The organism is Pseudomonas tumuqii, from assembly GCF_013184545.1.
GTDB lineage: Bacteria > Pseudomonadota > Gammaproteobacteria > Pseudomonadales > Pseudomonadaceae > Aquipseudomonas > Aquipseudomonas tumuqii.
Genome location: NZ_JAAOJA010000019.1, coordinates 1 through 53,165, shown reverse-complemented (window position 1 = coordinate 53,165; position 53,165 = coordinate 1). Strand labels below are relative to the sequence as shown.

48 protein-coding genes and 1 pseudogene are annotated in these 53,165 nt (G+C 63.2%); 24 read left to right on the top strand and 25 right to left on the bottom strand.

The genetic code is table 11. From position 1 onward, the window contains the following. Window positions 1–161 (top strand): annotated as a pseudogene (locus tag G9C89_RS22780) (IS110 family transposase); the annotation flags it as partial. Here the strand turns inward: G9C89_RS22780 and G9C89_RS22775 are convergent. The 4 genes from G9C89_RS22775 to G9C89_RS22760 form a co-directional block, all read right to left on the bottom strand. Then, on the bottom strand, window positions 130–921 hold the full coding sequence (locus tag G9C89_RS22775; protein ID WP_172152570.1) for an EcsC family protein: 792 nt from the start codon (window positions 919–921) through the stop codon (window positions 130–132). The pseudogene G9C89_RS22780 and the gene G9C89_RS22775 sit on opposite strands and share 32 nt — an antisense overlap. 919 nt (window positions 922–1,840) lie before the next feature. Continuing rightward, complete coding sequence (locus tag G9C89_RS22770) at window positions 1,841–4,183, bottom strand: bifunctional diguanylate cyclase/phosphodiesterase (RefSeq protein WP_172152568.1); 2,343 nt, start codon at window positions 4,181–4,183, stop codon at window positions 1,841–1,843. Then, window positions 4,170–4,367, bottom strand: a complete 198-nt coding sequence (locus tag G9C89_RS22765; RefSeq protein ID WP_172152566.1) for a hypothetical protein — start codon at window positions 4,365–4,367, stop codon at window positions 4,170–4,172. The genes G9C89_RS22770 and G9C89_RS22765 overlap by 14 nt, the downstream gene beginning before the upstream one ends. Window positions 4,368–4,512: 145 nt before the next feature. After that, complete coding sequence (locus G9C89_RS22760; RefSeq protein ID WP_172152563.1) at window positions 4,513–5,265, bottom strand: helix-turn-helix transcriptional regulator; 753 nt, start codon at window positions 5,263–5,265, stop codon at window positions 4,513–4,515. A 282-nt stretch (window positions 5,266–5,547) separates the two neighbouring features. Here G9C89_RS22760 and G9C89_RS22755 point away from each other — a divergent pair, with 282 nt between their 5' ends. The 6 genes from G9C89_RS22755 (at window position 5,548) to cmoB (ending at window position 12,067) form a co-directional block, all read left to right on the top strand. After that, window positions 5,548–6,264, top strand: coding sequence for a hypothetical protein (locus G9C89_RS22755; RefSeq protein ID WP_178115667.1), 717 nt, complete (start codon window positions 5,548–5,550; stop codon window positions 6,262–6,264). Between the two features lie 57 nt (window positions 6,265–6,321). Further along, window positions 6,322–8,733, top strand: a complete 2,412-nt coding sequence (gene lon, locus G9C89_RS22750) for an endopeptidase La (protein WP_172152561.1) — start codon at window positions 6,322–6,324, stop codon at window positions 8,731–8,733. Window positions 8,734–8,929: 196 nt separating this feature from the next. Then, window positions 8,930–9,322, top strand: coding sequence for a protease inhibitor I42 family protein (locus tag G9C89_RS22745; RefSeq protein WP_172152559.1), 393 nt, complete (start codon window positions 8,930–8,932; stop codon window positions 9,320–9,322). Between the two features lie 281 nt (window positions 9,323–9,603). Next, window positions 9,604–10,176, top strand: coding sequence for a hypothetical protein (locus G9C89_RS22740; protein WP_172152557.1), 573 nt, complete (start codon window positions 9,604–9,606; stop codon window positions 10,174–10,176). A 182-nt stretch (window positions 10,177–10,358) separates the two neighbouring features. After that, window positions 10,359–11,102: a carboxy-S-adenosyl-L-methionine synthase CmoA gene (gene cmoA, locus G9C89_RS22735; protein WP_315852842.1), complete on the top strand. Its 744-nt coding sequence runs from the start codon at window positions 10,359–10,361 to the stop codon at window positions 11,100–11,102. Then, window positions 11,099–12,067, top strand: coding sequence for a tRNA 5-methoxyuridine(34)/uridine 5-oxyacetic acid(34) synthase CmoB (gene cmoB / locus G9C89_RS22730; RefSeq protein ID WP_172152553.1), 969 nt, complete (start codon window positions 11,099–11,101; stop codon window positions 12,065–12,067). Before cmoA ends, cmoB begins: the two co-directional genes overlap by 4 nt. Before the next feature lie 252 nt (window positions 12,068–12,319). Here cmoB and pdxJ read toward each other — a convergent pair whose 3' ends face one another. The 12 genes from pdxJ to rpoE all read right to left on the bottom strand — a co-directional run bounded on the left by pdxJ (window position 12,320) and on the right by rpoE (window position 23,009). Next, window positions 12,320–13,066 carry a pyridoxine 5'-phosphate synthase gene (gene pdxJ / locus G9C89_RS22725; RefSeq protein WP_172152551.1) on the bottom strand — a complete coding sequence of 249 codons (747 nt, stop codon included), beginning with the start codon at window positions 13,064–13,066 and terminating at the stop codon, window positions 12,320–12,322. Continuing rightward, the gene (recO, locus tag G9C89_RS22720) at window positions 13,059–13,751 is read right to left on the bottom strand and encodes a DNA repair protein RecO (protein WP_172152549.1); all 693 of its coding nucleotides are present in this window, start codon (window positions 13,749–13,751) and stop codon (window positions 13,059–13,061) included. The genes pdxJ and recO overlap by 8 nt, the downstream gene beginning before the upstream one ends. Window positions 13,752–13,988: 237 nt before the next feature. Continuing rightward, complete coding sequence (era, locus tag G9C89_RS22715; protein ID WP_172152547.1) at window positions 13,989–14,891, bottom strand: GTPase Era; 903 nt, start codon at window positions 14,889–14,891, stop codon at window positions 13,989–13,991. Continuing rightward, the gene (rnc, locus tag G9C89_RS22710; protein ID WP_172152545.1) at window positions 14,884–15,573 is read right to left on the bottom strand and encodes a ribonuclease III; all 690 of its coding nucleotides are present in this window, start codon (window positions 15,571–15,573) and stop codon (window positions 14,884–14,886) included. Before rnc ends, era begins: the two co-directional genes overlap by 8 nt. After that, window positions 15,570–15,947, bottom strand: coding sequence for a DUF4845 domain-containing protein (locus tag G9C89_RS22705; RefSeq protein WP_172152543.1), 378 nt, complete (start codon window positions 15,945–15,947; stop codon window positions 15,570–15,572). Before G9C89_RS22705 ends, rnc begins: the two co-directional genes overlap by 4 nt. Window positions 15,948–16,045: 98 nt before the next feature. After that, window positions 16,046–16,900, bottom strand: coding sequence for a signal peptidase I (lepB, locus tag G9C89_RS22700; protein ID WP_172152541.1), 855 nt, complete (start codon window positions 16,898–16,900; stop codon window positions 16,046–16,048). 5 nt (window positions 16,901–16,905) lie between these two features. Further along, window positions 16,906–18,705, bottom strand: coding sequence for a translation elongation factor 4 (gene lepA, locus G9C89_RS22695; protein WP_172152539.1), 1,800 nt, complete (start codon window positions 18,703–18,705; stop codon window positions 16,906–16,908). Between the two features lie 219 nt (window positions 18,706–18,924). Beyond that, a complete protein-coding gene (locus G9C89_RS22690; protein WP_172152537.1) occupies window positions 18,925–20,352 on the bottom strand; it encodes a DegQ family serine endoprotease in 1,428 nt (475 codons plus the stop codon). A gap of 36 nt (window positions 20,353–20,388) precedes the next feature. Further along, complete coding sequence (locus tag G9C89_RS22685) at window positions 20,389–20,844, bottom strand: SoxR reducing system RseC family protein (RefSeq protein ID WP_172152535.1); 456 nt, start codon at window positions 20,842–20,844, stop codon at window positions 20,389–20,391. Next, a complete protein-coding gene (locus G9C89_RS22680; RefSeq protein ID WP_172152533.1) occupies window positions 20,841–21,794 on the bottom strand; it encodes a MucB/RseB C-terminal domain-containing protein in 954 nt (317 codons plus the stop codon). The genes G9C89_RS22685 and G9C89_RS22680 overlap by 4 nt, the downstream gene beginning before the upstream one ends. An 8-nt stretch (window positions 21,795–21,802) precedes the next feature. Continuing rightward, window positions 21,803–22,396: a sigma-E factor negative regulatory protein gene (locus G9C89_RS22675; RefSeq protein WP_172152531.1), complete on the bottom strand. Its 594-nt coding sequence runs from the start codon at window positions 22,394–22,396 to the stop codon at window positions 21,803–21,805. Window positions 22,397–22,427: 31 nt separating this feature from the next. Then, complete coding sequence (rpoE, locus tag G9C89_RS22670) at window positions 22,428–23,009, bottom strand: RNA polymerase sigma factor RpoE (protein WP_172152529.1); 582 nt, start codon at window positions 23,007–23,009, stop codon at window positions 22,428–22,430. 377 nt (window positions 23,010–23,386) lie between these two features. Between rpoE and nadB the strand changes: the two genes are divergently transcribed. Beyond that, complete coding sequence (nadB, locus tag G9C89_RS22665) at window positions 23,387–25,003, top strand: L-aspartate oxidase (RefSeq protein ID WP_172152527.1); 1,617 nt, start codon at window positions 23,387–23,389, stop codon at window positions 25,001–25,003. On the opposite strand, the gene G9C89_RS22660 is transcribed toward nadB, so the two are convergent. Continuing rightward, window positions 24,972–25,424 (bottom strand): protein YgfX, encoded by a 453-nt coding sequence (locus G9C89_RS22660; RefSeq protein ID WP_172152525.1) that lies wholly within the window; start codon window positions 25,422–25,424, stop codon window positions 24,972–24,974. The two genes, nadB and G9C89_RS22660, sit on opposite strands and share 32 nt — an antisense overlap. Further along, window positions 25,408–25,662 carry an FAD assembly factor SdhE gene (locus G9C89_RS22655; RefSeq protein ID WP_172152523.1) on the bottom strand — a complete coding sequence of 85 codons (255 nt, stop codon included), beginning with the start codon at window positions 25,660–25,662 and terminating at the stop codon, window positions 25,408–25,410. Before G9C89_RS22655 ends, G9C89_RS22660 begins: the two co-directional genes overlap by 17 nt. A 206-nt stretch (window positions 25,663–25,868) precedes the next feature. Between G9C89_RS22655 and ygfZ the strand changes: the two genes are divergently transcribed. Both ygfZ and G9C89_RS22645 read left to right on the top strand, forming a co-directional pair. Beyond that, on the top strand, window positions 25,869–26,810 hold the full coding sequence (gene ygfZ, locus G9C89_RS22650) for a CAF17-like 4Fe-4S cluster assembly/insertion protein YgfZ (protein ID WP_172152521.1): 942 nt from the start codon (window positions 25,869–25,871) through the stop codon (window positions 26,808–26,810). Window positions 26,811–26,851: 41 nt separating this feature from the next. Beyond that, a complete protein-coding gene (locus tag G9C89_RS22645) occupies window positions 26,852–27,688 on the top strand; it encodes an HDOD domain-containing protein (protein ID WP_172152519.1) in 837 nt (278 codons plus the stop codon). A gap of 116 nt (window positions 27,689–27,804) precedes the next feature. Here G9C89_RS22645 and G9C89_RS22640 read toward each other — a convergent pair whose 3' ends face one another. Beyond that, window positions 27,805–29,196: a sensor histidine kinase gene (locus G9C89_RS22640; protein WP_172152517.1), complete on the bottom strand. Its 1,392-nt coding sequence runs from the start codon at window positions 29,194–29,196 to the stop codon at window positions 27,805–27,807. A gap of 16 nt (window positions 29,197–29,212) precedes the next feature. Continuing rightward, window positions 29,213–29,884, bottom strand: a complete 672-nt coding sequence (locus G9C89_RS22635) for a response regulator (protein WP_172152515.1) — start codon at window positions 29,882–29,884, stop codon at window positions 29,213–29,215. Between the two features lie 324 nt (window positions 29,885–30,208). Here G9C89_RS22635 and G9C89_RS22630 point away from each other — a divergent pair, with 324 nt between their 5' ends. The 6 genes from G9C89_RS22630 (at window position 30,209) to G9C89_RS22605 (ending at window position 36,617) form a co-directional block, all read left to right on the top strand. Next, window positions 30,209–31,474 (top strand): OprD family porin, encoded by a 1,266-nt coding sequence (locus tag G9C89_RS22630; protein ID WP_172152513.1) that lies wholly within the window; start codon window positions 30,209–30,211, stop codon window positions 31,472–31,474. Between the two features lie 29 nt (window positions 31,475–31,503). Further along, window positions 31,504–32,484, top strand: a complete 981-nt coding sequence (locus G9C89_RS22625) for a Bug family tripartite tricarboxylate transporter substrate binding protein (RefSeq protein ID WP_172152511.1) — start codon at window positions 31,504–31,506, stop codon at window positions 32,482–32,484. Between the two features lie 121 nt (window positions 32,485–32,605). Next, a complete protein-coding gene (locus G9C89_RS22620; RefSeq protein WP_172152509.1) occupies window positions 32,606–33,049 on the top strand; it encodes a tripartite tricarboxylate transporter TctB family protein in 444 nt (147 codons plus the stop codon). Window positions 33,050–33,052: 3 nt separating this feature from the next. After that, entirely contained in the window at window positions 33,053–34,561 is a 1,509-nt protein-coding gene (locus tag G9C89_RS22615; protein ID WP_172152507.1) for a tripartite tricarboxylate transporter permease, read from the top strand. Next, the gene (locus G9C89_RS22610) at window positions 34,554–35,585 is read left to right on the top strand and encodes an AbrB family transcriptional regulator (RefSeq protein WP_172152505.1); all 1,032 of its coding nucleotides are present in this window, start codon (window positions 34,554–34,556) and stop codon (window positions 35,583–35,585) included. The genes G9C89_RS22615 and G9C89_RS22610 overlap by 8 nt, the downstream gene beginning before the upstream one ends. A 135-nt stretch (window positions 35,586–35,720) precedes the next feature. Further along, the gene (locus G9C89_RS22605) at window positions 35,721–36,617 is read left to right on the top strand and encodes a DUF6279 family lipoprotein (protein ID WP_256674367.1); all 897 of its coding nucleotides are present in this window, start codon (window positions 35,721–35,723) and stop codon (window positions 36,615–36,617) included. On the opposite strand, the gene ung is transcribed toward G9C89_RS22605, so the two are convergent. Then, complete coding sequence (gene ung / locus G9C89_RS22600) at window positions 36,589–37,281, bottom strand: uracil-DNA glycosylase (protein ID WP_172152495.1); 693 nt, start codon at window positions 37,279–37,281, stop codon at window positions 36,589–36,591. The genes G9C89_RS22605 and ung overlap by 29 nt on opposite strands. A 155-nt stretch (window positions 37,282–37,436) precedes the next feature. Between ung and G9C89_RS22595 the strand changes: the two genes are divergently transcribed. Beyond that, the gene (locus G9C89_RS22595; protein ID WP_172152493.1) at window positions 37,437–37,850 is read left to right on the top strand and encodes a PaaI family thioesterase; all 414 of its coding nucleotides are present in this window, start codon (window positions 37,437–37,439) and stop codon (window positions 37,848–37,850) included. A gap of 55 nt (window positions 37,851–37,905) precedes the next feature. Here the strand turns inward: G9C89_RS22595 and G9C89_RS22590 are convergent, their stop codons facing one another. Then, a complete protein-coding gene (locus G9C89_RS22590; RefSeq protein WP_172152491.1) occupies window positions 37,906–38,787 on the bottom strand; it encodes an AraC family transcriptional regulator in 882 nt (293 codons plus the stop codon). Window positions 38,788–38,917: 130 nt separating this feature from the next. On the opposite strand from G9C89_RS22590, the gene G9C89_RS22585 reads away from it, so the two are divergent. From G9C89_RS22585 to mmsB, 6 genes are all read left to right on the top strand, one after another. Continuing rightward, entirely contained in the window at window positions 38,918–40,411 is a 1,494-nt protein-coding gene (locus G9C89_RS22585) for a CoA-acylating methylmalonate-semialdehyde dehydrogenase (RefSeq protein WP_172152489.1), read from the top strand. A 101-nt stretch (window positions 40,412–40,512) separates the two neighbouring features. Then, window positions 40,513–41,760, top strand: coding sequence for a substrate-binding protein (locus tag G9C89_RS22580; RefSeq protein WP_172152487.1), 1,248 nt, complete (start codon window positions 40,513–40,515; stop codon window positions 41,758–41,760). Between the two features lie 6 nt (window positions 41,761–41,766). After that, window positions 41,767–42,933, top strand: a complete 1,167-nt coding sequence (locus G9C89_RS22575) for an acyl-CoA dehydrogenase family protein (protein ID WP_172152485.1) — start codon at window positions 41,767–41,769, stop codon at window positions 42,931–42,933. Window positions 42,934–43,059: 126 nt separating this feature from the next. Next, complete coding sequence (locus tag G9C89_RS22570) at window positions 43,060–43,878, top strand: enoyl-CoA hydratase (protein ID WP_172152483.1); 819 nt, start codon at window positions 43,060–43,062, stop codon at window positions 43,876–43,878. A gap of 44 nt (window positions 43,879–43,922) precedes the next feature. Beyond that, window positions 43,923–45,026, top strand: a complete 1,104-nt coding sequence (locus G9C89_RS22565; protein ID WP_172152481.1) for an enoyl-CoA hydratase/isomerase family protein — start codon at window positions 43,923–43,925, stop codon at window positions 45,024–45,026. A 93-nt stretch (window positions 45,027–45,119) separates the two neighbouring features. After that, complete coding sequence (gene mmsB / locus G9C89_RS22560) at window positions 45,120–46,004, top strand: 3-hydroxyisobutyrate dehydrogenase (RefSeq protein WP_172152479.1); 885 nt, start codon at window positions 45,120–45,122, stop codon at window positions 46,002–46,004. 291 nt (window positions 46,005–46,295) lie between these two features. On the opposite strand, the gene G9C89_RS22555 is transcribed toward mmsB, so the two are convergent. From G9C89_RS22555 to G9C89_RS22545, 3 genes are all read right to left on the bottom strand, one after another. Next, entirely contained in the window at window positions 46,296–47,600 is a 1,305-nt protein-coding gene (locus G9C89_RS22555; protein ID WP_172152572.1) for an HlyD family type I secretion periplasmic adaptor subunit, read from the bottom strand. A gap of 58 nt (window positions 47,601–47,658) precedes the next feature. Beyond that, window positions 47,659–49,815 (bottom strand): type I secretion system permease/ATPase, encoded by a 2,157-nt coding sequence (locus tag G9C89_RS22550; RefSeq protein WP_172152477.1) that lies wholly within the window; start codon window positions 49,813–49,815, stop codon window positions 47,659–47,661. Between the two features lie 115 nt (window positions 49,816–49,930). Then, on the bottom strand, window positions 49,931–51,277 hold the full coding sequence (locus G9C89_RS22545; RefSeq protein WP_172152475.1) for a TolC family outer membrane protein: 1,347 nt from the start codon (window positions 51,275–51,277) through the stop codon (window positions 49,931–49,933). A gap of 335 nt (window positions 51,278–51,612) precedes the next feature. On the opposite strand from G9C89_RS22545, the gene G9C89_RS22540 reads away from it, so the two are divergent. Then, the coding region (locus tag G9C89_RS22540) for a retention module-containing protein (RefSeq protein ID WP_172152473.1) at window positions 51,613–53,165 on the top strand (1,553 nt) is incomplete at its 3' end.

Here is a 53,165-nt window from a genome sequence, read left to right as displayed (position 1 = left end):
AAAAGCTGACTCAGTTACAACGCTGGGCCGTCGAGACCGCCGCGCGCATTGGGCACAACAAAGCGGCTGTGGCCCTGGCCAACAAACTGGTACGGATCTGCTGGGCGGTGTGGTGCCATATACGCATTGTTATATTTCAATGGCGAGGTAGGCTTTCCTGACTGTTTCTTCACCGTAGATTCTTTCTAGTCTTCTAACGGTAAAGTGGCCACGGCTTATACCTTGGAAGTGGTCTATGAACAAAGTGTTAATAATTGCACCTCCTGCCGCCCCAATTATTGGCACCAGTTGGGCCATAGCCTTTTCTGAAACTTGGATGTTGAATCGTGCAGCAATTTTGGCTATGAAACTCAACAGTGCTGGTATTTTTTCAGCAATGGCTTCGCCAGCTTGTTTTCCTGCAAGATGAGATGCGGCTTCAGTAACAAGGCTAGCGAGAGACGCGCGGACAGCGTAGTAACCTGATTCAGCAGCATCATCTGACTTTGAGTTTCCACCTAATGAGAAGACGGACAAGCATTGTAGGCGGACTTCCGCATCAGTAATTTTCTCCCCGTTGGCTCTGGCAATATCTGCAATTGAGCGAAGCATTACTGTAGTAGAGATCGGCAGCTCAATTGCAATTGCAGATAAACCAAATGCTCCGCCGATAGCGCCCGTTGCGGCAACGGTAGCCATGTGAAGCTTCGGATAAGAGTCTGCGGACTCTGAGTCCATTGTATTGGTTGCCCACTCAAGTGACTTGCTTAAAGAGGAGTTCGTGGCTTTGGCAATTTTTTCTTGCCAGCCATCAGGTAAGCACTCAATGCCTTTTTCAATTGGCGTGCCAATAAGGTCGGTGGCTTTAATTATGAATGATGTTTTTTCAAGAAGAATTTTTGACTCTTTGAGTTCGGCTATATGGTTTTCTGGTATCTGCACAAAATTTATCCTTGGAATATAACAGTGATTAGATGGAGTTCTTCGTTAATCCGATGGTAGTGAATTCCGCATAAGCACGCGCCAATTTTGAATTCTGAAAACGATAAAACCTTACAAATCAAAAATTTACGGCAGTTCGTCAGGTGTTTTCCTGTATTCGCTTGACTTCCGCATTCTGCTCTACCATTACCACTGTATGAAAAACAGTAGTCGAAAGCCGACATGGGCAGTTCAACCTCCAAGCCGCTCCTGCACGAGCAGTTGCGTGCGGTGAATCGTTTGCGTCATTACAGCGTGGTACGGACGCAGTAACAGCCACTCTATTGGTATTGAATTCGCGACTTCATTCGTTGCCAGCCGTTGAGTTGAGCGGGGTCGATACTCATGCCTGGCTCGGGGTGGTCGAGGCGGCCGGTCTGCGGATAAAGGCTATCGACTGCGGCAGGCACGCTACCGCCCTCCCCTGCGCGCAACGGGGCTGGCGACTGCATGGCTAAAAAGACAGGGAGCAACGGCGGTCCTTGCCGGATAGGCGGGGTTGGCTGGCATTCCCTTGGATTGGCCGAGCATAGTGCAGTGTGCCGTTCGAGCCAAGCCAGGGCTCCTGCGGCCTGGCAACGCACACCCGGGCTGTGGCTGAGACGCCGAGCGTCTCGGGCTGCATGGCCACGCGGACGGTTCGACGCCTCGACGTGGGGACGATCAAGCCTGACATGGATCATGGGTTGCCCAAATTCCGGCAATCCGCCTGGGGGGACGTGGGTGATTTGAGCCTGGCTTCGCGGGTGTGGCCTGCTCCTGAGCTCGCATCTGCAGGCAGTCACGCGGGCAAGCTTCGCGGGCATGGCCCGCTCCTACGTGCGTATCTGTGGCCAGATGCGCGGACAAGAACAAGCACCCGACGCCGGGCAGCGTTTCCTCAAGACGTTCTCAGCACGGGAGCCTTCAGCGGCTGGGCGATCCAGGTCTCGAAGGCCTCGGCCGGCAGCGGTCGGCTGATCAGGTGGCCCTGGGCGGTGTCGCATTGCCAGCGTTCGAGCAAGCGCAGGCTGCAGGCCAGCTCGACGCCCTCGGCGACCACCTTGAGACCCAGGCTGTGGCTCATCTCGATGGTCGAGCGGACGATCACCGCGTCTTCGCTGGCGTCATCGAGGTCGCGGATGAAGGACTGGTCGATTTTCAGCTCCTGCACCGGCATGCGTTTGAGCTGGGTCAGCGAGGAGTAGCCGGTGCCGAAATCGTCCACCGACAGGCTGATGCCGAGATCGCGCAGGCCATGCAGCACCTGCAACGCCAGCGTGGGATTGACCATCACCCCGCTCTCGGTGATCTCGAATATCAGTTGTTCGGCCGGCACCTGGTAGCGCCTCAGCAATTGGCCGACACGGGTCGGCAGCTTGGGATCGATCAGGTCCTCGGTGGAGATATTCAGCGACAGCTGCACGCGCAGGCCACGGCCATTCCACTCGCACAACTGGCGTAGCGACTCTTCGATCATCCAGGCGGTGAGGCTCTGGATGCTACCGGTGCGCTCGGCCAGGGGAATGAACTCGCCCGGCGCAAGCATGCCCAGCTGCGGATGCTGCCAGCGCAGCAGGGCTTCGGCCTGGCGCACCTGGCCGGCGGCGATATCCAGCTTGGGCTGGTAGTGCAGGAGCAATTCGGCGTTGTCGGGGGCCAGGCGCAGGTCGCGGATCAGGCGAATCTGCCGCTGGTGTGCGGCGTCGCGGCCACGCTCGTACATCTGCAGGCGGCCGGGCAGTTGCGCGGCGTCCTGCATGGCGATGCTGGCGCGGCGCAGCAGATCATCCGCGGTTTCGCCATCGGCCGGGTAGGCGGCGATGCCGACACAGCAATCCAGCACGACCTCCTGATTGCCGATGCGCAAGGGCTGGCTGAGCAATTGCTGCAAGCGGTCGCCGACCACTATGGCGCTGTCGCCGTCGCTGTTTTCCAGCAACAGCAGCAGCTCGCTGGTCATCAGCTGAGCCAGGCTGTCGCCGGGGCGCAGGCTGGCTTGCAGGCGTTGACTGAGCTGCTGCAGGGCCAGGTCGCTGGCGCCCGGCCCGCAACTGTCGTTGAGCGCACGCAAGTTGCCGACGCCGACATACAGCAGCGCCGTTGGCCGCTCGGCGGCAATCGCACTGCCGAGCCGCTCCAGCGCCAGGGTGCGGTTGGGCAGGCCGGTCAGCGCATCATGCAGGGCGTTGTGCGCCAGTTGCCGCTCACGTTCGGCAATGCCCTGTTGCATGTGGTGAAACGCCTTGGCCAGGCTGCCCAGCTCATCGCTGCGGTGCAGTTCGAGGGGCATCTGATAATCGCCCTGGCCCACCCGCTCGGCCACGGCCGCCAGGCGTTGTACCGGCCTGGAGATGGTGCGCGCCAGCAGCAAGGCACCGCCCAGCGAGGCCAGCAGTGCGGCCAGGGCGATCAACAGGATATTGCGATCCAGCGGGGCGAAGGCCTGCTGCGCCTGGGTCATGGATTTGTGCAGCAGGGCCTGGACCTGAAAGCCATCGCCACTGGCGAGTACCAGGCGCTGAGCCAGATAGCGCTCTGCGCCGATCAGCAGCAGAGCGTCGGCAGCGACGGCCTCAGCCGCCATGTCGTCCTGCAGCAACGCCTGCGTCGAGGCGGGCAAGGTACTGATCCAGATTGCCGGCAGGTCATCCTGGCTGGCAACCAGGGTCAGCTCGAGCATGGTCAGTTCACGCAGCTCACGGGCGAAGGCCTGGTCGACGCGGAAGCCCATCATCACCCGCGCGATCGGCAGGGGCGCGCTGACCGTGGCCTGCACCAAGAGGTAGATGCTGTTGCCGATCGGCAGCAGGAATATCTGCCCGCCTGCGCGCTGTTGCGCCACCACCTGGGCACTCAGGCGCGCGGCGGTCTGCCCGCTGATCAACGGGTCGGTACTCAGTTCAAGACTGCCATCGAGGCCGAGCATCATCACCGCGTCGGCATTGATCCGGGCGCCATGATTGGCCAGCGCCGAGCGAATGGTGGCGCGATCGCCACCGGCCACCGCCGTCTTGAAAGCGAAGTCAGCGGCCAGCACCTGCACCGCGTCGTGCAATTGCCGGCCGCGCACAGCGAGCAGTTGCTCGAACACCCGCGTGCCGACATCCAGCTGCTCCCGCGCCTGGCTGCGCACGGCCGCGTTGGTGGCGGCCTGCACGGCGAAATACAGCGCGCCGACCACCACCAGCAACAGCAGGATCAGCACACTGGCGATGCGCGCCTGAAAACTACTGGGCAGCATCGCGCGTCGCGCTGTTCAAGGCATCGGCAAAGGCGCTCGATGGCGCCAGCGGCGCGACTGCGGCGGGTGCCTGCATGGCGGGAACCTGCGAGTGCCACAGGCTGACGGCCCACAGCGCCGGGCTGATCGAGCAGAGCTTGCCCGGCAAGGCGGCGCGCAATGGATCGAGGAAAAGTCTGCTCATGCGATCACTCCTGCACGGCGCCAAGCGCACCGCGATAGAAAGACTCGCCTCCCTGGCAACTCGTAGATCGAATGCGCCTAAGACTAGCCGGGCACAGGCAGAAGAGCACGCAATAGCGCGGGAGAACCCCGCGGGAACTGCTAGGTTACTGGGCGGCGCGCACCCGCTTGGGAGTCAGGCCGAGGTAGCGGCGCATGGCGGTGGTCAGTGCGCTCTGGCTGGAAAAGCCACATTCCTCGGCGATGCGGATCAATGGCAGACCGCTCTCGCGCAACAGCCGGGAAGCGCTGTCGAGGCGGGTCTTCAGCAGGTATTGATGGGGGGTCAGGCCGACGCTGTCCTTGAACTGCGCATGAAAATGGCTCGGGCTGAGACAGGCGACCTGGGCCAGCTCGGCAACGCTGATGCGCCGCGCCAGGTGCTCGACGATGTAGCCGTCCAGCCGTTCCAGATCGAGTGCCCCCGGCACCCTACCGGCTTGCTCGCCGAACAGGCGCAGATGCAGCGCGCGCAGCAGCACGCCACCGAGGGCGCGCGCCAGCAGCGGGTCGCTGCCGTAGCGCTCCAGTTCGGCACCGGCGTAGCTCAGCAGGTTCTGGAAGTCGGCGTCCAGTTGCGGGTAACGCGGCGTCTCGAACAGATGGGTCAGCAGGGCCAGGTCTTCGCTGGAGGTGTCCTGCTCATCCAGGTCGATGATCAGCATGCGGTTGTCACCCATGCCGGCAAACTGGTGATCGGCATCGCCAGGCACCAGACAGGCGCGCATGCGACACACTTCACCGCCACGGCCGTTGACTTCGAACTCCGCACGACCGGTCAGCGACAGCACCAACTGGTGGTGATCGTGGGTGTGTTCATGGGCCTGGTCATCCAGGCGCAGCAGGCGCGCTTTGAGCATTGCAACGACAATTCCGCAGACGTGTACTGGCACTTTAACCAGTTGTGCGGGCCGCCGTCACCCCCTGCGACCAGCGGCTGGCCGGCACCTGCGACCCGTTGCAGCACAAGCGGCCCGCTCGCGCACCAAAACGGCCGACACGCCCCTCGTCCGCACAAAAATAGCGCACCAATCCTGGCCAATGACCGGACACGACTGCGCCCGCGCCTGGTTTTCCAGCAACTGGCAGGAGAGTTGCTAGCACTCCCCTAATGCACTTCGTGCCCATCCAGGATTCGCCCCATGGAACTCAGCATCGCCCTGGCCTTGGCCGCGGGCCTGTTTCTGCTCGGCCAGTGGCTCAGCCAGCGCGCCACTCGACGCCACCGGCAGGCACTCGGCCAGCTGCAAAGCACCACCCTGCTGCGCACCCTCGAATTGCTGCAGACCTTGCAGAAGCACCGCGGCCTGGGCGCGCAGCAGGACATCGTCAGCGTCAGCCAGCGCAACGCCCTGGCCCGCCAGCTCGACCAGCTCTGGCTGAACTGGCCGGGCCCCAGCCTGCAACTGCCGCCATTGCAGCAGGACTGGCCGCAGCTGCGGCGCAATCCGGCCGACTTCGAGGCCCACAGCCGGATGATCGAAGCCCTGCTGACGGTCATCGAGCAACTCGAGGAGCGCCTGTGCCTGCACGACTCGCCGGCACTGCATGGCCTGGGACCGGCATTCCGCCACCTGGAAGACCTGGCGCGCCTGCGTGGCCTGGCGATGCGCGCGGCCAACTACAACCAGTGTCCAGCCGGGCTGCAGCTGCAGATGCGCGAGCTGTGCCAGCAGCTCGACGAGCCCGCCCACACGGAACCCCTGCACAGCCTGCTGCAACGTCTGCAGCGGGAGCTGATAGACGCCAGCCAGACGCGTCTGGCACCCAACGATTACTTTGCCCTGCTCACCCCGCTGATCGACGCTCGCTTGAACGACTTGCGCCATGCTCTCGAGAACCGCATTGCACCGAGCTGATTGAAAAGCGCCATGCGTTGCCCCATGTAGCACTTAACGTGCAACTACAGGTGCCGCATGAACGAGCCACAGGACATCGAAATCGTCGCTGAACAAGCCAGCGAACCCGAGCACGACCGCCGCAGCGACCATGGTCTGGCGTTGCCCGACCAGCAGTTACCGGACAAGCTGTATGTGATCCCGATTCACAACCGGCCGTTCTTTCCCGCCCAGGTGCTGCCGGTAATCGTCAACCAGGATCCCTGGGGCAAGACCCTGGAACGCGTCGCCAATACCGCGCACAAATGCCTGGCGCTGTTCTTCATGGACAACCCTCCGGTGGACGGCGCCAGCTTCGACCCCGACCGCCTGCCCGAACACGGCACCCTGGTGCGGATCCACCACGCCACCGAGGAAGGCGGCAAACTGCAATTCGTCGCCCAGGGCCTGACCCGCGTGCGCATCCGCGGCTGGCTCAGCCGCAAGCCGCCTTACCTGGCGGAAGTCGAATACCCGAAAAGCCCGGCCGACCCGCGCGACGAGGTCAAGGCCTACGGCATGGCGCTGATCAATGCGATCAAGGAGCTGTTGCCGCTCAACCCGCTGTACAGCGAAGAACTGAAGAATTACCTCAACCGCTTCAGCCCCAACGACCCCTCGCCGCTGACCGATTTCGCCGCCGCCCTGACCAGCGCCCCCGGCAAGGAATTGCAGGAAGTGCTGGATACCGTGCCGATGCTCAAGCGCATGGAGAAAGTCCTGCCGCTGCTGCGCAAGGAAGTGGAAGTCGGGCGCCTGCAGAAAGAACTGTCGGCGGAGGTCAATCGACAGATCGGCGATCGCCAGCGCGAGTTCTTCCTCAAGGAGCAGCTGAAAATCATTCAGCAGGAACTGGGCCTGAGCAAGGACGACCGCAGCGCCGACATCGAACAGTTCGAGCTGCGCCTGGAGGGCAAGACCCTGCCCGAACAGGCGCGCAAACGCATTGACGAAGAACTCAACAAACTATCGATCCTCGAAACCGGTTCGCCCGAATACGCGGTCACCCGTAACTACCTGGACTGGGCCACCGTGCTGCCCTGGGGCGTGTTCGGCAAGGACAAGCTCGACCTCAAGCACGCGCGCCAGGTGCTCGACCAGCACCACGCGGGGATGGACGACATCAAGGAGCGGATCACCGAGTTTCTCGCCGTCGGCGCCTTCAAGGGCGAGATCGCCGGCTCCATCGTCTTGCTGGTCGGCCCGCCCGGCGTCGGCAAGACCAGCATCGGCAAGTCGATCGCCGAATCCCTCGGCCGGCCGTTCTATCGTTTCAGCGTCGGCGGCATGCGCGACGAGGCGGAGATCAAGGGCCACCGGCGCACCTATATCGGCGCCCTGCCCGGCAAACTGGTGCAGGCGCTGAAAGAGGTCGAGGTGATGAACCCGGTGATCATGCTCGACGAGATCGACAAGCTCAGCAGCAGCTACCAGGGCGACCCGGCCTCGGCGCTGCTGGAGACCCTCGACCCGGAGCAGAACGTCGCATTCCTCGACCACTATCTGGATCTGCGCCTGGACCTGTCCAAGGTGCTGTTCATCTGCACCGCCAACACCCTGGACTCGATCCCCGGCCCCCTGCTCGACCGCATGGAGGTGATCCGCCTGTCCGGCTACATCGCCGAAGAGAAACTGCAGATCGCCAAGCGCCACCTGTGGCCCAAGCAGCTGGCCAAGGCCGGCGTACCGAAGAATCGCCTGGCCATCAGCGATGCCGCCTTGCAGGCGCTGATCGAGGGCTACGCCCGGGAAGCCGGGGTACGCCAGCTGGAAAAACAGCTCGGCAAGCTGGTGCGCAAGGCGGTGGTCAAGCTGCTCGACGACCCCGCCAGCAAGGTCAGGATCGGCCCCAAGGATCTGGAAGCCTACCTCGGCATGCCGGTGTTCCGCCGCGAGCAGGTGCTGTCCGGGGTCGGCGTGATCACCGGCCTGGCCTGGACCAGCATGGGTGGCGCGACCCTGCCGATCGAGGCGACGCGCATCCACACCCTCAATCGCGGTTTCAAGCTCACCGGCCAACTGGGCGAGGTGATGAAGGAGTCGGCGGAAATCGCCCACAGCTACATCAGCTCGCACCTCAAGCAGTTCGGCGGCGACCCGGGCTTCTTCGACCAGGCCTTCGTCCACCTGCATGTCCCCGAAGGCGCCACACCCAAGGACGGCCCCAGTGCCGGGGTGACCATGGCCAGCGCCCTGCTCTCGATCGCGCGCAACCAGGCGCCGAAAAAAGGCGTGGCCATGACCGGCGAACTGACCCTCACCGGCAAGGTCCTGCCGATTGGCGGGGTGCGCGAGAAAGTCATAGCCGCGCGCCGGCAGAAGATCTTCGAGCTGATCCTGCCGGAAGCCAACCGCGGCTCCTACGAGGAACTGCCGGACTACCTCAAGCAAGGCCTGACCGTGCACTTCGCCAAACGCTACAGCGATGTGGCCAAGGTGTTGTTCGACTAGCCGCTGAACCCGTAGCCCGGATTGCATCCGGGCTACGGGACGGCAAAAAGCATCGCGGGCATGGCCCGCTCCTACGAGTTCTACGTCCTGCGAGACTTGTGCATAAACATAGGATCTGCAAAAGCCCTCGGCGGCTTACGCCTTGCCCTGCACAGCGGCTATGCTGGCAGGCGTTTGCCGACCCCAGGAGTTCACCATGCCTACCGCCTACCGCCTGCTGCTGCCGCTCGGCCTCGCCCTGTTGAGCGCCTGCGCCCACCAACCCGGCAGCCTGACCGTGCAAGAGCAAAGCCAGTGCCCGCTAAGCCTGCGCAGCGGCCAGCAGGTGATCCTGACCCTGCCGAGCAACCCCACTACCGGTTTCCGCTGGGTGCTGCGCGACGGCGCCAGCAGCCTGCTCGAAAGCCTCGGCCCCGAGGTCTACAGCAACCCGGAAGACGCCGGACTGATCGGCAGTGCCGGCCAGTCGACCTGGCGTTTCCAGGCCAGACAGGCAGGCGCAGGCCACCTGCTGCTGACCTATCAGCGCCCCTGGGAAACCGAGGTCGCCCCGGCAAAAACCTTCGACTGTCCGATCCGGGTCAAGTAAGGCGGGTCGCGGCACCGCCCTGGGCTGGGCGTTGTCGAGGAGCCTGGCGCCACAGCCGCTCGGAGGTTGTGAAACTATCGAGCGCCGTAGTCAGACCGCCTCCAGGCGTTCACGTAGCGCAACGCCGCAGCGGGCGCGTGGGGGCGATCGCAGTAGACGAGAGTTTTTTCACAACCTCTCAACCTGTAACAACACCCGCTCGGCTGTTAGGCAAACGAAACAGCGAATCCCGACTAAATTAACTGTATGGCGTGACGGTATCCGACTTGTGGGAGGACGACATGGCGACCCGCTGGCGTGAGACTTTGGTAGTCGTGGCTTTGATCGGTTTGAGTGGCTGCGGCAGTCTGCTACCCAGCGAACGAGCTGAAGTGCAGTCACCATTCATCGATTACCTGGATGCGGAAATGCGCTATTCCCAGGCGGTCAACGGCATGACCAGTCGCGCCGAGCTGTTCTCCCTGGGCTTTGACCCGCTGACCCAGGGCAACGGCAAAATGCTCTCGTTCATCGACGTACGGCTGATGTTCGTGCAGCCGAACATCCCCATCGACTACCTGCCGGACGGCCTAGTGCAATGCCTGGAGGCCAAGGATCGCTGCATCGGCTATGCCTTCGAATTCACCAAGAGCGATACCCAGCGGGTCGGCAGTTTCTGGGCCGACGTGTTCAACTTCCGCAAACAGCGGGCGATGCAGGGCTGGTCGTTCCGCGCGGTGTTCGTACTGGTCGACGACACCCTGGTGCACAAGGTCAGCAACGGCGAGCCGAACATTCGTCATTTCGAAGTCAAACGCAACCCGTTGGGCCCGCTGCAGGGCGCCGGTGAGTATTTCTCCGATCAGTTGAAGTAAGCGCGGTTCGCCTGGACGCCGCTCAGGGCTGAGAGTATCGAAGCCCTGGGCGGCAGGGCGGCCACCCCCTCCTCCCTATGCTGCGCACCAATTTTCCCTGGGGAAGAAGGACACAAGGGCGTCGTCGCTGCGCGACTTTCACGCTAAAATCGCCGGCTTTCTCGACCTTGCGCGGAATCACCGTGAAAAAACAGCCCGACCGTCTTTTCGCCCAGCCCCTGGCCCAGGTGCCGGACTTCGCCTTCAACGAGGACGTGGTGCGGGTGTTCCCGGACATGATCAAGCGCTCGGTGCCCGGTTACCCGACCATCGTCGAGAACATCGGCGTACTCGCCGGCCAGTTCGCCCAGCCGCACAGCGTGCTCTATGACCTCGGCAGCTCCCTCGGCGCGGTGACCCAGGCCCTGCGCCGCCACGTACAGGTCGAAGACTGCCGGGTGATCGCGGTGGACAATTCCAGCGCCATGGTCGAGCGCTGCCGCGAATACCTGCATGCCCAGGATTCGATGTTCCAGGAGCTGTTGCCGGTCGAAGTGATCGAGGCCGATATTCTCAGCCTGGAGTTTCAGCCGACCTCCCTGGTGGCGCTGAATTTCACCCTGCAATTCATCCAGCCCGAACAGCGCCTGGCTCTGCTCACACGCATTCGCCAGGCCCTGCTGCCCGGCGGCGCCTTGATCCTCTCGGAGAAACTGCGCTTCGAAGATCAAGCACAACACGACCTGCTCGGCGACCTGCACATCGCCTTCAAGCGCGCCAACGGCTACAGCGAACTGGAAATCGCCCAGAAACGCAGCGCCATCGAGAAGGTCATGCTCCCGGACAGCCTGGAGCAACACCGCGAACGCCTGCTGGCCGCCGGTTTCAGCAAGGTGGTGCCCTGGTTCCAGTGCCTCAACTTCGCCTCCCTGATTGCCCTGCCATGATCAACCGCCTCGACCTCGACGCCCTGCAAGCTGCGCTGGCGGGCACCCCGCTGCAAGACTGGGCCGCCGGCCTGCCCGGCCAGATCGACGCCAAACTGGCCATCGGTCATGGCGACCTGCAACGCTGGTACGGCGCCGTGCAGGCCTTGCCTGTGCTGAACGTCGAACAACTGGAGCTGTCGACTGCCTTCACCTTCGGCGGTGCCTGCGATGAAAGCAGCCGCGGCGCACTGAAAAGCGCGCTGCAAGGCTTGATCCCCTGGCGCAAAGGCCCCTTCGAGCTGTTCGGCGTGCAGGTGGATACGGAATGGCGCTCAGACTGGAAGTGGCAGCGCGTGGCGCCCTACCTCGACCTGGCCGGCAAGCGCGTGCTGGATGTCGGTTGCGGCAACGGCTACTACATGTGGCGCATGCTCGGCGCCGGTGCCGACAGCGTGGTCGGCATCGATCCCAACTGGCTGTTCCTTTGCCAGTTCCTGGCGATCAAGAACTACCTGCCTGACCTGCCGGCCTGGCACCTGCCGCTGGCCTTCGAAGAACTGCCAGGCAAGCTGCAGGGCTTCGATACCGTGTTTTCCATGGGCGTGCTCTACCACCGGCGCTCGCCGATCGACCACCTGCTGGATCTCAAGGATTGCCTGGTCAAGGGCGGCGAACTGGTGCTGGAAACCCTGGTGGTGGAAGGCGATGTCCAGCAGGTGCTGGTACCCGAAGACCGCTACGCACAGATGCGCAACGTCTGGTTCCTGCCCTCGGTGCCGGCGCTGGAACTGTGGCTGCGGCGTGCCGGCTTCGTCGATGTGCGCTGCGTGGATGTCAACACCACCTCGCTGCAGGAGCAGCGCGCCACCGAGTGGATGCGCTTCCAGTCGCTGCCGGAATTCCTCGACCCGGCCGACCACAGCCGCACCCTCGAAGGCCTGCCGGCGCCAACTCGCGCCGTGCTGGTGGCGCGCAAGCCCTGACCACTGCCACTGCCATAACCCTGTAGGAGCAGGCCACGCCTGCGACATATGGTTCGCGGCCATGGGCCGCTCCTACAGGCGTTCCGGCGATCAGATCCGTAGCCCGGATGAAATCCGGGGGCTAGCAACGATTTCCCCGGATTGCATCCGGGCGACCTGGCTGAATACATCCCCGTAGGAGCGGGCCATGCCCGCGATATGCGGTTCGCGGGCATGGAACGAGGCCGCCCCCGCGCCTACAGGGTTATGCGTTCAGTCGCGCCCTGCCGCCGCGACTATCAGCGCCTTCATCTCCACCACCGCCTGCTTGAAGCCGACGAACAGGGCATGGGCGACTAGGGCGTGGCCGATGTTCAGTTCGTTGATCCCGGGGATCGCCGCCACCGCCTCGACGTTGTGGTAATGCAGGCCGTGGCCGGCATTGACGATCAGGCCATGGGCCAGGCCGCAGGCCACGCCGTCGCGAATCCGCGCCAGCTCCTTGGCCGTTTCGACCGGCGTACGGGCATCGGCATAGCGCCCGGTGTGCAGTTCGATCGCCGGTGCACCGACGCGCTTGGAGGCTTCGATCTGCCGCGCGTCCGGGTCGATGAACAGCGAGACTTCGCAGCCGATCCGGCTCAGGCGCTCAACCGCGGCGCGAATCCGTGCTTCTTGCCCGGCCACGTCCAGGCCGCCCTCGGTGGTCAGCTCCTGGCGGGTTTCCGGCACCAGGCAGACGTGCTCGGGACGAATGCTTTCGGCGAAAGCGAGCATCTCTTCGGTGACGCCCATCTCGAAGTTCATCCGCGTCTGCATGACCTCCCTGAGCACCCGCACGTCACGCTCCTGGATGTGCCGACGGTCTTCGCGCAGGTGCACGGTGATGCCATCGGCACCCGCCTCCTCGGCGTCCAGCGCGGCCTTGACCGGATCCGGGTAGCGCGTACCGCGGGCCTGGCGCAGGGTCGCCACATGGTCGATGTTCACACCCAGCAGAATACGGTTGGCGTCAGTCACGTGGTGGCTCCTTGAGCGTCATGAACAGTTCGCGGCTGACCAGCGGTCGACCGCCTAAATGGGGTGCCAGGGCCTGGCGCATCAGGCGCTTGGCCGCGGCCAGGGCGCCCGCGGCGCTCCAGTCGGCCTCGGCCATGGCGAGTAATTCGCTGCCATGGAACACGCCCGGCTGCAACTGGCCGACCGCTTCCAGGCCGGCATCCGCTTGCAGGCGATAGAGGCCCGCAGCGACGATCGGCTGGCCAAGCCGATCCACATCCAGGGCGAAACCATAGCCCAGCTCATCGAGCAAACGCCATTCAAAAGAACGCAGCAAGGGCTCCAGCGCACGGCCCTGGGCCAGCGCCAGCACGGTCATGGCGTAGTGGTCGAAAGTCGCCGGGTGCGGATCTTGCTCCGGCAGCAGGCGGATCAGCAGTTCGTTCAGATAGAGGCCACTGAACAGCGCCTCGCCGTGCAACAGGTTGGGGATGCCGGCGGCTTCGAGGCAACTGACGTTCTTCAGCTCGCCGCGCCCGCGAAACTCCACTTCCAGCGGCACGAACGGACGCGTCAGGCTGCCGGCCTTGCCCCGCGCGCCGCGCATCACCGCACGCAGACGACCTTGCGGAGTGAGGAAGTCCACCAGCGCACTGCTCTCGCGGTAAGCACGGCTGTGCAGAACATAGGCTGGCTGAGAGGTCATGGATTATTGACTGCTACGTTCCGTAGGATGGGTTAGCCGCCAGCACTACACCCGAATCAAGGCAGCGTTTCTGCGTGCGGCGTAACCCATCAATGCATTGTGCCTGCCGATGCCGTGTTGGGTTACGCGGCGTCTTATGCCGTTGTGTTTATCCGATAAGTGAGTGCGCCGCTAACCCAACCTACGAACTGGCTGTGCCCTTGCAATGGCGGGCGCCGGAATGCGCCCAGCCGCGGCTCAAATATTGTCGTAACCCAAGGAGCGCAAGGCGCGCTCGTCGTCCGACCAACCACCTTTGACCTTGACCCAGAGGTTGAGCATGACCTTGGAGTCGAACATCACTTCCATGTCCTTGCGCGCCTCCTGACCGATGCGCTTGATCCGCTCGCCCTTCTCGCCAATGATGATTTTCTTCTGGCCGTCGCGCTCGACCAGAATCAGCGCATGGATATGCAGGATACGGCCGTCGCGCTTGAACTCTTCGATTTCCACGGTGATCTGGTAAGGCAGCTCGGCGCCCAGCTGGCGCATGATCTTCTCGCGCACCAGCTCGGCGGCGAAGAAACGGCTGGAGCGGTCGGTGACCTGGTCTTCCGGGAAGAAGTGCACGCCCTCGGGCAGACGCTCACCCACCAGCTTTTCCAGGGTATCGAGGTTATGCCCGTGCTGGGCGGAGACTGGCACGATCTCGGCATTGGGCAACTGGGTCGCCAGCCACTCCAGGTGTGGCATCAGATCGGCCTTGTCGTCGAGGCGGTCGGTCTTGTTGATCGCCAGGATCACCGGGCCCTGCACGTACTGTATGCGCTCGAGAACCAGCTGATCCTCGTCGGTCCAGCGGGTGCGGTCGACCACGAAGATCACCACGTCGACGTCTTTCAGCGCCGACGAGGCATTCTTGTTCATGTAGCGGTTGAGGGCTTTCTCGTTGTTCTTGTGCAGGCCGGGGGTATCCACATAGATCGCCTGCACGGCGCCTTCGGTCTTGATCCCGAGCATGTTGTGCCGGGTGGTCTGCGGCTTGCGCGAGGTGATTGCCAGCTTCTGCCCGAGGATGTGGTTGAGCAGGGTCGACTTACCCACGTTGGGCCGGCCAACAATGGCGACATAGCCACAGCGTGTAACGGGTGTATCAGTCATGCCCATTCTCCACCCCGAGGGCAATCAAGGCAGCGGCTGCAGCGACCTGTTCGGCGATGCGACGGCTGGCACCCTGGCCCAGGGTCTTGTCATTCAGTAAGGAAATCTGGCATTCGACGACGAATGTCCGGCAATGCGGATCGCCCTGGATATCCACCACGTCATAGCGCGGCAGCTCGCAGGCCCGCGATTGCAGGAATTCCTGCAAGCGGGTTTTCGGATCCTTGTTGGTATCGACCAGGGTCAGACCTTGCAGTTCATTGGTCAGCCAGGCGACCACGCGCTCGCGCGCCGCGTCCATCCCGGCATCCAGGTAGATGGCGCCGATCAGCGCTTCGAGGGCATCGGCGAGGATCGATTCACGGCGGAAGCCGCCGCTTTTCAACTCGCCCGAGCCGAGCCGCAGGTAGTCACCGAGATCGAAGCCGCGGGCCAGGATGGCCAGGGTTTCGCCCTTGACCAGGCGCGCGCGCAAACGTGACAACTGACCTTCGCGCGCCAGCGGGAAGCGCTCGAACAGCGCCTCGCCGGCAACGAAGTTGAGAATGGCGTCACCGAGGAATTCCAGGCGCTCATTGTTGCGCCCGGCAAAACTGCGGTGGGTCAGCGCCAGCACCATCAGGTCCTGATCTTTGAAGGTATAGCCGAGCTGGCGCTCGAGACGAGCTAACGAAGCACTCACGGCATGCGCACGCGATATTCTTTGTCGAACCGGACCACCAGATCGAGGTTCTCGATCAGCGGCTCGCGCCTTTCATACTTCAGATGAGCACGAAACTCATTGTTCTCGATTTTCACTTTCAATGCTTCTTTCAGATTCAGGTCGCGAATGCTGTTGACCTCCATGCCCTTGCCGACATGGCCATAGAAAGCGCCGACCGAACGGATATCCATGGTCTGGTCATCTTCCACCGAGGTGATGATTTTATCCATCGACATATAGTCGAGGTAATGCGGCAGCATCTTGAATGCCGTACTGGCGAAGAACGCCACGACCGCCAACACCATCAGCCAGCTCAGTATCGACAAGCCTTTCTGCGAACGCGCAAATGTCATGTTTGCCCCCAAATTCGATCAATGTAAATGCCCGGTGGGCCAAGACTATATATAGCCTGCGGCGCCGTATTGAACAGCGCCGCAAAATCGGCGAAACGTCAGTGAATCAAACCGACGCGGGAGAAGTTCGGCAGGTTGCGCAGTTTCGGGTCAGGCCAGCTCATCCAGACGGCGAACGCTTTGCCGACGATATTCTGGTCCGGCACCATGCCCAGCAAAGGCTTTGGAATGGCCGGATCGTTCCAGTAACGGCTGTCGTTGGAGTTGTCGCGGTTGTCGCCCATCATGAAGTAATGCCCTTGTGGCACCACCCACTCGCGCCCAGGCTCAGCCCGATAACGATTCATTTCCTTGCGGATCATATGTTCGGCCGCGCCCAGGCGCTCCTCATAGAGAGCCACGCTACCGAGGCTGCCTGGCTCTTCGCCGAGCAACTGCTGGGCGACCGGCTGACCGTTGACGAACAGGCGCTTGTCGCTGCTGTAGCGGATCTGATCACCAGCCAGGCCCACCACACGCTTGATGTAGTTGATGTTCGGGTCGCTCGGGTAACGGAACACCATGACATCGCCACGCTGCGGGTTGTCCACCTCGATGATCTTGGTGTCCAGCACCGGCAGGCGAATACCGTAGGCGAACTTGTTGACCAGGATGAAATCGCCCACTTCCAGGGTTGGCTTCATCGAGCCGGACGGAATCTGGAACGGCTCGACCAGAAAGGAACGCAGCACCAGCACGATCGCCAGCACCGGGAAGAACGATTTACCGTACTCCACCAGCAATGGCTCTTTGTTCAGGCGCTCGACTACCGCCTCGTCAGGCTGATTGACCTGACCCTGGTAGTTGGCAATGGCCGTACGCCGGCGCGGGGCCAGAAAGAGCAGATCGAACAGCGCCAGCGCACCACAAACGGCGACGGCGATTACCAGCAACAGCGGGAAATTTAGCGACATAGGACCTAACTATCCAACCTGAGCACAGCAAGGAAGGCTTCTTGTGGAATTTCCACGTTGCCGACCTGCTTCATCCTTTTCTTACCGGCCTTCTGCTTTTCCAACAGCTTGCGTTTACGGCTCACGTCACCACCGTAACACTTGGCCAGCACGTTCTTTCTGAGCGCCTTGACAGTGGTTCGCGCGACAATCTGCCCGCCAATGGCGGCCTGGATCGCCACATCGAACATCTGCCGCGGAATCAGCTCTTTCATCTTCTCGGTCAACGCACGCCCTTTGTAGTGCGCGTTGTCACGGTGCACGATCAACGCCAGGGCGTCGACTTTTTCACCATTGATCAATACGTCCAGCTTGACCAGATTGGCCGACTGATAACGATCGAAGTGATAGTCCAGCGACGCATAACCACGGCTGGTCGACTTCAGGCGGTCGAAGAAGTCCAGGACCACTTCGTTCATCGGCAGGTCGTAGGTCACCTGTACTTGCGAGCCGAGAAACAGCATGTCGTGCTGGATGCCACGCTTCTCGATGCACAGGGTGATGACGTTGCCCAGGTGCTCCTGCGGCACCAGGATATTGGCCCGCACGATCGGCTCGCGCATGTCTTCGATGGTCGACAGGTCGGGCAGCTTGGACGGGTTATCGACGTAAACCGTTTCACCGGTCTTGAGCAGCAACTCGAAAATAACCGTCGGCGCTGTGGTGATCAGATCCAGGTCGTACTCGCGCTCCAGGCGCTCCTGGATGATCTCCATGTGCAGCATGCCGAGGAAGCCGCAACGGAAACCGAAGCCCAGGGCATCGGAGCTTTCCGGGGTGTACTGCAAGGATGAGTCGTTCAGCGTGAGCTTTTGCAGGGCCTCGCGGAAATCCTCGAAGTCGTCGGAACTGACCGGAAACAGGCCGGCATAAACCTGCGGCTGGATGCGCTTGAAGCCTGGCAGCATGTCGACGTCGGGGGTGGAGCTCAAGGTCAGGGTATCGCCCACTGGCGCACCGTGAATGTCCTTGATGCCGGCAATGATGAAACCTACTTCGCCGGCCTTGAGGTCAACCGTGGCGCAGTGCTTGGGGTTGAAGACGCCGACACTGTCGACCAGGTGAATCTTGCCGGTGGATTTCACCAGCACCTTGTCACCCTTCTTGATCCGCCCGTGACGCACGCGCACCAGGGAAACCACCCCCAGGTAGTTGTCGAACCAGGAGTCGATGATCAACGCCTGCAAGGGCGCCTCGATATCGCCGGTCGGTGCGGGAATGGTGTGCACCAGACGCTCGAGCACTTCGTCGACACCCAGGCCGGTCTTGGCGCTGCAGGTCACGGCATCGGTGGCGTCGATGCCGATGATTTTCTCGATTTCTTCCTTGACCCGATCCGGATCGGCCTGCGGCAGGTCGATCTTGTTCAGCACCGGCATGACCTCGAGGCCTTGCTCGATGGCGGTGTAGCAGTTGGCGACCGATTGCGCCTCGACGCCCTGACCGGCATCGACCACCAGCAGCGCGCCTTCACAGGCCGCCAGGGAACGGCTGACTTCATAGGTGAAGTCGACGTGGCCGGGCGTGTCGATGAAGTTCAACTGGTAGGTCTTGCCGTCGCGCGCCTTGTAATACAGGGTCACGCTGTGCGCCTTGATGGTAATCCCGCGCTCACGCTCAAGGTCCATGGAATCCAGGACCTGGGCTTCCATTTCACGCTCGGCCAGGCCGCCACACATCTGGATAAAGCGATCGGCCAGGGTGGACTTGCCATGATCGATGTGGGCGATGATGGAGAAATTGCGGATATGACTCAGGTCACTCACAGGACAACACTCGAAAAGGTCGCAGGCGACAGCCCGCCGAAAATAGCCGTGAAGTGTACCCGATTGGCGCCGCAGCCGTCACGCCCAGGCGCCAATCGGCAGACATGAAGAAGGGCGATCTAAATCGCCCTTCTTCAGCATTGCCTGGCGTACCCCGCCCCGTGCCAAGCCCGAGAGCCGCATGAGCGACGCAGAGTCAACCGGCGACCCGCGCCGACCTCACTCCGCCAACTTGAAGGTGATGAAGCTAGCACGCCCCTGGCGCAGCACGCGCATGGAAACGGAACGGTTCTTCGGCAACTCCTGCGCCACCTGGGTAAAGGTTTTCGCCGAGTCGATGGCCTGATTATTCAAATGGGTGATCACATCGCCCGGACGCAAGCCGATCAGCGCGGCAGGACCCTCGAGAACCTCGCTGATCACCACGCCGCCTTGCAGGTCGAGACTTTTCTTCTGCTCGGCGGTCAATTCGACCACCTTGACTCCGAGGCGGTTGCTGCTGCGCTCCACACCCGGCAACGTCGCACCGGCCAAGGCCTCACCGTCTTCCGGCAAAGCACCGATGGTCAACTTGAGCTTCTTGCGCGAACCGTCACGCACCACATCCAGCTCGGCCGTGCTGCCAGGCTTCAGGCGACCCACCAGATGCGGCAGATCCCCCGACATGACGATCGGTGCGCCATCTATGCTGAGAATCACATCGCCGACCTGCAAGCCACCCTTGGCCGCCGGACCACCTTCCAGCACCTGGGCCACCAGCGCACCCGCCGGTTTATCCAGACCGAATGACTCGGCCAGATCCTTGTTCACTTCCTGAATTACCACACCCAACCAGCCGCGACTGACCTTGCCCTCGGCCTTCAACTGCTCGGCCACATCCAGGGCCACACTCATCGGAATGGCAAAGGACAGGCCCATGAAGCCACCGGAGCGGGTGAATATCTGCGAGTTGATACCCACCACCTCACCTGCCAGGTTGAACAGCGGGCCGCCGGAGTTACCCGGATTGATCGCCACATCGGTCTGGATGAACGGCACATAGCTTTCATTCGGCAGACTGCGGCCCTTGGCGCTGACGATACCGGCAGTCACCGAATGGTCGAAGCCGAAGGGCGAGCCGATCGCCAGCACCCATTCGCCGACTTTCAGGTCTTCGGACTTGCCCAGCCTGACCGTCGGCAGATTGCTGCCTTCGATCTTCAGCAGGGCCACATCGCTACGCGGATCGGCGCCAATCAGCTTGGCTTCCAGCTCGCTGCGATCGGGCAGACGCACGATGATTTCATCGGCACCGGCGACCACATGGTTATTGGTCAGCACATAACCATCGGCCGAGATAATGAAGCCGGAACCCAGCGACTGCGCCTCACGCTGACGACCACCGTTCGGCGCGGGCGGAACCCGAGGGATATTGCGTTCGAAGAATTCGCGAAAGATCGGTGGCAGGCCTTCAAGATCGGGGATGGCCAATTCGCCAGCACCGGCCACACGCTCCGGGATTTTCTGCCGGGTGCTGATATTGACTACCGCTGGCGCGGCCTCTTCGACCAACTCGGTAAAGTCCGGCAACTGTGCCTGGGCAACCACCGCCTGACCCAAGAGCAGCACAGCGAGCAAAGCTGAGAAAGACCATTTCAAGTTAGGCATCGATTTAAAACTCCCCATCGAAAACGAGCAAAAAGCTCAAAACGCGGCAGCGGAGCCGGCGAGCAAGGCACGCACGACTACCGGCTGCAAGGCCGGATCATCGGCCGTGCGGCTACTGCGCCAGCGCACCACCGACCAGGCCACGAACAAGCCGACAAAGGCAGACAGGATCACCCAGGGCTCACTCAAGGCCAACTGCTCGGCCAGTAATGCCGCGCTGAACAAGCCGATCAAAGGCAGCAGATAAACCAGTAATGAGCCGCGCACCAGCAATTCCTCGCGCACGCCAATCACCACCGCATCGCCCACGTTCAACTGCAGATCACAGAGCGCACGGACATAGCCCCGACGCCCACTGGCGCCCAACTTGTCGAGCACGCCATGACCGCAGCCGGCACTCACCGAGCAGCTGGAACAGGTACTTTTGCGCAGAGTCTCGACCCAGACAGCGCCTGGTTCGACAGCCACGACTCGCCCCTGCTCTTCGATCATTGTATAGCCTGCCCCTCTATGGCGCGCATCGACAAGGCAACGCGCTCTGCCGTGCCCAGCGGAATTTCACCGACTACCGTCACCATCACATCGCCATCAGCGGTCGCCAGACGCCGCGAAACCGCTGCAGTCGGGCCAATCTGACTGCGCGCATCCTCGACCATGACGCCACGCAAGGGCTCGACGAACACCGAAAAACGCGCCAAGCCATCGAAATAGACCAGGCTGGCGACTTGTTCATTGGACGCTGGGCTGCGACGTTCGGCCACCCGACTCAAGGTGAAACCTGGCGGCAACCAGTCGGAGCGCCAGGCCTCGACAACCTCCGCTGCCGCCTTGCTGGCGGTTACCGGCTGACAACCCGTGCCAGACTGCAGCTCCTGGTCAGTAGGAAGCGTGCCGACATCGAGCTGGGTGAATTGAAAGCGTTCGAGCAACTGCCCCTTGTCATTCAACAACAGGGACTTCAGCGGCAGAGCGCTTTCCTGATCCAGGTGCAACTCAACGCCATAGCGATGCTGGTCGCGCGGCGACAGCGCCAGCACCACAGCCGCACGCCCCGCCACACGTGACTCGCCGATGATCCGCAGATCATAGGACTCAAGCAATCGCTGGCTATCCAGGTCGTGCGCTGACCACGCTTGCTGGTCGTCGAGCTGATCGGCCAAGGTACCGCTCACGCACTCTGTGCTGCCATCGACACGCAGCACTTCCTGCTCGACCCCGTCCAACTGCATCAATCGCTCGCGCACCACGCCCGTCTCATCCACCCGATGCCAAATACGGTGGGTAGAGAAGCTGCCGTTACGCTCATAAACGAATGTGCCCTGGAAGCTTTGACTTTGGCCAGCATCAGCCAATCGTTCAAGCCAATCTTGCGCCTCGGCAGCAACAACGGGCAATGCAAGCCAACCACCGAACAACAAACAGATGACGGGAATAAAGCGCATGCGCCTCCTTAGCGGCTTTCCAGGCTTGCAGCACGCGCATAAGGCAGCGCGCTTTCATTGGCATTCATGGCTGCTTGCTGAGCATGCTGGCGCAAATAAGCCGGCAGACGCTGATCATGCCAGCCGGGCGTGGCCTCACTGGCGGTTTCAGCCTCGCCTTGTTGCTCACTTGCAGTACTGAAACCCGCCAGCATGGCTGGACTTTGCGCTTGCGGAGCGCTCATGGCCGGCTGAGCAGCTTGCTGCGCCAACTGTGTACTGGCAACTTCGTCCTGATTGTACAAACGCACACCCGCCAGCACGGCAACCGTAACAGAAGCGGCTACGGCAAAACGACCGACTGAACGCCATGGACCGCGAACGACGGTCTTGCTCTGCACCGGCAAGTCTTCGTCGGCCAGCGCCGCAGACACAGCAGCAGCAATATCCAGACGCGGTTCCAGCAACTCCTTGTGCATGACTGCACGAGCGATCTGATAACGCGACCAGGTTGCACGCAGTTCGGCATCGTCGCTCGCACTGAGCACGCGCCGCAGTTCCATTTCATCCGCTTCGTTATCCATAACCGCGGACAGCGATTCCTGCAGGGCTTCACGACTCATGGCGGTTCCTCTCTTGGCTGTCGCCGCTGTCTTAACTGTCCTGCAACAGGGGTTGCAAGGACTTGTCTACGGCCTCACGAGCCCGAAAGATCCGAGACCGCACAGTGCCGACCGGACACTGCATCACGCTTGCAATGTCCTCGTAACTCAGACCATCAAATTCGCGCAAGGTTAGGGCAGTGCGCAAATCTTCTGGCAATTGCTGGATGGCCCGATGCACGGTGGCTTCGATTTCATCCCGCAGCAACGCCCGCTCTGGCGACTCGATATCCTTGAGGGCGTGATCGCCATCATAGAACTCCGCATCCTCAGCACTGACATCGCTCTCTGGCGGTCGCCGACCACGCGACACCAGATGATTCTTCGCCGTATTGATGGCAATGCGGTACAGCCACGTATAGAACGCACTGTCACCGCGAAAATTCCCCAGCGCTCGATAAGCCTTGACGAAGGCTTCCTGCGCCACGTCTTGCGCTTCATGGGTGTCATGCACGAATCGCACGATCAACCCAAGAATCTTGTGCTGGTACTTTAGTACCAACAAATCGAATGCACGTTTATCACCACGCTGCACGCGCTCGACCAGCTGCTGATCTTCTTCCTGAGCTAGCATCAACACTCCTCATTGAGTCCGAAGGAGTGCAGCGCGAACCAATCAATCGACTTGCCAAGATAGACCCGGACGTTGCGCAAAAGTTCTCCCCTCCAAACAAGCTTCCTGCAGAACGCTTTATGTCCTGCACGGAGTGACGCAGCACGGCCTGCAAGCCCTGCTGCGCAAATAGTCTTAGACCACTCATCTGCCGGCGAATGAAAGCCTTTGAAAGCCTTCAACGCACCCCGTCAAATAAGCACTGTCCTCTGCGGGCGACCTTTTATGGAACCTGAAAGACTAAGAAAGTTCCTCAGTACCGCAGTAGGTCATAAGCCGGCTATTGTGCCGCTCCCCCCCTCTATATACTAGGGGCCGCTTACTTGCGGAATCACGACATGAGCCAACACTACCAACACGACGTTCTGGTCATCGGCAGCGGCGCCGCCGGCCTGACTCTGGCGCTGACGCTGCCCGAGCACCTGCGCATTGCCGTACTGAGCAAGGGCAATCTGGCCAATGGCTCGACCTACTGGGCCCAGGGTGGCGTGGCAGCGGTACTGGACGACATGGATACCGTCGAGTCGCATGTCGACGATACCCTCAATGCCGGTGCCGGCCTGTGTCGCGAAGACGCGGTGCGCTTCACCGTGGAGCATAGCCGAGAAGCGATTCAATGGCTGATCGATCAGGGCGTGCCCTTCACCCGCGATGATCAGACCGCCCGCGAAGACGGCGGCTTCGAGTTTCACCTGACCCGCGAAGGCGGTCACAGCCACCGCCGCATCATCCACGCCGCCGACGCCACCGGCGCGGCGATCTTCAAGACTCTGCTCGAGCAGGCCAAGCGGCGGGCCAACATCGAAATGCTCGAGCAGCGCGTGGCGGTTGACCTGATAACCGAACGCAAACTCGACCTGGCTGGCGAACGCTGCCTGGGCGCCTATGTGCTCAATCGTGCCAGCGGCGAGGTTGACACCTATGGCGCGCGCTTCGTCATCCTCGCCACCGGCGGCGCGGCCAAGGTGTATCTGTACACCAGCAACCCGGACGGCGCCTGCGGCGACGGCATCGCCATGGCCTGGCGCGCCGGCTGCCGGGTCGGCAACCTGGAGTTCAACCAGTTCCACCCGACCTGCCTGTACCACCCGCAGGCCAAAAGCTTTCTGATCACCGAAGCCCTGCGCGGCGAAGGCGCGCTGCTCAAGCTGCCCAACGGACAGCGCTTCATGCAGCGCTTCGATGCACGCGCCGAACTGGCGCCGCGCGACATCGTAGCCCGCGCCATCGACCACGAGATGAAGCGCCTCGGCGTGGATTGCGTGTATCTGGACATCAGCCACAAGCCGGCCGATTTCATCAAGGCGCACTTCCCCACCGTCTATGAGCGCTGCCTCGACTTCGGCATCGACATCACCCGCGAGCCAATCCCGGTGGTGCCGGCCGCGCATTACACCTGTGGCGGCGTGCTCGTCGACCAGAGCGGACACACCGATGTACCGGGCCTGTACGCCATCGGCGAAACCAGTTTTACCGGCCTGCACGGCGCCAACCGCATGGCCAGCAACTCGCTGCTGGAATGTTTCGTCTACGCTCGCTCGGCGGCCGCCGACATCATCCAGAAGCTGGATGAAGTGAGTGCGCCGACCAACCTGCCGACCTGGGACGCCAGCCAGGTAACCGACTCGGATGAAGACGTGATCATCGCGCACAACTGGGATGAGCTGCGGCGCTTCATGTGGGACTACGTCGGCATCGTGCGCACCAACAAGCGCCTGCAACGCGCCGAACACCGGGTGCGCCTGCTCCTCGACGAGATCGACGAGTTCTACAGCAACTATAAAGTGAGCCGTGACCTGATCGAACTGAGGAACCTGGCGCAGGTGGCCGAACTGATGATCCGCTCGGCCATGGAACGCAAGGAGTCGCGCGGTCTGCACTACACCCTGGACTACCCGCAGCAGCTGCCCGAGGCCAAAGACACTATTCTGCAGCCACCCACCTACGGCGACTGAATTTCAGGCGCACACGCAAGCGCCTGTGCATATCCCGCAGCATGGCATCATGCGGGATGCACAGGCCGCGCACCCGGCGCTCGCCCGCCAGGCGAAAGCGCAGCACCACGACCAGCGGCAAAGCCAGGCTGTCGGGGCGCAACTGGATGACCTGCCAGCCGCCAGAAGCACTCCACAACTGCCAGCCAGCGGCCGTGCAGCGCAGCCCGCTGAACGCCTGCGGCGCACTCAGCAGGATATGCCGCGGCAAGACCCAGGTGGCATGCCCCAGACACAGGGCGACGCCCAGTGCCAGCGCCCACCACGGAATCTCGACCAGCGCCAAGCTGAGCAGCGCTAGCGCCTGAAGCACCCCATAGAGCAGCAGCAAGCGCCGCGACGGCTGCCAGCGGCACTCGAAGCTGTCACTTGGGCTGGACACGGTCCAGAATCATGCGAACCATGCGCTGCAAGTCGGCATCCTCAGGTTCGGCACGCTGCATGAACCAGCCGAACATATCCTGATCCTCACACTCGAGCAGCTTGCGGTAACGCTCGCGATCTTCGGCATCCAGGGTTGGATAGACCTCCCTGACGAATGGCACCAGCAGTACATCCAGTTCCAGCATGCCGCGGCGGCTGTGCCAGTAAAGGCGATTGAGTTCTGTCGAATCGACCATGGAGCGGTTCCTTGATAGAGCCTGGCGGGAAGAAAGCGCCGCAGTATAACAGTCGGCCGCAAGACGGGTGGCCACCCCCTGCAAGCCAACCCACGGCGGCTCGCCTTCAAGCTTTTTCCTGGCTTTTATGCAAAGCCAGTAGCTTGAGGCTTGTGGCTGCTTTTATGATGACGCCCCTAACTTTCATCCAGCGATTGTTTATCCCTATGGCCGATTCCGCGTTTTTCTCCACCCTCAGCCACGAAGGCGTGCTCGCCGTTCGCGGTTCTGATGCGAGCAAATTCCTCCAGGGCCAACTGACCTGCAACCTCAATTACCTGAGCGATGTCAGCTCCAGCCTCGGTGCCCGCTGCACCCCGAAAGGCCGCATGCTGTCGAGTTTCCGGATTGTCAGCGTGGCCGACGGCTTCCTCCTGGCAATGGCCCGTGAGCTGATCGAGCCGCAACTGCTCGAGCTGCAGAAATACGCCGTATTCAGCAAGTCCAAGCTGATCGACGAAAGCGCCGACTGGGTACGTTTCGGCCTGCATGACGGCGACGCCGCACTGGCCAGCCTCGGCCTCGACCTACCCCGCCATGCCGACAGCGTGGCGCGCGCCAACGACCTGCTGGCGCTGCGCCTGAGCGATGGCCGCGCCGAACTCTGGGCGCCGGCCAGCCAAGCCGAGAACCTGCACGCCCAGCTGGCCGCACAGCTGGCGCACGCCCCCCTGAATCAATGGCTACTGGCCCAGGTGCGCGCCGGCATCGGCCAGGTGCTGGGCCCCACCCGCGAGCTGTTCATCCCGCAAATGCTCAACCTGCAGGCATTGGGCGGCGTCAGTTTCAAGAAGGGCTGCTACACCGGCCAGGAAATCGTTGCGCGCATGCAGTACCTCGGCAAGCTCAAGCGCCACCTGTATCGCCTGGCGGTGGACGGCGAGCAACTTCCCGCACCGGCCATCGAACTGTTCTCTCCCGAGCGCAGCGGCAGCGTCGGCGAAGTGGTGCTTGCCGCGCAAAGCGACAGCGGTTTCGAGCTGCTCGCGGTCTTGCTCGAGGACGCGGTCAGCGACGGACGCATTCACCTCGGTACGCCGCACGGCCTGCCGCTCAGGCTGCTCGATTTGCCCTACACCCTGGATAGCAACCGCGAAATCCTGCGCTAACCACACTGCACCTGCAGCCGATTACCGAAGAGACCCGCCCCATGAGCAAGCTTGCCGAAAAAGTCCAACAGGAACTGATCAAGGCCATCGACAACGATGATCTGGTACTGCCTACCCTGCCGGAAGTTGCATTGAAGGTCCGTGAAGCGGCAGAAAACCCGGATATCGGCATTCCGCAGATCAGCAAGGTCATCGGCAACGATGCGGCGCTGACCGCCCGCATCATCAAGGTGGTGAACAGCCCATTGCTGCGCACCAACAAGGAAATCACCGACCTGCAGATGGCCGTCAGCCGCCTGGGCATCAACTACACCTGCAACCTGGCCACCGGTTTGGCGATGGAACAGATGTTCCAGGCCACCTCGGACGTGGTCGACCGCAAGATGCGCGAGGTCTGGAACAAAAGCACGGAAATCGCCGGGATCTGTCACGTACTGTGCAAGCACTACACCCGCCTGATGCCGGATCAGGCGACCCTCGCCGGCCTGGTGCACCAGATCGGCGTGCTGCCGATCCTCACCTATGCCGAAGACCACAACGAGCTGCTGTCCGACTCGATCAGCCTCAACCACGTCATCGAGCAGATTCACCCGATGATCGGCGACAAGATTCTGCGCACCTGGGACTTCCCCGAACTGATCGCCATGGTGCCGAGCCAACACCTGGACTTCACCCGCGACAGTGCCAAGGTCGACTACGTCGACATCGTCCAGGTCGCCATCCTGCAGAGCTACCTGGGCAGCCAACACCCCTATACCCAACTGGACTGGAGCCAGATTCCGGCATTCCGCAAGCTGGGCCTGGATCCGAGCCAGAACCTGAATGACGACGAAGACCTCTCCGCCGCCATGGAAGCGGCCATGGGCATGCTGCAGTAAAACGCAGATTCATGGGGTGGCTTGCGGGCCGCCTGGGCTAGCGGCGCCACGCCAGGGCAAGGTCACCGGCAACTCTTCTCAGACGGGTGTGAACATCGCGCGTTTTTCACACCCTCTCAGCCAGCCTCGACGGCAAACTCGACGCGCACCAGCAACCCCTGCGGCTGTACCTGGTGCAGGCTGATGCGCGCTTGATGGGCGCGACAGATCTCGCCGACGATCGCCAGGCCCAGGCCGGCGCCCGAGCCCTGCACGCCGCGTCGATAGAAACGCTCGAAGACCTTCTCACGCTCCTCCGCGGGGATCCCCGGGCCATCGTCCTGGACCTCCAGAATGCCTGGCGTCAGCACCCGCAGGATCACATTGCCTCCGGCCGGGGTATGCGCCAGGGCGTTATCCACCAGGTTGCACAACAGTTCATTGAGCAGGGTCGGCTCGCCGCGCAGCCACACCGGCTGTTCGGCCTCCAGCGCCAGGGCGATCCCGCGCGCATGGGCCAGGGGCGCCAAAGCCAGGCCCAGCTCACGGGCCAACTGGCTGAGATCCAGCTGTTGTGCACCGCCCTCGGCAATCGCCCGCGCCCCGCTTTCGATGCGCGCCAACGAAAGTAGTTGATTGGCCAGCTGAGCCAGCCGGTCGGTGTTCTGCGCCGCCTCTTCCAGGGTGCTGCGCCAGGCGGCCGGCTCCTGCGCGCGCAGGCCCAGCTCGACCCGCGCCTTGAGCGCCGCCAGGGGCGTGCGCAGCTCGTGGGCGGCATCGGCGATGAACTGCGACTGACGCTCGAACAGGCCGCGCAGACGGTCGTTGAACTGATTCAAGGCATTCACCAGCGGGCGCAGCTCACGCGGCAAGCCGCCATCCGGCAGCGGACGTAGGTCGTCGCTGGCGCGCTCGGCCACGGTCCGCCGCAACAGTTCCAGGGGGCGCAGCGCGGCACTCACCGCCAGCCACACCAGCAGCAGTGCGCTGAGCGCCAGCAAGCCCATGCGCCACAGCGTGCCGACCAGCAATTCACGGGTCATGCGCTCGCGCGCGCCCAGGGTCTCGGCCACCCGGATCTCGGCGATACCATTAAGCAGGGGCTCGCTGACCGGTTGCAGCAGACTGACCACCCGCACGCCCTGAGCGCGGTAGAAGCCGTCATAGAAACGCGCCAGCGCCGGGTAATCGTCGGTGCGCGGAGTGCCCGCAGGCGCAGCCGGCAGGTCTTCGTAACCGGACACCAGCTCCCCGCGCAGATCCAGCACCTGGTAGTAGATGCGCCCGGCGCTGTCATAGGCGAAGGTGTCCAGGGCGACATAGGGCACATTGGCCTTGAGCCTGCCGTCATCGGCATACAGGCCCTGGGCAATCGCTCGCGCCGACGCCAGCAGGGTGCGGTCATAGGCGGTATCGGCGGCGCGCCGGGCACTCCAGTAGGCACTCAGACTGCTGACGACCAGGATCAACGCCAGCAACAGCGCCAGACGCCGCAGCAGCCGCCCGCGCAGACTGCCGATTTCAGCCATCGGGCGCCTCCAACCCTCAGTCACCGACTGCCTCCAACAAATAACCCAGGCCACGGAAGGTGACGATGCGCACGCCGCTGCCCTCGAGCTTCTTGCGCAGGCGATGGACGTAGATCTCGATCGAGTCGGCGCTGGCCTCCTCGTCCAGGCCGAACACCTGGGCCGCCAGTTGCTCCTTGCTCATCACCCGCCCCGGGCGGGCAATCATGGCCTCCAGCACCGCCTGCTCGCGGGAGGTCAGGCTGAGGCTTTCACCCCGCGCACTGAAGCGCCGGGTAGCCAGGTCGTAGACCAGTTCGCCACAGCGCTGCTGCTGCTCGCCGCCCAGTACGCTGCGCCGTAGCAGCGCCTTGACCCGCGCCTCCAGCTCGCTCAATTCGAAGGGTTTGGCCAGGTAATCATCGGCACCGAGGTTGAGGCCATGCACGCGATCCTTGACCTCGCCACGGGCGGTCAGCATCAGTACCGGCAGGGTCTTGCCGCGCGCGCGCAGACGCGCCAGCACCTGGAAACCATCGAGACGCGGCAGGCCGATATCGAGAATCGCCAGGGCGTATTCCTCGCTGGCCAGGGCTAGGTCGGCGGCCACCCCGTCGTGCAGCACGTCCACCGTCCAGCCTGCGCCTTTGAGGGCCTGAGCCACGCTTGCCGCCAGTTGCGGATGGTCTTCGACCAGCAGAATTCGCACCGCCACCTCCCTCCAGATCCGAGTCAACAACGGCTACTGGCCACGCAGCCCGCGGCGCAGTTTACAGGCGCGAGGCGCCCTGTGAATGGCCTAAATGCCCGCGACCGGCCGCCACGGCAAAACTTTGTGGCCTGCCATCCCTGGCGTCCACCCTGCGGGCCGTCGCAGGCGACGTCCAAAAACGCTCCAGGCGTTTTTTTCAGCGTTGAAAGCTTGGCGAAAGCTTGACCCCATAGGATCAGTCCCAGGTGGCTCGATCCACCTACCTGAACGGTCCGCACAGTGGTGTGCAGCCGTGACAAAAACAACAATGGAGACCACACGATGCCCATCGCATCCCGTCAGGCACTGCTGCCTGTGAACCTGCTTAGCCTAGCCGTAACCGCGGCGCTGCTCGCCCCTGCTGCCCAGGCGGCTTTTGTCGAAGACAGCACAGCCAGCCTGACCACCACCAATATCTACCTGAATCGTGATTTTCGCGAAGGCAATGGCCAGAACAAGCGCGAAGAATGGGGCCAGGGCTTCTGGCTCGACGTCCAGTCCGGCTACACCGAAGGCCCGGTCGGCTTCGGCCTCGACGCCCTGGGTCTGCTCGGCGTCAAGCTGGACTCCGGCGGCGGGCGCACCGGCACCGACCTGCTGCCGGTACAGGACGACGGCGGCACCCCGGACGAATTCAGCCGCCTGGGCCTGACCGCCAAGGTCAAGGCCTCCAACACCGAACTGCGCTACGGCTCGCACATCCCCGAACTGCCGGTGGTCAAGGCCAGCGACAGCCGCCTGCTGCCCCAAGTGTTCGAAGGCGGCCTGCTGACATCCTCGGAACTGGATGGCCTGACCTTCACCGGCGGGCGCCTGGACAAGGTCATCGACCGTGCCTCGACCAACTCCGAGGACCTGGTACTCAACAGCAAGAACCGCCGTTTCCCCGGCGGCATCAGTGCCGATCAGCTGGACCTGGCCGGCCTCGACTACCAGTTCAACTCGAACCTGAAAGGCCGCTACTTCTATGCCGAGCTCGACGACATCTACCGGCAGAACTTCTTCAACCTGCTCGCCAGCTACCCAATGGGCGGCGGCACCCTGGCTGCCGATTTGCGCCTGATGCTCAGTGACGACACCGGCGCGGCGAATGCCGGCGAGGTCGACAACCGCGCACTGAACGGCATGCTCAGCTACGCCCACAGTGGCCACAAGGTCAGCCTCGCCTACCAGAAAATGAGCGGTGACACCGGCTACGCCTATATCGACGGCAGCGACCCCTACCTGGTCAACTTCGTGCAGATCAATGACTTCGCCAACGCCGACGAGCGCTCCTGGCAGGCCCGCTACGACTACAACTTCGCCAGCCTCGGCCTGCCCGGCCTGAGCTTCCTCACCCGCTACGTCAGCGGCGACGATGCGCAGATTGCCGGCAGCAACGCCACCGGCGGCGAATGGGAACGCGACATCGAACTCAAGTACGTGGTCCAGAGCGGTGCCCTGAAAGATGTCTACGTGCGCCTGCGCAACGCCAGCTTCCACTCCGACTTCGCCCGCGATGCAGACGAGAACCGCGTGATCGTCGGCTACACACTGCCGATTTGGTAATCCACAATAAGAACCGAGAGGATTCAACCATGAAAACTGCCTTTACCCGTATCGCCCTGGCCACCGCCTGCCTGGCCTTCGCCGGCCAACTGCTGGCCGCGGAACCCAAGCGCCCCGAGTGCATCGCGCCGGCCAAGCCCGGTGGCGGCTTCGACCTGACCTGCAAGCTGGCGCAGACTGGCTTGAAAGACAGCGGCCTGCTGAAAGCACCGATGCGCGTCACCTACATGCCCGGCGGTGTCGGCGCGGTGGCCTATAACGCGGTGATCGCCCAGCGCGCCGATGACCCAGGCACCATTGTCGCCTTCTCCAGCGGCTCGCTGCTCAATCTGGCCCAGGGCAAGTTCGGTCGTTACGACGAAACTGGCGTGCGCTGGCTCGCGGCGGTGGGTACCGACTACGGCGCCATCACCGTGCGCGCCGACTCGCCTTACCAGACGCTCACCGACCTGGTCGAGGCGTTGAAGAAAGACCCGTCCAGCATCGTTTTCGGCGCCGGCGCCACCATCGGCGGTCAGGACTGGATGCAGACCGCACTGATCGCCCGCCTGGCCGGCATCGATCCGAAGAACCTGCGTTACGTCGCCTTCGAGGGCGGCGGCGAAACCCTCACCGCCATGCTCGGCGGCCACGTGCAGGTGACCAGCAGCGGCCTGGGTGAAGTCACCCCGCAACTGGAAGCGAAAAAGGTGCGCATCCTCGCGGTACTCTCCGATGAGCGCCTGCCGGGCAAGCTGGCCGAGATCCCGACCGCCAAGGAGCAGGGCTACGACATCAGCTGGCCGGTAATCCGCGGCTTCTATGTCGGCCCCGAGGTGAGCGACGAGCAGTACAACTGGTGGAAACAGCAGTTCGACACCATGCTCGCCAGCGAGGATTTCGCCAAGCTGCGTGAACAACGCGACCTGCTGCCGCTGTCGGTGACTGGCGACGAGCTGCAAGCCCTGGTCTTCAAGCAAGTCGAAGAATACAAGGTGCTGGCCGATGCCTTCGGCCTGATGCAGGAATAAAACGCCACCGGTGCTTTGTGCAGGAGCCAGGGGGGACGCCTAGTCCTTGCTGGCGCCTGCACATGCCAGGTCTTGAGCTCCCCGAGCCAATTCCCCCTCATGCCTTCTGAGGTAACCCGCCATGTACGTCCGCCTGTTCGCTGCGCTCTGGCTGCTTTTCTGCGCCGTGCTCGCAGTCCTTGCCTGGGGTTTCCAGGCGCCCTTCGCCTACGACCCGGTCGGCCCCCGCGCCTACCCCCTGTTGCTGCTGGTCTTGATGGCCGCCGGCTCGCTGTGGCTGCTGGTCAAGCCAGGCTTGACCGATCAGAAACTGGACAGCTCCAGCGCCTTGCGCTCGGTACTGTGCATGCTGACCCTGCTGGCCTACGCCCTGCTGTTCGAATCCCTGGGGTTCATCATCAGCACCGCCCTGGCCACCTTCACCCTCGGTCTGCTGTTCACCGGCCGCCTGCTGCCCTGCGCCCTCAGCGGCGTGCTGATGGGCGTGCTGCTCTATGGCCTATTCGATTACCTGTTGGACGTGCCGCTGCCGCTGGGCCTGTTCGAAGCCTTTGTGGAGAGCTGAAAAATGGAAACGCTGAATTTCTTGATGCAGGGCTTCGAGGTCGCCACCCGGCCGGAAAACCTGCTGGTCGCCCTGTTCGGCGCCTTCGTAGGCACCATCGTCGGCCTGCTGCCGGGCCTGGGACCGATCAACGGCGTGGCACTGCTGCTGCCGCTGGCCTTCGCCCTCGGCCTGCCGCCGGAAACCGCCCTGATCCTGCTGGCCGCCGTGTACCTCGGCTGCGAATACGGCGGACGTATCTCGGCCATTCTGCTTAACGTGCCGGGCGACGCCGCCGCGGTGATGACCACCCTCGACGGCTACCCGCTGGCGCGTCAGGGCAAGGCCGGGATCGCCCTGTCGCTATCGGCGGTCAGCTCCTTTATCGGCAGCATGATCGCCACCTGCGGCGTGGTGCTGTTCGCTCCGCTACTGGCGAAATGGGCGGTGGCCTTTGGTCCTGCCGAATACTTCGTGCTGATGATCTTCGCCATCGCCTGCCTCGGCGGCATGGTCGGCGACAAACCGGTCAAGACCCTGATGGCGGCCCTGATCGGCCTGGCCCTGGCCACGGTCGGCGTGGATTCGACCACCGGCGTGTACCGTTTCACCTTCGGCAGCGTCAGCCTGTCCGACGGCATCCAGTTCATCATCGTGGTGATCGGCTTCTTCAGCGTCAGCGAAGTGCTGTTGATGCTGGAAAATACCCACAGCGGGCAGAAAGCGGTGAAAACCGGTGGCCGCCTGCTGTTCAACTTCAAGGAATTCTGCTTCACCTTCTGGACCATGGTGCGCAGCTCGCTCGCCGGCTTCGTCATCGGCGTACTGCCGGGCGCCGGCGCGACCATCGCCAGCGCCATGACCTACATGAGCGAAAAGCGCCTGGCGGGTAGCTCGGGCAAGTTCGGCGAAGGCGACCTGCGCGGCCTGGCCGCCCCGGAAGCGGCCAACAACGCCTCGGCCTGCGGCTCGCTGATCCCCATGCTGACCCTCGGCGTCCCAGGTTCGGGCACCACCGCGGTGATGATCGGCGCCCTGACCCTGTACAACATCACCCCCGGCCCGCTGTTGTTCGAACAGCAGCCGGACGTGGTCTGGGGCCTGATCGCCTCGCTGTTCATCGGCAACGTGATCCTGCTGGTGATGAACATCCCGCTGGTCGGCCTGTTCGCCCGCATGCTCAGCGTACCCAACTGGGTGCTGGTGCCGGCGATCACCGCGATCAGCATGGTCGGCGTCTATGCGGTGCACAGCACCACCTTCGACCTGGTGCTGATGATCGGCCTCGGCGTGTTCGGTTACATCCTGCGCAAGCTGGAATTCCCGTTGTCGGCACTGATCCTCGGCTTCGTCCTCGGCGAGCTGATGGAAGACAACCTGCGCCGTGCCCTGTCGATCTCGGCGGGTGACCTGAACATCCTCTGGAGCAGCCCGATCAGCCTGGTCCTGTGGGCGTTGACCGCACTGATGCTGGGCATGCCGGCCCTGCGCTGGTGGCGTGCACGGCGCACCGCCCAGGTCGCCAATGCCTAAGCCCTCCGCCCTGGCCCAGTGGCGCCGCTACTGGGCCACGCCGCTGATCGGCCTGATCGGCGGCTACCTGGCCAGCCTGATCGGCTGGCCTTTGCCGTGGATCATCGGCTCGCTGCTGGCAGTCATCGCTGCACGCTGCAGCGGCTGGCTGGTCACGGAGCTACCCGGCGGCCGCAAAACCGGACAATGGCTGGTCGCCAGCGGCATCGGCCTGCACTTCACCAGCGAGGTGATGGGCGAGCTGCTCGGCCATTTCGGCGTGATCCTGGCTGGCGCCCTGGCGACCCTGCTGCTCAGCCTGATCGGCATCGCCCTGCTGCGCCGCGCCGGGGTCGACCGGGCGACCGCGTTCTTTGCCAGCATGCCGGGCGGCGCCAGCGAGATGGTCAACCTGGCGCAACGCCACGACGCCCAAATCGCCCGCGTCGCGGCGGCGCACAGCCTGCGCCTGTTGCTGGTGGTGCTGCTGGTTCCGGCCATCTTCACCTGGAGCCTGCCCCCCATCGAACCGCCACCCGCGGCGGCGGTGGACGGACTCTGGCTGGCCATCCTGTTGCCGGCCGGCGCGCTGCTGGCACTGCTGTGGGGCAAACTCAAGCAACCCAACCCCTGGATGCTCGGCCCACTGACGGTGTGCGCCGTCGCCAGCGTCAGCTTCGACCTGCACATCGGTTTGCCGAACGGCCTGGGCCAGGTTGGCCAGTGGCTGATCGGCTGCGCCCTGGGCTGCCACTTCGACCGCGCCTTCTTTCGCAGTGCGCCGGCCTTTCTCGCGCGCATCCTGCTGTTCACCCTGCTCGCCATGCTCAGCGCCGCGCTGCTGGCCAAAGGCCTCGGCTGGCTGGCCAGCGAAGACCAGACCTCGCTGATGCTCGGCATGATGCCCGGCGGCATCACCGAACTGTGCCTGACCGCCGAAGCCCTGCACCTGTCGGTGGCGCTGGTCACTGCGCTGCAGGTGCTGCGGCTGTTCCTGGTGATGTTCCTGGCCGAGCCGTTGTTCAGGCTGTGGCAACGTATCTAGCAGCCCTACGCAGATTTCGACCACGTTTAGCCCGCCTCGCGCGGGCTCTTTTTTGCCGAATATTTCAATTCCGACGCGACACCCCTACCTTGGCCTACCCTGCAGTTTCCTCCTCGACTCGTTGAGGCCAACCACATGACGCTGCCCCGCCGGCCCCTGAGCAAAAACCTGCTCCTGCTGATCGCCCTCAGCGTGCTGCTGGCCGCCTGCAGTCGGGTCGGTCTGGCCTATCGCAACCTCGACTGGCTGATCCCCTGGCGGTTGAACGATTACCTGAGTCTGAACCGCGAACAGCAGGCCTGGCTCAAGCCGCGCCTGCAGAGCCACCTGGAGTGGCACTGCAGCAGCGAATTGCCGCGCTATGTCGACTGGCTGCAACGCAGCGAAGCGCTGCTCGAGCAGGCACACCCTAGCGCCAGCCAACTGAGCGCGCAGTTCGCCGAGCTGGATGGAGCATTCAAGCGCATCACCGGCGAAATCACCCCGACCGCCATCGAGCTGTTGCAAAGCCTCAACCCCGGACAAGTCGCCGAGCTGTATGCCGCCATGGATGAAGACGACCGGGAGGCTCGTCAGGACTTTCTCGAACCGCCCCTGGCGACCCAGATCAGCCGCCGCGCCACACGCATGCAACAACGCCTGCGCCCCTGGCTCGGTCGGCTGAATGCCGCACAGCAGGCCCGTATCGCTGAGTGGGCGCAGGCGCTGGGCGAGCAGAATCGTCTGTGGCTGGACAACCGCCTGCGCTGGCAAACCGAATTTCGCGCGGTGCTCGATGCACGGCGCAGTGCCGACTTCCCCGCGCGCTTGACGCGTTTGCTGCAGGAGCGTGAAAGCGCCTACGACGCCGACTACCGCGCCGCCTACGCACGCTCACGGCAAGCGCTGGCCGAGCTGTTCAGCGACCTGCTGGGAAGCGCCGACAGCAACCAGCGCGAACGCCTGACCGCGCGCCTGCGCGATCTGCGCCGCGACCTTGCCCGGCTGGCCTGTACGCCGCCCGCTAGAGTGGCGGCAGCCGCCAGTCGATAGGCGTCATGCCGTGCTGCACGAGGAACTTGTTGCAGCGGCTGAAATGACCGTTGCCGATAAAACCGCGATGGGCCGACAGCGGCGAGGGATGCGGCGAACACAGCACCAGGTGTTTGCTCGGGTCGATCAGGCGTGCCTTGCTCTGCGCATGCTTGCCCCAGAGCAGAAAAACCAGGTGCTCACGCTGCTGACTGACCACCTCGATCACCCGGTCGGTAAATCCCCCCCAGCCCTTGTCCGCATGGGAGCCGGCAATGCCGCGCTCGACCGTCAACGAGGTGTTGAGCAATAGCACGCCCTGCTCGGCCCAGTGCTGCAGGCAACCGTGCGCGGCGATGTCGATATTCAGGTCGCGCTTCAGTTCCTTGTAGATATTCAGCAACGACGGCGGCGTGGCTACCCCCGGCTGCACCGAGAAGCACAGGCCATGGGCCTGCTCCGGGCCGTGGTAGGGATCCTGACCGATGATCACCACCTTGACCCGCTCCAGCGGCGTGGAGTTGAGCGCATTGAAGATCAGCGCACCCGGCGGATAGACCTCCTTGCCGGCGGCCTTCTCCTGGCGCAGGAAATCGGCCAGCGCCTGCATATAGGGCTTGGCGAACTCCTCGCGCAGGGCCTCTTTCCAGCCCGCTTCGAGCTTGATGTTATCGGCGGCGGTCATGCCTGATTCCTGAGCGTACGAACGGAAACGGCACGCTAGAGAAGCGCCAGGCGCAAGTCAAGACAAGCCTTGATGGGCTGCTATCACCGGCCTGGATGCAGATTGCCGGATCACCCATGGCGACCAAGACTGAGGTTCCACTCAGGAGAAATGCCATGGACATGCCCGCCGCCCTGACCCGCGAATGCCTGGAACAGGCCCTTGAGCAGTCGCCGTTCGCCCAGATGATCGGCTTCGTCTTGACCGGCTTCGCCCCCGGGCGCATCGAAATGACGGTGCTGCCACGTCAGCAACTGACCCAGCACCACGGCTTCGTCCACGGCGCGGTGGTCGGTTTCATGATCGACAGCGCCTGCGCCTGGGCGGCGGCCAGCCTGGTCGGCGATGTGGTGACCAGCGAGTACAAGGTCAACCTGCTGGCCCCGGCGATCGGCGACCAGTTGATCTGCCGCAGCGAAGTGATCAAGGCCGGCCAGCGCCAGGTGGTGGCCCGCGCCGATGTCTTCGCCCTGCGCGACGGCCAGGAAAAGATCATCGCCACCGGCCTGGCGACCATCGCCCGGGTATGACGGTCTCCCGTAGGAGCGGGGGGGCGGGGGGGCGCCTACATCCCCCTGACGTCCGCTAGCCCTGGTGCAGCGCCCGGTAATGACTGGGCGCCATGCCCACCACTTTGCGGAACAGCCGCGAGAAGTAGTAGACGTCCTCGTAGCCCAGCTGCTCGGCGACCTGGCGGATGCCCTGCTGGCCCTCGTCGAGCAGGCGGCAGGCGTGGGCCATCTTCAGCTGGATGAAATCCTGGATAGGCGCGTGGCCGGTCAGGGCGCGGTAGGTCTTGGCGAAGTGAAAACGCGACAACTTGAACTGCGCCGCCAGTTCGTCGAGGTTGAGCGAACCGTGCAGGTGGGCACGCATCACCGCCTGCACCGCGTCGACGTCCAGCACCCGCCCCGATTTCAACGTGGCCCGTGCCGGCAGCACCGCCAGGGAGGCCAGCAGCGACTGCAACTGATGGGCGGCATAGATGAAGTGCGCCAGGTTCAGGCCCTGCTTGCGCAGATTGAGCAGTGCATCGAACTCGGCCAGCAGGCGCGGTTGCACGCCGATGCGCCAGATCGGCCCCTTGCCCAACGGGCGCAAGAACTCCGCCGCCAGTTCGCCATCGAAGTGCACCCAGTACAGCGTCCAGGGCTTGCCGGGATCGGCGCCATAGGCATGGGGAATGCCCTTGGGCAACAGCAGCAGATCGCCACCAGCAACAGCGATTCGTCCATCCAAGGTCTCCAGCCAGCCCTGACCGGCGCGGCAATAGATCAGCAGATAATCGTCCGGTAGCGGCCGATTCATGCGATGCCCGCCCGCCTCAGGATAGAACCCCAGCGCCAGCGGATAGCAGCCTGAAGCCAGTGGATGACGGCTCAGGATGCGGCGCAGGCGCGGCGGGGTGATAAAGCGCACGCCGTTGGCCGGCAATGGCCAGTTCGATGTTTCAACCCTATCGTTCATGCGCTCTCCGATAACTCAACAACAAGATCGTCCATCCATTGACCAAGATCGTCAATCCACAAGCGCGCGTGACCCGGCTATAACACTAAACAACGACAGGGCCTGTCCCGGGCCGAAAGTGGAGAATGCGATGAGCAAGGCAATCCCGCAGTTGATCGACGGTGAATGGCACGAAAGCCGCGCCCGCGAATTCATCGAAGTCACCGACCCGGCGACCCAGGAAGTGCTGGCGCTGGCGCCGAAGGCCACCGCTGAGGAAATCGAGGCGGCCATCGCCAGTGCCAAGGCAGCCTTCCTCACCTGGCGCGAAGTGCCGGTGTCCGATCGCGCACGGCTGATGCTGCGTTATCAGCACCTGCTCAAGGAACACCACGACGAACTGGCGGAAATCCTCGCCAAGGAAACCGGCAAGACCCTGGCCGACGCCAAGGGCGATATCTGGCGCGGCATCGAGGTGGTTGAGCAGGCGGCCAATATCGCCAGTCTGATGATGGGCGAGACCATGGAGAACGTGGCCACGGGCATCGACACCGCCAGCTGGATCCAGCCTCTCGGCGTCTGCGTCGGCATCACCCCGTTCAACTTCCCGGCGATGATTCCGCTGTGGATGTTTCCCCTGGCCATCGCCGCCGGTAACACCTTTATCCTCAAGCCGTCCGAACAGGACCCCATGACCCCCAACCGCCTGGCCGAGCTGTTTATCGAGGCCGGCGCGCCCAAGGGCGTGCTGCAGGTGCTGCACGGCGCCCGTGAGGTGGTCGACAGCCTGCTCACCCACCCGGATATCCGCGCCATCTCCTTCGTCGGTTCGGTGCCGGTCGGCCAGCACATCTACCGCACCGGCACCGCCCACCTGAAGCGCGTGCAGGCCTTCGCCGGGGCCAAGAACCATATGGTGATCATGCCCGACGCCAATAAACAGCAGGTGTTGAGCAACCTGGTCGGCGCCAGTTGCGGCGCGGCCGGGCAGCGCTGCATGGCGATCAGCGTGGCGGTGTTCGTCGGCGAATCGAAACAGTGGATAAACGAACTGCAAGCGCAGATGGCCGAGTTGCAACCCGGTTACTGGATCGACGACCACGCCGCCTTCGGCCCGCTGATCAGCCAGCAGGCCAAGCAACGGGTGCTGCGCCTGATCGCCGAAGGCAAGGCGGAAGGCGCCGAGTGCCTGCTCGACGGCTCGCACTGCACGGTGGAGGGCTTCCCGTACGGCAACTGGCTCGGCCCGACCCTGTTCCGTGGGGTGACAACCAGGATGGGCTTGTACCGCGAAGAGATCTTCGGCCCGGTGCTGGTGTGCATGGAGGTCGACAGCCTGGAAGAGGCGATTGCCCTGGTCAACGCCAGCCCCTACGGCAACGGCACCTCGATCTTCACCCGCTCCGGCGGCGCCGCCCGGCATTACCAGCACGCGGTGGAAGTCGGCCAGGTGGGCATCAACGTGCCGGTGCCGGTACCGCTGCCGTTCTTCTCCTTCACCGGCTGGAAAGGCTCGTTCTACGGCGACCTGCACGCCTATGGCAAACAGGGCGTGCGCTTCTATACCGAAACCAAGACGGTCACCACACGCTGGTTCGATGAAGATGCCATCGCCGGAGCGAACATGACCATTCAGTTGAAATGAGAACGGCGTAGGGGCTGTTAGACCAATAGACGATCTCGACAATTAGTCTAACCGCGTAAAAAGTTCTCCTGATCCCAACAACAAGAATAAGGAGAGCTGCCATGCAACGACTGACTACCACTCTGGCCCTGTGGGCCGGGTTAACCGCCTGTGCGCAGGCCGCCGAGCCGATCACCCTCGGCCTCAACTACCCGCGCACCGGCCCCTATAAGGAAGAAGGATTGGCCCAGATGCGCGGCGCCTTGCTGGCCATCGACGAGCTCAACGCCCAGGGCGGGGTGCTCGGCCGCTCGTTGCGCCTGTCCAGCCGGGATACCGCCTCGCGTCCGGCCAAGGCCGAGCGCAATGTCGACAAGCTGGCCAGCGAGGGCGCGGCCATGCTGTTCGGCGGTTCCTCCAGTGCGGTGGCGATCGCCTCCGGCCAGCGCGCGGCCAAGCACGGCCTGCTGTATTTCGGCACCCTCACCTATTCCAACGACACCACCGGCAAGAATGCCCACCGCTACATGTTCCGCGAGTGCAACAACGCCTGGATGAGCGCTCGGGTGCTCGGCCAGTACCTGAACAAGCACCTGCCGGATCAACGCTATTTCTACGTGACCTCCGACTACACCTGGGGCCATACCACCGAAGACTCGCTACGCCAGACCACCGGCAGCACGGATACCGGCAACCATCCCGGCCTCAAGGTGCCCTTCCCTGGCGCGCGCCTGGCCGATTACATGGATGTGCTGAGCCAGGCCGCAGCGAGCAACGCGGAGGTGCTGGCACTGGTGCTGTTCGGCGAAGACCTGGTGCGGGCCATGCGCATCGCCAAGGATCTCGGGCTGACCGAGCGCATGCAGATAGTCGCGCCCAACCTGACCCAAAGCATGGTCGAACAAGCCGGCCCCGGCCTGATGGAAGGGGTGCTCGGCACCGAGCCGTGGACCTGGCGCGTGCCTAAAATGGAGAAATCCGCCCAGGGTGAAGCCTTCGTCAAAGCCTTCAGCGAGCGCTATGCGATGTACCCGTCCAGTTCCGCTGCCTCGGCCTACAGCATCGTCTATCAATGGGCCGATGCCGCACAGCGGGCCAAGAGCCTGGACAGCGAAGCCTTGATCAAGGCCCTGGAAGGTCACCGCTACCAGCTACTCAAGGGCCCGCAAGAGTGGCGTGCCTTCGATCACCAGAACCTGCAGACGGTGTATGCCGTCAAAGTGAAGACTCGCGCCGAAGTGCTCAAGGATCCACTGAAACAGGATTACTTTGAAATCGTCGATCGCCTCGACGCCAGCCAGGCGGCGCCCAGCCTGGCCGAATGGCAGGCCGAGCGACGCGCCGCCGGGCAACCCCTGACCCTGCAATGAGGACTTATGGATTTCGAACTCAGCGATGAACAACGCCTGCTGGTCGACAGCGCCCGCGCTTTCGCCAGTCGCGAACTGGCGCCCCACGCCGCCGACTGGGACCGCGACCACCACTTCCCGCTGGAGGTGATCAAACAGGCCGCCGAACAGGGCTATCTGGCCCTGTACCTCAAGGAAGACGACGGCGGCCTGGGCCTGTCACGGCTGTCGGCCGCGCTGATTTTCGAGCAACTGGCCGCCGGCTGTGTGGCCACCACGGCCTTCATGACCATCCACAACATGGCGACCTGGATGCTCGCCTCCTTCGCCGAGCAGACGCTCAAGGACCAGTGGCTGCCCGGCCTGGTCAGTGGCGAACTGCTTGCCTCCTACTGCCTGACCGAGCCGGATGCCGGTTCCGACGCCGCGCACCTGCGCACCCGCGCCAGACGTGACGGTGACGACTACCTGATCGACGGCAGCAAGTGCTTTATCTCCGGCGCCGGTGCGACCGACGTGCTGATCGTCATGGCACGTAGCGGCGAGGACAGCGGCGCCAAGGGGATTTCCTGCTTCCTGGTGCCGGCCGACGCCGCCGGGGTGAAATACGGCCGCAACGAACTGAAGATGGGCTGGTGCGCCCAGCCGACCCGCACCATCACCTTCGAGGCCGTGCGCATCCCCGCCGGCAACCGCATCGGCCCAGAGGGCCAGGGCTTCGTCTACGCCATGCAGGGCCTGGACGGCGGCCGCATCAACATCGCCAGTTGTTCGCTCGGTGCGGCCCAGGCGGCGCTGGAACAATCGCTGCGCTACGTGGAGGAACGCAAACAGTTCGGCAAGCCACTCAGTGAGTTCCAAGCCCTGCAATTCAAGTTGGCCGACATGCTCACCGACCTCACCGCCAGCCGGCAGATGGTACGCCTGGCCGCGCACAAGCTGGATCAGGGCCACGGCGAGGCCAGCCTGTACTGCGCCATGGCCAAGCGCTTCGCCACCGATCACTGTTTTACCCTGTGCAACGAGGCCCTGCAGCTGCATGGCGGCTATGGTTACCTGAACGACTACCCGCTGGAACGCTGGGTGCGCGACAGCCGCGTGCACCAGATTCTCGAAGGCACCAACGAAATCATGCGGGTGATCATCGCCCGCCGCCTGCTTGAGCAGGGCGGCATGCTTGATCGCTTGCTGTAGCTTTTATCCCCTCTCCCCTCCGGGGAGAGGGTTAGGGAGAGGGGAACACGCACCACCCTCACCCTACGCGGGCCGCCCCAGCCCCTCTCCCAGAGGGAGAGGGGCGCACAATCTACGAGGACTTTTATGAGCCACGCCATCGAACCCTACCATCCCGGTGTCTTCGACCTGACCCACAAGATCACCGTGGAAAAGCACGGCCACACCGCGCTGATCACCATCAATCACCCGCCGGCCAACACCTGGGACCGCGACTCGTTGATCGGCCTCAAGCAACTGATCGAGCACCTCAACCACGATGACGACATCTACGCCCTGGTGGTGACCGGCCAGGGCGGCAAGTTCTTCAGCGCCGGTGCCGACCTCAACCTGTTCGCCGATGGCGACAAGGCCCGCGCCCGTGAAATGGCCCGGCGCTTCGGCGAAGCCTTCGAGGCGCTGCGCGATTTTCGTGGGGTGTCGATCGCCGCGATCAACGGCTATGCCATGGGCGGCGGCCTGGAATGCGCCCTGGCCTGCGACCTGCGCATCGCCGAACGCCAGGCGCAGATGGCCCTGCCGGAAGCCGCGGTGGGCCTGCTGCCCTGCGCCGGCGGCACCCAACACCTGGCCTGGCTGGTCGGCGAAGGCTGGGCCAAGCGCATGATCCTCTGCGGTGAGCGCATCGATGCCGAAACCGCCCTGCGCATCGGTCTGGTCGAACAGGTGGTCGACAGCGGCGAGGCGCGCGGCCATGCCCTGCTGCTGGCGGCCAAAGTCGCGCAGCAGAGCCCGGTGGCGGTACGCACCATCAAACCGCTGATCCAGGGCGCCCGCGAGCGCAGCCCGAATACCTGGCTGAGCGAAGAACGCGAGCGCTTCATCGACCTGTTCGACGCCGACGACACCCGCGAAGGGGTGAACGCCTTCCTGGAAAAACGCACGCCACAGTGGCGCAATAAGTAAGCCGATTCCCGCAGGGTGCGCCGTGCGCACCAGGAACCCGCACCATGAATGTGATTTTCGAAGAACACCACAGCCTGCATGGCTTTCGCATCGGCATCGCCAGCCTGGATGCCGAAAAAAGCCTGAACGCCCTGACCTTGCCGATGATCGAGGCCTTGAATGCAAAGCTCGCGGCCTGGGCAGATGACCCGGCCATCGCCTGCGTACTGCTGCGCGGCAACGGCGCGAAAGCCTTCTGCGCCGGCGGTGACGTGGTGCAACTGGTGCAGCAGTGCCGCCAACACCCGGGCGAAGTACCGCCCCTGGCGCGGCGCTTCTTCGCCGACGAATACCGCCTCGACCATCGCATCCACAGCTACCCGAAGCCCCTGATCTGCTGGGCTCACGGCCATGTGCTGGGCGGCGGCATGGGCCTGATGCAGGGCGCCGGCCTGCGCATCGTCACCCCATCGAGTCGCCTGGGTATGCCGGAAATCAATATCGGCCTGTATCCGGATGTCGGCGGCAGCTGGTTCCTCGCCCGCCTGCCGGGCAAGCTCGGGCTGTTCCTCGGCCTCACCGCCAGCAGCATCAACGCCCGCGACGCCCTGGACCTGGACCTGGCCGACCGTTTCCTCCTCGACAGCCAGCAGGACGCCCTGCTCGAAGGCCTGGTGCAATTGAACTGGCTGGAACAACCGCAGCGGCAACTGCACAGCCTGCTCAAGGCGCTGGAACACGAGGCCCGCGGCGAACTGCCGGACGCCCAATGGCTACCGCGCCGCACACGCATCGACGAAGTGCTCGACCAGGCCGACCTGCCCAGCGCCTGGCGCGCCCTCACCGCCCTGCACAACGACAGCGACTTGCTGCTGGCGCGTGCAGCCAAGACCCTGGCCGGCGGCTGCCCGCTGAGCGCGCACCTGGTCTGGCAGCAGATCGCCCGCGCCCGACAGCTGTCGGTGGCCCAGGTATTCCAGATGGAGTACGCCATGAGCCTGAATTGCTGCCGCCACCCGGAACTCCCCGAAGGGGTCCGCGCACGCCTGATCGACAAGGACCAAACCCCTCACTGGCACTGGCCGGATGTGGCGAGCATCCCCGCGGAGGTGATCGAGTCGCACTTCGAGGCCACCTGGGAAGGCGCGCATCCACTGGCGGATTTGTAACCGGCTGTAGGGTGCGCGGGGCCACCTAGACCGTGCGCACCACCCAATGGAAGCCCGGTGCGCACGGCGCACCCTACGAGGAGAACAGTAACCATGTCCCAGATCGCATTCATCGGCCTCGGCCATATGGGCCTGCCCATGGCCCGCAACCTGCTCAGGGCCGGCTTCAAGCTCAAAGTCTTCGACCTGGTGCAAGCTGCCATCGACGAACTGGCCAAGGAAGGGGCGCAAGCCGCCAGCAGTGCCACCGACGCCGTACAAGGCGCCGATGTGGTGATCAGCATGCTGCCGGCCAGCCGGCATGTCGAAGGCCTGTACCTGGGCGACGGCGGCCTGTTCAACCTGCTCGCACCCGGCACCCTGGTGCTGGAGTGCTCGACCATCGCCCCGGAGTCGGCGCGCAAGGTGCATAAGGCCGCCGCCGACCACGCCATCGAACTGCTCGATGCGCCGGTTTCCGGCGGTACCGCCGGCGCCGCCGCCGGCACCCTGACCTTCATGATCGGCGGTCAGGCCAGCACCCTGGAAAAAGCCCGTCCATTCTTCGCCGCCATGGGCAGCAACATCTTCCACGCCGGCCCCGATGGCGCCGGCCAAGTGGCCAAGGTGTGCAACAACCAGGTCCTCGCGGTACAGATGATCGCCACCGCCGAAGCCATGGCCCTGGGCGTGGCTAACGGCCTGGAACCGGCCGTGCTGGCCGAGATCATGCGCCAGAGTTCCGGCGGCAACTGGACCCTGGAAAAATACAACCCCTGGCCCGGCGTGATGGAGAACGCCCCGGCCTCCAAGGGCTATACGGGAGGGTTCATGGCCGAGCTGATGGCCAAGGACCTCGGCCTGGCCCAGGAGGCCGCGCAGGTCACCGGCAGCAGCACGCCGATGGGCGCCCTGGCCCTGCAGCTGTATCGCCTGCTGCTCAAGCAGGGCAAGGGCCAGCAGGATTTCTCGGTGGTGCAGCAGTTGTTTGTCGAATAGGGGCAACAAGCCAACGGCGGGTTGCACCCGCCCTACTTGCTGACGGCAAGCACACCGAACTGATCCGGCGGGAGGGACCTTGGCCGCGAAGACTGCGTGGGCTGAAATGCCCCATCGCGGATGAATCCGCGCCTACAGTACCCCCGGATGCAATCCGGGAAAATCCATCGCCTGCCAAATCGCTCCCGGATTGCATCCATATATGGACTGTAGGAGCGGGCCATGCCCGCGAAGAAGCCTATCGCAGGCGTGGGACTGGGCGTCGCCCTCGCTCCTACACCAGCAACGCCGTCACCGCTCGCGCAACGCCTCGGCACGGGCGCGGATGATCGGTTTGAGCAGGTAACTGAGCACGCTTTTCTTGCCGGTGATGATGTCGACCGAGGCGACCATGCCGGGAATGATCAGCAGAGGATGCTCTTCGCTGCCCAGGTGGCTCTTGTTGGTGCGCAACTTGATCACGTAGAAGCTGTTGCCATCATCGTCGGTCACGGTGTCCGCGCCGATCTGCTCCAGCTCGGCCTTGAGCCCACCGTAGATGGTGTAGTCATAGGCGGTGAACTTGACCATGGCCTCCTGCCCCGGATGGAGGAAGGCGATGTCCTGCGGGCGGATGCGCGCCTCCACCAGCAGGTTCTCGCCCAGCGGCACGATCTCCACCAGGTCGCTGCCCGGCTGGATCACCCCGCCGATGGTGTTGACCAGCAGCTGTTTGACGATACCGCGCACCGGTGAGGTGACCAGGGTGCGGTTGACCCGATCTTCCAGCGCCTTGCCAGTCGACTGGATCTTGCTCAGATCGGTGCGCGCCTCATTCAATTGGGTCAGCGCATCGCTGCGAAAACGCCCGCGGGTCTCGTCGATCTTGCGCTCGACTTCCTTGATCGCGGACTCGGCACGCGGCATCGCCAGGGTGGTGGCCTGTAACTGGCCGCGGCTCTCCACCTCGGCGCGCTTCAAGCGCAGCACTTCAACCGGGGAAATCGCCCCCTCGGCCACCAGCGGCTCGGACATGCGAATTTCCTGGCGCAACAGATCCAGGCTGTTGCGAAACTGGTTCTGCTTGGAAGCAAACTCGCGCAACTCCTGACGACGCTGGGTCAGTTGCTCTTCCAGTCCGGCGACCTCGTCCAGCAGCTGCTGGCGTCGACTGTTGAACAACTGCTCCTCGTTGTCGGCCTGACGCGGTACCTTCTCGCGCACTTCGTCGGCCACCACCAACTCGCGACCCTGGACTTCCGCACTGAGGCGCTCGACCCGCAGCAGCAGGGCCAGGCGATCGGCCTCGGTCTCGCCGACGTTGGAAGCAAAACGGGTGTCATCCAGGCGCAGCAACGGATCGCCGATATTGACGATCTGCCCCTCGCGGACGAACAGTTCGGAAACGATACCGCCTTCCAGGTTCTGGATTTTCTGCAGGCGCGAGGAAGGAATCGCCTTGCCATCGCCACGGGTCACCTCGTCGACCACGGCGAAATGCGCCCACAGCAGACAGAAGGCCACGAATGCGATCAGGCCCCAGATGGTCAGGCGGATGACCCTGGGCGCATCCTCGATCAGCGCCTTGCTGACTTCCGGCAGGGGTTCGTCGCCCATGCCGTCGTGGCTACCGAAATACGCGGCAACGGCCTGGCGCAGGCTCTTCTTCGGCGGTTTAGCTGACACTGATCTGCCCCTTCTTCAGCGCTTCCATCACGCTACCTTTTGGCCCGTCGGCGATGATCTGCCCGCGGTCGACGATGATCAGGCGGTCAACCAGGCTGAGCATGGAGGCACGGTGGGTCACCAGCAGCAGGGTCTTGCTGCCGATCACTGCCGCCAAACGCTGCTTGAGGCGCTCTTCGCCGGTGTTGTCCATGGCGCTGGTCGGCTCGTCGAACAGCAGGATTTGCGGGTCGAGCAACAGCGCCCGGGCCAGGGCCACGTTCTGTCGCTGTCCGCCGGAAAGATTCTGCCCACGCTCGCCGACCTGCAGTTCGTAGCCCTTGGGATGCAGGCGCACGAACTCATGCACCCCGGCCAGCTCGGAGGCCTGCAAGACCAGCTCATCCTCCACGTAGCGCGCGCCCACCGCCAGGTTGTCGCGCAGCGTGCCGGAAAACAGCTGGATATCCTGGGGCACGTAGCCGATGTTGTGGCGCAGATCGCTGACATCCAGCTGGCGCACATCGACGCCATCGACCAGCAGGCTGCCGGCATCCGGCTGGTACAGGCCGACGATCAGCTTGGCCAGCGAACTCTTGCCCGAGCCGCTGCGGCCGATGATGCCGATCTTCTCGCCGGGGCGCACCACCAGGTTGATGTTCTGCAAGGCGGCCTGCTGCTGGTCCGGATAATGGAAATCCAGCTGGCGGAACTCGATGGCGCCCTGCAAGGCCTGACGCTTGAGCGGACGCTCCTCTTCCTGACGCTCCTGCGGCAGGCTCATCATCTGGTTGACCGATTCGAGGGTGACGCGCGCCTGCTGGTAACGGGTCAGCAGGCCGGATAATTGGGTCAGCGGGCCGAGCGCACGACTGCTGAGCATGTAGCAGGCAATCAGGCCACCCATGCTCAGCTTGCCGTCGATGATCTGGTAAACACCGAAGACGATCACGATTACGCCAGCCAGTTGCTGCAGCAGCATGGTCGCATTCATCGCCAGACTGGAGAGCATGCGCGCGCGCAACTCCAGGCGACTGAGGGTGCCGATGGTCTGCTCCCACAGATACTGGCGCTCGCTCTCGGCATTATTGACCTTGACCGCATCCAGTCCGGCGAGGCTCTCGATCAGGCTCGACTGCCGTTCGGCGGCCAGCGCCATGGTGCGCTCCATGGTTTCCGCCAGGGGTCGCTGCAACGCCCAGCCGATCAGGGCGACCAGTGGAAAGGCCAATACCGGTATCCACACCAGGTGGCCGCCGATCATCGCGATGACCGCCAGAATCAACAGGGTAAACGGCAGATCGATGACACTGGCCAGGGTCAGCGAGGCGAGGAAATCGCGCAGACTCTGAAATTCGTGGATGTTCTGGGCGAAACTGCCGACCCGTGCCGGACGGAACTTCATGGCCATGCCGACGACACGCTCGAACAGCGTCGCCGAAATGATCAGATCGGTCTTCTTGCCCGCCAGATCCAGGCACAGACCGCGCAAGGTCTTCAGCAGCAGATCGAACAGATACACACCACAGATACCGATCGCCAGCACCCAGAGCGTGGCTTCCGCCTGGTTGGGCACCACCCGATCGTAGACATTCATGACGAACAGCGGCGTGGCCAGACCGATCAGGCTGATCAGGAAACTGGCCGCGATGGCGTCTATATAGAGCCAGCGGGAGCGTTTGAGGGTGTCGCGAAACCAGGAAGTCGCCCGCGGAATCAGCTCGCCGCGATTGAAGTCGAACTTGTGCAGCGGCTGGGCAAAGAACACCTGGCCACTGTAATCCTCCGCCAGCATCTCGGCACTGACGAGAACCTCACCACCCTCGCTCTCGCTGGGCATGACCCGCGCACGGCCCTGCTCGTCCCAACCGAGCAATACCGCGCTGCGCCCTTCGCGCAGCAACAGCAGAGCAGGCATGGCCAAGGAGGGGATCTTGTCCAGGCCGCGACGCAACCAGCGTCCTTGCAGACCGGCGCGAGCCGCCGCACGGGGCAGTAAATCGACACTCAGACGCTGCTCGGGCAATGGTAAGCCGGCCGTGAGCATGGCGCGGCTGACCGACTTCTGGTGCAAGCTGCACAGTGACAGCAGGCTGTCGAGCAGTGGATCATCGTAGCGATCGCGCGGATCGCTACGGGTCGGGGCCTGGCTGAGGTCTACTGCCACAAAGATTCACTCATGCAAGGAGAAAAGCCGCTCTCAGAGGTTGTGAAACTATCGAGCGCCGTCGCGACGGCTGTCTCCAGGCGCCCGCAGCAGAGGGAAGTTTTTTCACAACCGGTCAGTTCAGGCCCGGCAGTGTCGCCTTGGCCTTCACCACATCCAGCGGTGCCGCAGCCATGGGTGCAACTACACCTTGGCTTTGCAGCAGGGAGCCCATGGTCGCCTTGATCCGGTATTGAGTAAACAGTTCCGTGTAGCGAACCTCTTCCATGCGGCGCGCAGCGGTGAACAGTTCGTTCTCGCTGTCGAGCAGGTCGAGCAAGGTCCGCTCGCCCAGGCCGAACTGTTTCTGGTAGGAATCGCGCACCCGGCTGCTGTAGTCGACATATTGCTGAGCGATCGGCAGTTGCTGACGCGAATTCTCCAGGGCATTCCACGCCAGGCCGAGGTCTTCGGTCAGTACGCGCAAGGCGTTGTTGCGAATATCCATGGCCTGGTTGACCTGGTGCGCCTTGGACTGCAGGTCGGCCTTGTTGCTACCGCCGGCGAACAGGTTGTAGCGCATGCGCAGCATCGCCTGCCATTCATTGCTGTGGCCAGGCACGCCGTCGATATTGTTGTCGACACCCTGCGACAGCTCGGCGTCGAAACGCGGGTAGAACGTCGATTTGGACGCTTCATACTGCTGCTCGCTGGCCTGGACATCGGACTCGGCCGAACTCAGAAACGGGTTATTCGCCAGCAATTCCTCACGGGCGGCCTGCAGGTTTTCCGGCAAACGACCCGGCAACCCTTGCGGCATGCTCAGCTCGCTGGGGTCGCGACCAACCACACTGTAATAATTGACCTGCGCATCGGCCAGATTGGTCTGTTCGGTGATCAGATTGTTACGCGCCTGCGCCAGACGCGCCTCGGCCTGATCGAGATCGGCCATGCGCCCCACTCCGCGCTCGCTGCGCAGGGAGATCTGATCGTAAATGCGCTCGTGACTACGCAGATTATCCTCCGCCAGCCGGACCATGTCGCGACGCTTGAGCACTTCCAGATAGACCTCCGCCACGGTCAACGCGGTACGTTCGGACGTGCCCAGCAGTTCATAGGCACGGGCATTCACGGTAGCCCGCTGACGCCCGACTTCGCTGCTGGTGGCAAAACCATCGAACAGCATCTGCTGCAAACGCAGGCTCGACTCGCCGCGAGTCAGGGTTTTGTATTCGTGCCCCTCTACAGCACGCGTGCCCGGGCTATCGGTGCCTTCACGACCATAACCGGCAAGCAGGTCGACCTGCGGCAGATAACCGCCCTTGGCGGCTTTCATCTGCTCCTCAACCGACAGGCGTGCATTGATCCCCGCCTGGATTTCCGGATGCACCTCAAGAGCGCTCTGCATGGCTTGGTTAAGGGTTTGGCCGTTGGCCGACAAGGAGATCGCCAGAGCAAGGGGAAGAAGGGCTAAAAAACGCATTGGAGGTTAGATTCCTTTCAAGGCTGAGGAGCAGAAGGCATACAAAATAAGAGGGCGAATCACTGCAGACGACCCAGTCAACGAGACCACCCATCCACCTTTTGCAGGTCGCGGATCCGGTGTGAATAACTAGATCAATATCAAAGTGACATCAACGATAGTGAGTGTGTATTATCGCGAAAGAGCGGTCAATAGTTTGGCATATCGCCGAGCCAATTGGGAGCAAAGACAAGTTATTGTCGTCAAATATATGACGGTCAGTCTTTGCGTCTACCTTGGCCCAGGTCACATAAATTCAAGGATCACACCACGCCCTGCGCGTCTGGAGCTTAAGCATGAGCAATTTCGTCGCTGTCATTAAAAGTCTTGTGGGCCAGGTATTCGTTGTCTCCCTCGACGGCCTCAAGCGGCAAGTGTTCGAAGGCGAGCGCTTGTTCCAGGGCGACCAGGTGGTGACCGCGTCGGGCGGCTCGGCAACACTCGAACTGGCTAATGGCGATGCGATCGATATTGCGGCCAATGGCAATTGGCAAACGGAAGGGGATCAAGCTGCAGAGCCAGCGCAGGCGGCGCAAGCGCCCGCCTCCGAACTGGAACAAGCCATCGCCGCCGGCTTCGACCCAACCGCCGACCTCGAACCGACCGCCGCAGGCCCGGGCGCTGCCGGTGGCGCAGGTGGTGCGGCCGGTGGTGGTCACAGCTTCGTGATGCTGGATGAAACAGCTCAGCAGCTCGATCCGACTGTTGGGTTTGAAACCGAGGGACTGGGGTTGGCTGCGGCCACACCCGTAGAGGAACAAGCTCCAGAACCTATTGAGGCTCTCGAGACTGCCAACACTACCCCGCCAGTGGTCAGCATCAGCATTGACCCGATCACCGACGACAACATTCTCAACGCACAGGAACTGCTTGGTGACATGCTCACCATTACCGGTACTGTCGGCGGCGATGCCAAGTTGGGTGACACCATTACTCTCAATGTTGGAGGCAGCCTGTATAACGGCACCGTCATCCAGCGCCCTGATAGCTCTTTGGGTTTTGAGATAGAGGTAGGCACAGGCGACCTGCGTGAGGCCAGCAGTATCACTGCGACCATCAGCAGCACTGATGCCGCAGGCAATACAGGCACAGCAACGGTTGAGCGTGGGTATGACGTTGACACCACCGCCAACATCACTGTCAGCCTCGATGACGTGAACAGCGCCAACGTCGCCAACGCACTGATCTCCGGCACCTCCGATGTCGGCGCTGGCCGCACCGTGACCCTGGTCATCACCGATGCCAATGGCGACACCGTTACCACCACCGCCACCACCGATGCCGATGGCAACTACAGCATCACCGAAGACCTCAGCAGCCTGGCGGATGGCAACCTGACCGTCGACGCCAGCGTCACCGACGCGGCCGGCAACCCGGCCACCGCCACCGATGCCACCAGCCTGCTCGACACCAGCGCCGAAGCCACCATCAGCCTCAATGCCATCGCCGGCGATGACATCCTCAATGCCAACGAACTGGGTGGCGATATCGTCCAGATCACCGGCAGCGTCGGCGGCGATGCCAAGGCCGGCGATACCGTCACCCTGACTTTGGGCAGCACTACCTACAGCGGCCCGGTCATCGAGCTTGCCGACGGCACCCTGGGCTTTGCCATCAACGTCGGCACCGGCGATCTGCGTGACAACACCCAGATCGAGGCCAGCGTCACCGCCACCGACAGCAACGGCAATACCGTCACCGCCGAGGCCGACCGCGGTTACAGCGTCGACACCAGCGCCGCAGCCAGCATCAGCCTCGACGCCATCGCCGGCGATGACATCCTCAATGCCGCCGAAGCCGCAGCGGACGTCGCCGTCAGCGGCAGCGTCGGCGGCGATGCCCAAGAAGG

What these genes read in the sequence shown, in the direction of transcription:
- G9C89_RS22770 (WP_172152568.1), bottom strand. Translation starts at nt 4,183, where the DNA reads ATGCTGCCCAGTAGTTTTCAGGCGCGCATCGCCAGTGTGCTGATCCTG.
- G9C89_RS22765 (WP_172152566.1), bottom strand. Translation starts at nt 4,367, where the DNA reads ATGAGCAGACTTTTCCTCGATCCATTGCGCGCCGCCTTGCCGGGCAAG.
- G9C89_RS22760 (WP_172152563.1), bottom strand. Translation starts at nt 5,265, where the DNA reads ATGCTCAAAGCGCGCCTGCTGCGCCTGGATGACCAGGCCCATGAACAC.
- G9C89_RS22755 (WP_178115667.1), top strand. Translation starts at nt 5,548, where the DNA reads ATGGAACTCAGCATCGCCCTGGCCTTGGCCGCGGGCCTGTTTCTGCTC.
- lon (WP_172152561.1), top strand. Translation starts at nt 6,322, where the DNA reads ATGAACGAGCCACAGGACATCGAAATCGTCGCTGAACAAGCCAGCGAA.
- G9C89_RS22745 (WP_172152559.1), top strand. Translation starts at nt 8,930, where the DNA reads ATGCCTACCGCCTACCGCCTGCTGCTGCCGCTCGGCCTCGCCCTGTTG.
- G9C89_RS22740 (WP_172152557.1), top strand. Translation starts at nt 9,604, where the DNA reads ATGGCGACCCGCTGGCGTGAGACTTTGGTAGTCGTGGCTTTGATCGGT.
- cmoB (WP_172152553.1), top strand. Translation starts at nt 11,099, where the DNA reads ATGATCAACCGCCTCGACCTCGACGCCCTGCAAGCTGCGCTGGCGGGC.
- recO (WP_172152549.1), bottom strand. Translation starts at nt 13,751, where the DNA reads ATGACCTCTCAGCCAGCCTATGTTCTGCACAGCCGTGCTTACCGCGAG.
- era (WP_172152547.1), bottom strand. Translation starts at nt 14,891, where the DNA reads ATGACTGATACACCCGTTACACGCTGTGGCTATGTCGCCATTGTTGGC.
- G9C89_RS22705 (WP_172152543.1), bottom strand. Translation starts at nt 15,947, where the DNA reads ATGACATTTGCGCGTTCGCAGAAAGGCTTGTCGATACTGAGCTGGCTG.
- lepB (WP_172152541.1), bottom strand. Translation starts at nt 16,900, where the DNA reads ATGTCGCTAAATTTCCCGCTGTTGCTGGTAATCGCCGTCGCCGTTTGT.
- G9C89_RS22690 (WP_172152537.1), bottom strand. Translation starts at nt 20,352, where the DNA reads ATGCCTAACTTGAAATGGTCTTTCTCAGCTTTGCTCGCTGTGCTGCTC.
- G9C89_RS22685 (WP_172152535.1), bottom strand. Translation starts at nt 20,844, where the DNA reads ATGATCGAAGAGCAGGGGCGAGTCGTGGCTGTCGAACCAGGCGCTGTC.
- G9C89_RS22680 (WP_172152533.1), bottom strand. Translation starts at nt 21,794, where the DNA reads ATGCGCTTTATTCCCGTCATCTGTTTGTTGTTCGGTGGTTGGCTTGCA.
- G9C89_RS22675 (WP_172152531.1), bottom strand. Translation starts at nt 22,396, where the DNA reads ATGAGTCGTGAAGCCCTGCAGGAATCGCTGTCCGCGGTTATGGATAAC.
- rpoE (WP_172152529.1), bottom strand. Translation starts at nt 23,009, where the DNA reads ATGCTAGCTCAGGAAGAAGATCAGCAGCTGGTCGAGCGCGTGCAGCGT.
- nadB (WP_172152527.1), top strand. Translation starts at nt 23,387, where the DNA reads ATGAGCCAACACTACCAACACGACGTTCTGGTCATCGGCAGCGGCGCC.
- G9C89_RS22655 (WP_172152523.1), bottom strand. Translation starts at nt 25,662, where the DNA reads ATGGTCGATTCGACAGAACTCAATCGCCTTTACTGGCACAGCCGCCGC.
- ygfZ (WP_172152521.1), top strand. Translation starts at nt 25,869, where the DNA reads ATGGCCGATTCCGCGTTTTTCTCCACCCTCAGCCACGAAGGCGTGCTC.
- G9C89_RS22645 (WP_172152519.1), top strand. Translation starts at nt 26,852, where the DNA reads ATGAGCAAGCTTGCCGAAAAAGTCCAACAGGAACTGATCAAGGCCATC.
- G9C89_RS22640 (WP_172152517.1), bottom strand. Translation starts at nt 29,196, where the DNA reads ATGGCTGAAATCGGCAGTCTGCGCGGGCGGCTGCTGCGGCGTCTGGCG.
- G9C89_RS22630 (WP_172152513.1), top strand. Translation starts at nt 30,209, where the DNA reads ATGCCCATCGCATCCCGTCAGGCACTGCTGCCTGTGAACCTGCTTAGC.
- G9C89_RS22625 (WP_172152511.1), top strand. Translation starts at nt 31,504, where the DNA reads ATGAAAACTGCCTTTACCCGTATCGCCCTGGCCACCGCCTGCCTGGCC.
- G9C89_RS22620 (WP_172152509.1), top strand. Translation starts at nt 32,606, where the DNA reads ATGTACGTCCGCCTGTTCGCTGCGCTCTGGCTGCTTTTCTGCGCCGTG.
- G9C89_RS22615 (WP_172152507.1), top strand. Translation starts at nt 33,053, where the DNA reads ATGGAAACGCTGAATTTCTTGATGCAGGGCTTCGAGGTCGCCACCCGG.
- G9C89_RS22610 (WP_172152505.1), top strand. Translation starts at nt 34,554, where the DNA reads ATGCCTAAGCCCTCCGCCCTGGCCCAGTGGCGCCGCTACTGGGCCACG.
- G9C89_RS22605 (WP_256674367.1), top strand. Translation starts at nt 35,721, where the DNA reads ATGACGCTGCCCCGCCGGCCCCTGAGCAAAAACCTGCTCCTGCTGATC.
- ung (WP_172152495.1), bottom strand. Translation starts at nt 37,281, where the DNA reads ATGACCGCCGCCGATAACATCAAGCTCGAAGCGGGCTGGAAAGAGGCC.
- G9C89_RS22595 (WP_172152493.1), top strand. Translation starts at nt 37,437, where the DNA reads ATGGACATGCCCGCCGCCCTGACCCGCGAATGCCTGGAACAGGCCCTT.
- G9C89_RS22590 (WP_172152491.1), bottom strand. Translation starts at nt 38,787, where the DNA reads ATGAACGATAGGGTTGAAACATCGAACTGGCCATTGCCGGCCAACGGC.
- G9C89_RS22585 (WP_172152489.1), top strand. Translation starts at nt 38,918, where the DNA reads ATGAGCAAGGCAATCCCGCAGTTGATCGACGGTGAATGGCACGAAAGC.
- G9C89_RS22580 (WP_172152487.1), top strand. Translation starts at nt 40,513, where the DNA reads ATGCAACGACTGACTACCACTCTGGCCCTGTGGGCCGGGTTAACCGCC.
- G9C89_RS22575 (WP_172152485.1), top strand. Translation starts at nt 41,767, where the DNA reads ATGGATTTCGAACTCAGCGATGAACAACGCCTGCTGGTCGACAGCGCC.
- G9C89_RS22570 (WP_172152483.1), top strand. Translation starts at nt 43,060, where the DNA reads ATGAGCCACGCCATCGAACCCTACCATCCCGGTGTCTTCGACCTGACC.
- G9C89_RS22565 (WP_172152481.1), top strand. Translation starts at nt 43,923, where the DNA reads ATGAATGTGATTTTCGAAGAACACCACAGCCTGCATGGCTTTCGCATC.
- mmsB (WP_172152479.1), top strand. Translation starts at nt 45,120, where the DNA reads ATGTCCCAGATCGCATTCATCGGCCTCGGCCATATGGGCCTGCCCATG.
- G9C89_RS22555 (WP_172152572.1), bottom strand. Translation starts at nt 47,600, where the DNA reads ATGGGCGACGAACCCCTGCCGGAAGTCAGCAAGGCGCTGATCGAGGAT.
- G9C89_RS22545 (WP_172152475.1), bottom strand. Translation starts at nt 51,277, where the DNA reads ATGCGTTTTTTAGCCCTTCTTCCCCTTGCTCTGGCGATCTCCTTGTCG.